Annotated in this window: 52 protein-coding genes and 1 pseudogene (1 of these 53 cut by a window edge); 25 read left to right on the top strand and 28 right to left on the bottom strand. The window is 72.5% G+C overall.

Features of this window, described 5'->3' with window-relative positions; genetic code table 11:
• On the bottom strand, positions 1–561 hold the 5' portion of the coding sequence (locus ACIPRD_RS03735) for a L,D-transpeptidase family protein (protein ID WP_401559580.1). The gene continues 372 nt to the left of window position 1, outside the view; the window shows 561 of its 933 coding nt (coding positions 1–561); the start codon lies at positions 559–561; its stop codon lies beyond the left edge, outside the window.
• Between the two features lie 105 nt (positions 562–666).
• Here ACIPRD_RS03735 and ACIPRD_RS03730 point away from each other — a divergent pair, with 105 nt between their 5' ends.
• Both ACIPRD_RS03730 and leuE read left to right on the top strand, forming a co-directional pair.
• Entirely contained in the window at positions 667–2,247 is a 1,581-nt protein-coding gene (locus ACIPRD_RS03730; RefSeq protein ID WP_401559577.1) for a methylmalonyl-CoA mutase, read from the top strand.
• 87 nt (positions 2,248–2,334) lie between these two features.
• A complete protein-coding gene (gene leuE, locus ACIPRD_RS03725; protein WP_401559575.1) occupies positions 2,335–2,988 on the top strand; it encodes a leucine efflux protein LeuE in 654 nt (217 codons plus the stop codon).
• 114 nt (positions 2,989–3,102) lie between these two features.
• Here the strand turns inward: leuE and ACIPRD_RS03720 are convergent, their stop codons facing one another.
• Entirely contained in the window at positions 3,103–4,485 is a 1,383-nt protein-coding gene (locus tag ACIPRD_RS03720) for an FAD-dependent monooxygenase (RefSeq protein WP_401559572.1), read from the bottom strand.
• A 71-nt stretch (positions 4,486–4,556) separates the two neighbouring features.
• Here ACIPRD_RS03720 and ACIPRD_RS03715 point away from each other — a divergent pair, with 71 nt between their 5' ends.
• Positions 4,557–5,207, top strand: coding sequence for a TetR/AcrR family transcriptional regulator C-terminal domain-containing protein (locus ACIPRD_RS03715; protein ID WP_356400644.1), 651 nt, complete (start codon positions 4,557–4,559; stop codon positions 5,205–5,207).
• A gap of 8 nt (positions 5,208–5,215) precedes the next feature.
• Here ACIPRD_RS03715 and ACIPRD_RS03710 read toward each other — a convergent pair whose 3' ends face one another.
• From ACIPRD_RS03710 to ACIPRD_RS03700, 3 genes are all read right to left on the bottom strand, one after another.
• A complete protein-coding gene (locus ACIPRD_RS03710) occupies positions 5,216–6,358 on the bottom strand; it encodes an acyltransferase family protein (protein WP_401559569.1) in 1,143 nt (380 codons plus the stop codon).
• 219 nt (positions 6,359–6,577) lie between these two features.
• Complete coding sequence (locus ACIPRD_RS03705) at positions 6,578–7,912, bottom strand: polysialyltransferase family glycosyltransferase (protein ID WP_356400637.1); 1,335 nt, start codon at positions 7,910–7,912, stop codon at positions 6,578–6,580.
• Positions 7,909–8,886 (bottom strand): glycosyltransferase family 2 protein, encoded by a 978-nt coding sequence (locus tag ACIPRD_RS03700; protein ID WP_356401209.1) that lies wholly within the window; start codon positions 8,884–8,886, stop codon positions 7,909–7,911. Before ACIPRD_RS03700 ends, ACIPRD_RS03705 begins: the two co-directional genes overlap by 4 nt.
• A gap of 198 nt (positions 8,887–9,084) precedes the next feature.
• Here ACIPRD_RS03700 and ACIPRD_RS03695 point away from each other — a divergent pair, with 198 nt between their 5' ends.
• The 12 genes from ACIPRD_RS03695 to ACIPRD_RS03640 all read left to right on the top strand — a co-directional run bounded on the left by ACIPRD_RS03695 (position 9,085) and on the right by ACIPRD_RS03640 (position 24,556).
• The gene (locus ACIPRD_RS03695) at positions 9,085–10,398 is read left to right on the top strand and encodes a DUF6716 putative glycosyltransferase (RefSeq protein ID WP_356400635.1); all 1,314 of its coding nucleotides are present in this window, start codon (positions 9,085–9,087) and stop codon (positions 10,396–10,398) included.
• A gap of 50 nt (positions 10,399–10,448) precedes the next feature.
• Positions 10,449–11,768: a cytidylyltransferase domain-containing protein gene (locus ACIPRD_RS03690; protein ID WP_401559564.1), complete on the top strand. Its 1,320-nt coding sequence runs from the start codon at positions 10,449–10,451 to the stop codon at positions 11,766–11,768.
• Positions 11,769–11,782: 14 nt separating this feature from the next.
• A complete protein-coding gene (locus tag ACIPRD_RS03685) occupies positions 11,783–12,721 on the top strand; it encodes an N-acetylneuraminate synthase family protein (protein ID WP_356400632.1) in 939 nt (312 codons plus the stop codon).
• 46 nt (positions 12,722–12,767) lie between these two features.
• Entirely contained in the window at positions 12,768–14,024 is a 1,257-nt protein-coding gene (locus tag ACIPRD_RS03680; protein ID WP_401559561.1) for a hypothetical protein, read from the top strand.
• A gap of 343 nt (positions 14,025–14,367) precedes the next feature.
• Positions 14,368–15,597 (top strand): amidohydrolase, encoded by a 1,230-nt coding sequence (locus ACIPRD_RS03675; RefSeq protein ID WP_401559558.1) that lies wholly within the window; start codon positions 14,368–14,370, stop codon positions 15,595–15,597.
• Positions 15,598–16,143: 546 nt separating this feature from the next.
• Positions 16,144–17,214: a BMP family protein gene (locus tag ACIPRD_RS03670; protein WP_401560044.1), complete on the top strand. Its 1,071-nt coding sequence runs from the start codon at positions 16,144–16,146 to the stop codon at positions 17,212–17,214.
• Between the two features lie 298 nt (positions 17,215–17,512).
• Positions 17,513–18,556, top strand: coding sequence for a BMP family ABC transporter substrate-binding protein (locus ACIPRD_RS03665; protein WP_356400626.1), 1,044 nt, complete (start codon positions 17,513–17,515; stop codon positions 18,554–18,556).
• Positions 18,557–18,796: 240 nt separating this feature from the next.
• Positions 18,797–20,413: an ABC transporter ATP-binding protein gene (locus ACIPRD_RS03660; RefSeq protein ID WP_401560041.1), complete on the top strand. Its 1,617-nt coding sequence runs from the start codon at positions 18,797–18,799 to the stop codon at positions 20,411–20,413.
• Positions 20,410–21,537 (top strand): ABC transporter permease, encoded by a 1,128-nt coding sequence (locus ACIPRD_RS03655; protein WP_356400624.1) that lies wholly within the window; start codon positions 20,410–20,412, stop codon positions 21,535–21,537. The genes ACIPRD_RS03660 and ACIPRD_RS03655 overlap by 4 nt, the downstream gene beginning before the upstream one ends.
• Positions 21,534–22,796 (top strand): ABC transporter permease, encoded by a 1,263-nt coding sequence (locus ACIPRD_RS03650; protein WP_356400622.1) that lies wholly within the window; start codon positions 21,534–21,536, stop codon positions 22,794–22,796. The genes ACIPRD_RS03655 and ACIPRD_RS03650 overlap by 4 nt, the downstream gene beginning before the upstream one ends.
• Positions 22,793–23,206, top strand: a complete 414-nt coding sequence (locus ACIPRD_RS03645; protein ID WP_356400620.1) for a cytidine deaminase — start codon at positions 22,793–22,795, stop codon at positions 23,204–23,206. The genes ACIPRD_RS03650 and ACIPRD_RS03645 overlap by 4 nt, the downstream gene beginning before the upstream one ends.
• 66 nt (positions 23,207–23,272) lie before the next feature.
• Positions 23,273–24,556, top strand: a complete 1,284-nt coding sequence (locus ACIPRD_RS03640; RefSeq protein ID WP_356400618.1) for a thymidine phosphorylase — start codon at positions 23,273–23,275, stop codon at positions 24,554–24,556.
• Between the two features lie 142 nt (positions 24,557–24,698).
• On the opposite strand, the gene ACIPRD_RS03635 is transcribed toward ACIPRD_RS03640, so the two are convergent.
• Positions 24,699–25,619, bottom strand: a complete 921-nt coding sequence (locus ACIPRD_RS03635) for an AEC family transporter (RefSeq protein ID WP_401559553.1) — start codon at positions 25,617–25,619, stop codon at positions 24,699–24,701.
• A 143-nt stretch (positions 25,620–25,762) separates the two neighbouring features.
• Here ACIPRD_RS03635 and ACIPRD_RS03630 point away from each other — a divergent pair, with 143 nt between their 5' ends.
• Complete coding sequence (locus ACIPRD_RS03630; protein ID WP_356400614.1) at positions 25,763–26,149, top strand: STAS domain-containing protein; 387 nt, start codon at positions 25,763–25,765, stop codon at positions 26,147–26,149.
• Here the strand turns inward: ACIPRD_RS03630 and ACIPRD_RS03625 are convergent.
• Together ACIPRD_RS03625 and ACIPRD_RS03620 are read right to left on the bottom strand one after the other, a co-directional pair.
• Positions 26,033–27,046, bottom strand: a complete 1,014-nt coding sequence (locus tag ACIPRD_RS03625) for a sigma-70 family RNA polymerase sigma factor (protein WP_356400612.1) — start codon at positions 27,044–27,046, stop codon at positions 26,033–26,035. The two genes, ACIPRD_RS03630 and ACIPRD_RS03625, sit on opposite strands and share 117 nt — an antisense overlap.
• 210 nt (positions 27,047–27,256) lie before the next feature.
• Positions 27,257–28,630, bottom strand: coding sequence for an MFS transporter (locus ACIPRD_RS03620; RefSeq protein ID WP_401559549.1), 1,374 nt, complete (start codon positions 28,628–28,630; stop codon positions 27,257–27,259).
• 63 nt (positions 28,631–28,693) lie between these two features.
• On the opposite strand from ACIPRD_RS03620, the gene ACIPRD_RS03615 reads away from it, so the two are divergent.
• Positions 28,694–29,644, top strand: a complete 951-nt coding sequence (locus ACIPRD_RS03615) for a LysR family transcriptional regulator (RefSeq protein WP_356400608.1) — start codon at positions 28,694–28,696, stop codon at positions 29,642–29,644.
• A gap of 24 nt (positions 29,645–29,668) precedes the next feature.
• Here ACIPRD_RS03615 and ACIPRD_RS03610 read toward each other — a convergent pair whose 3' ends face one another.
• Both ACIPRD_RS03610 and ACIPRD_RS03605 read right to left on the bottom strand, forming a co-directional pair.
• Positions 29,669–30,430: an alpha/beta hydrolase gene (locus ACIPRD_RS03610; protein ID WP_356400606.1), complete on the bottom strand. Its 762-nt coding sequence runs from the start codon at positions 30,428–30,430 to the stop codon at positions 29,669–29,671.
• Between the two features lie 47 nt (positions 30,431–30,477).
• A complete protein-coding gene (locus ACIPRD_RS03605; protein WP_401559546.1) occupies positions 30,478–30,756 on the bottom strand; it encodes a hypothetical protein in 279 nt (92 codons plus the stop codon).
• A gap of 174 nt (positions 30,757–30,930) precedes the next feature.
• On the opposite strand from ACIPRD_RS03605, the gene ACIPRD_RS03600 reads away from it, so the two are divergent.
• Positions 30,931–31,257 (top strand): ATP-binding protein, encoded by a 327-nt coding sequence (locus tag ACIPRD_RS03600; RefSeq protein WP_356400602.1) that lies wholly within the window; start codon positions 30,931–30,933, stop codon positions 31,255–31,257.
• Between the two features lie 121 nt (positions 31,258–31,378).
• Here ACIPRD_RS03600 and ACIPRD_RS03595 read toward each other — a convergent pair whose 3' ends face one another.
• From ACIPRD_RS03595 to afsQ1, 5 genes are all read right to left on the bottom strand, one after another.
• Positions 31,379–31,582, bottom strand: coding sequence for a PspC domain-containing protein (locus ACIPRD_RS03595; RefSeq protein WP_356400600.1), 204 nt, complete (start codon positions 31,580–31,582; stop codon positions 31,379–31,381).
• Positions 31,583–31,672: 90 nt separating this feature from the next.
• Complete coding sequence (locus tag ACIPRD_RS03590) at positions 31,673–32,233, bottom strand: VanZ family protein (protein ID WP_356400598.1); 561 nt, start codon at positions 32,231–32,233, stop codon at positions 31,673–31,675.
• Between the two features lie 217 nt (positions 32,234–32,450).
• Positions 32,451–33,071 (bottom strand): hypothetical protein, encoded by a 621-nt coding sequence (locus ACIPRD_RS03585; RefSeq protein WP_356400597.1) that lies wholly within the window; start codon positions 33,069–33,071, stop codon positions 32,451–32,453.
• Positions 33,068–34,684 (bottom strand): HAMP domain-containing sensor histidine kinase, encoded by a 1,617-nt coding sequence (locus ACIPRD_RS03580; RefSeq protein ID WP_356400595.1) that lies wholly within the window; start codon positions 34,682–34,684, stop codon positions 33,068–33,070. The genes ACIPRD_RS03585 and ACIPRD_RS03580 overlap by 4 nt, the downstream gene beginning before the upstream one ends.
• The gene (afsQ1, locus tag ACIPRD_RS03575) at positions 34,681–35,358 is read right to left on the bottom strand and encodes a two-component system response regulator AfsQ1 (protein WP_026248263.1); all 678 of its coding nucleotides are present in this window, start codon (positions 35,356–35,358) and stop codon (positions 34,681–34,683) included. The genes ACIPRD_RS03580 and afsQ1 overlap by 4 nt, the downstream gene beginning before the upstream one ends.
• A gap of 249 nt (positions 35,359–35,607) precedes the next feature.
• Here afsQ1 and ACIPRD_RS03570 point away from each other — a divergent pair, with 249 nt between their 5' ends.
• The gene (locus tag ACIPRD_RS03570; protein ID WP_356400592.1) at positions 35,608–36,360 is read left to right on the top strand and encodes a SigE family RNA polymerase sigma factor; all 753 of its coding nucleotides are present in this window, start codon (positions 35,608–35,610) and stop codon (positions 36,358–36,360) included.
• Positions 36,361–36,665: 305 nt separating this feature from the next.
• Here ACIPRD_RS03570 and ACIPRD_RS03565 read toward each other — a convergent pair whose 3' ends face one another.
• Positions 36,666–37,271 carry a uridine kinase gene (locus ACIPRD_RS03565; protein ID WP_356401203.1) on the bottom strand — a complete coding sequence of 202 codons (606 nt, stop codon included), beginning with the start codon at positions 37,269–37,271 and terminating at the stop codon, positions 36,666–36,668.
• Positions 37,272–37,431: 160 nt separating this feature from the next.
• On the opposite strand from ACIPRD_RS03565, the gene ACIPRD_RS03560 reads away from it, so the two are divergent.
• Complete coding sequence (locus ACIPRD_RS03560; protein WP_356400590.1) at positions 37,432–37,857, top strand: hypothetical protein; 426 nt, start codon at positions 37,432–37,434, stop codon at positions 37,855–37,857.
• A 149-nt stretch (positions 37,858–38,006) separates the two neighbouring features.
• On the opposite strand, the gene ACIPRD_RS03555 is transcribed toward ACIPRD_RS03560, so the two are convergent.
• The 3 genes from ACIPRD_RS03555 to deoC are packed head-to-tail and all read right to left on the bottom strand — an operon-like array spanning position 38,007 to position 41,339.
• Complete coding sequence (locus ACIPRD_RS03555; protein WP_401559541.1) at positions 38,007–38,891, bottom strand: aldehyde dehydrogenase family protein; 885 nt, start codon at positions 38,889–38,891, stop codon at positions 38,007–38,009.
• Positions 38,884–40,329 carry an aldehyde dehydrogenase family protein gene (locus tag ACIPRD_RS03550; RefSeq protein ID WP_356400586.1) on the bottom strand — a complete coding sequence of 482 codons (1,446 nt, stop codon included), beginning with the start codon at positions 40,327–40,329 and terminating at the stop codon, positions 38,884–38,886. The genes ACIPRD_RS03555 and ACIPRD_RS03550 overlap by 8 nt, the downstream gene beginning before the upstream one ends.
• Before the next feature lie 11 nt (positions 40,330–40,340).
• Positions 40,341–41,339, bottom strand: a complete 999-nt coding sequence (gene deoC / locus ACIPRD_RS03545; RefSeq protein ID WP_356401201.1) for a deoxyribose-phosphate aldolase — start codon at positions 41,337–41,339, stop codon at positions 40,341–40,343.
• 134 nt (positions 41,340–41,473) lie between these two features.
• On the opposite strand from deoC, the gene ACIPRD_RS03540 reads away from it, so the two are divergent.
• Positions 41,474–42,196 (top strand): PH domain-containing protein, encoded by a 723-nt coding sequence (locus ACIPRD_RS03540; protein WP_401559537.1) that lies wholly within the window; start codon positions 41,474–41,476, stop codon positions 42,194–42,196.
• A 172-nt stretch (positions 42,197–42,368) separates the two neighbouring features.
• Here ACIPRD_RS03540 and ACIPRD_RS03535 read toward each other — a convergent pair whose 3' ends face one another.
• The 4 genes from ACIPRD_RS03535 to ACIPRD_RS03520 form a co-directional block, all read right to left on the bottom strand.
• The gene (locus ACIPRD_RS03535; RefSeq protein ID WP_401559534.1) at positions 42,369–42,695 is read right to left on the bottom strand and encodes a hypothetical protein; all 327 of its coding nucleotides are present in this window, start codon (positions 42,693–42,695) and stop codon (positions 42,369–42,371) included.
• 218 nt (positions 42,696–42,913) lie between these two features.
• Positions 42,914–44,560 carry a phospho-sugar mutase gene (locus ACIPRD_RS03530; protein ID WP_401559531.1) on the bottom strand — a complete coding sequence of 549 codons (1,647 nt, stop codon included), beginning with the start codon at positions 44,558–44,560 and terminating at the stop codon, positions 42,914–42,916.
• A 460-nt stretch (positions 44,561–45,020) separates the two neighbouring features.
• The gene (locus ACIPRD_RS03525; protein WP_356400578.1) at positions 45,021–45,845 is read right to left on the bottom strand and encodes a purine-nucleoside phosphorylase; all 825 of its coding nucleotides are present in this window, start codon (positions 45,843–45,845) and stop codon (positions 45,021–45,023) included.
• A 145-nt stretch (positions 45,846–45,990) separates the two neighbouring features.
• Positions 45,991–46,428 (bottom strand): gamma-glutamylcyclotransferase, encoded by a 438-nt coding sequence (locus tag ACIPRD_RS03520; RefSeq protein ID WP_356400576.1) that lies wholly within the window; start codon positions 46,426–46,428, stop codon positions 45,991–45,993.
• Between the two features lie 203 nt (positions 46,429–46,631).
• On the opposite strand from ACIPRD_RS03520, the gene ACIPRD_RS03515 reads away from it, so the two are divergent.
• Both ACIPRD_RS03515 and ACIPRD_RS03510 read left to right on the top strand, forming a co-directional pair.
• Complete coding sequence (locus tag ACIPRD_RS03515) at positions 46,632–48,080, top strand: NAD(P)H-quinone dehydrogenase (protein ID WP_356400574.1); 1,449 nt, start codon at positions 46,632–46,634, stop codon at positions 48,078–48,080.
• Positions 48,081–48,255: 175 nt separating this feature from the next.
• A complete protein-coding gene (locus tag ACIPRD_RS03510; protein ID WP_356400572.1) occupies positions 48,256–49,209 on the top strand; it encodes a DeoR/GlpR family DNA-binding transcription regulator in 954 nt (317 codons plus the stop codon).
• A gap of 209 nt (positions 49,210–49,418) precedes the next feature.
• Here the strand turns inward: ACIPRD_RS03510 and ACIPRD_RS03505 are convergent, their stop codons facing one another.
• The gene (locus ACIPRD_RS03505) at positions 49,419–51,191 is read right to left on the bottom strand and encodes a biotin carboxylase N-terminal domain-containing protein (RefSeq protein ID WP_356400570.1); all 1,773 of its coding nucleotides are present in this window, start codon (positions 51,189–51,191) and stop codon (positions 49,419–49,421) included.
• A gap of 375 nt (positions 51,192–51,566) precedes the next feature.
• Between ACIPRD_RS03505 and ACIPRD_RS03500 the strand changes: the two are divergent.
• Positions 51,567–51,954 (top strand): annotated as a pseudogene (locus ACIPRD_RS03500) (hypothetical protein); the annotation flags it as partial.
• 467 nt (positions 51,955–52,421) lie between these two features.
• Here the strand turns inward: ACIPRD_RS03500 and ACIPRD_RS03495 are convergent.
• The 4 genes from ACIPRD_RS03495 to ACIPRD_RS03480 all read right to left on the bottom strand — a co-directional run bounded on the left by ACIPRD_RS03495 (position 52,422) and on the right by ACIPRD_RS03480 (position 55,134).
• Complete coding sequence (locus ACIPRD_RS03495) at positions 52,422–53,039, bottom strand: nucleoside triphosphate pyrophosphatase (protein ID WP_356400568.1); 618 nt, start codon at positions 53,037–53,039, stop codon at positions 52,422–52,424.
• Between the two features lie 27 nt (positions 53,040–53,066).
• Entirely contained in the window at positions 53,067–53,195 is a 129-nt protein-coding gene (gene mmpB / locus ACIPRD_RS03490; RefSeq protein WP_356400566.1) for a morphogenic membrane protein MmpB, read from the bottom strand.
• Positions 53,196–53,296: 101 nt separating this feature from the next.
• Entirely contained in the window at positions 53,297–53,506 is a 210-nt protein-coding gene (locus tag ACIPRD_RS03485) for an acyl-CoA carboxylase epsilon subunit (RefSeq protein ID WP_401559526.1), read from the bottom strand.
• 23 nt (positions 53,507–53,529) lie between these two features.
• Positions 53,530–55,134: an acyl-CoA carboxylase subunit beta gene (locus ACIPRD_RS03480; RefSeq protein ID WP_401559523.1), complete on the bottom strand. Its 1,605-nt coding sequence runs from the start codon at positions 55,132–55,134 to the stop codon at positions 53,530–53,532.
• 110 nt (positions 55,135–55,244) lie between these two features.
• Here ACIPRD_RS03480 and ACIPRD_RS03475 point away from each other — a divergent pair, with 110 nt between their 5' ends.
• Positions 55,245–56,117 (top strand): biotin--[acetyl-CoA-carboxylase] ligase, encoded by an 873-nt coding sequence (locus tag ACIPRD_RS03475; protein ID WP_356410533.1) that lies wholly within the window; start codon positions 55,245–55,247, stop codon positions 56,115–56,117.
• The last annotated feature ends 227 nt before the right edge of the window (positions 56,118–56,344 follow it).

Here is a 56,344-nt window from a genome sequence, read left to right as displayed (position 1 = left end):
GGCGGCCGGCTGCCCTCCCATCAGATAGAGCTCCCACCGGCCCGGCCGGTGGGTCATCGCCAGCAGCCGCCGCCAGGTGGCCGCGTCCGTCTCGCCGGTCCTCGGCAGCCCGCGCTTGCCCTGGAAGCCCGCGACGGCTCGCTCGGTCAGATCGTCGTACGACCCCGTCGGTCCGTCGAACAGCCAGTCGAGCTGGCGGAGGCGGGCCTGGAGTTCGCGCACGCCCGGACCGCTGTCCCCGCGCGACCACAGGGCGGGGGCCGCCGGGGGCTGGGCCGTCCGGGTGGGATCCGGGGCGGCTTCCCGCGGACCGCCGGCACCGGAACTCCGCCCGGGCGAGCCGGAGGGCAGCTGGATGTGGACGGGCGAACGGTGCTTGCCGTCCCCGCCGTCCGGGGGCGGCACGGTGCAGCCGCCGAGCGCGGCGAGCACGGCGGCCGCGGCGAGTGCCGCGGAGGCTCGGGCCTGCCTCCCGGATCTTGCCGGGGTCGCCCGCTGTGCGGCGCTGCGGGGCCGGGCCGGCCCGATCCGGAAGAAGGGCCCTGAGGCCGGAATCCTCATGCGAGGGATGTTTCCCCGCGTGACCGCCGCCGAACTACGGGGCATGGTGAGGATGAGGGAAACGTTCCCGCGGAGGCATCCATGGCGCGTGAGGCGGAGACACCCATGCCGCGTGAGTCGGAGTCGGGCCTGCCCGTCGAGCCGGTCTACGGCCCGGCGGACCTCGCCGGCTGGGACCCGGACCGGAAGCTGGGCGAACCGGGCGCCTACCCGTACACCCGCGGGGTCTACCCGACCATGTACACCGGCCGCCCCTGGACCATGCGGCAGTACGCCGGCTTCGGTACGGCCGCCGAGTCCAACGCCCGCTACCGGCGGCTGATCGAGCACGGCACCACCGGCCTGTCCGTCGCCTTCGACCTGCCCACCCAGATGGGCCACGACTCCGACGCGCCCCTCGCGCACGGCGAGGTCGGCAAGGTCGGCGTCGCCGTCGACTCGGTCGAGGACATGCGGGAGCTGTTCGACGGCATCCCGCTGGACCGGGTCTCGACGTCGATGACGATCAACGCCCCGGCCGCGCTGCTGCTCCTGATGTACCAGCTGGTGGCGGAGGAGCAGGGGGTGAGCGCCGACCTCCTGACCGGCACGGTCCAGAACGACGTCCTGAAGGAGTACATCGCGCGGGGCACGTACATCTTCCCGCCCGGCCCCTCGCTCCGGCTGACCGCCGACATCTTCGCGTACTGCCGGGCCGAGATGCCGAGGTGGAACACGATCTCGATCTCCGGCTACCACATGGCCGAGGCCGGTGCCTCGCCCGCGCAGGAGATCGCCTTCACCCTCGCCGACGGCATCGAGTACGTCCGCACGGCGGTCGCGGCCGGCATGGACGTCGACGACTTCGCCCCGCGGCTGTCCTTCTTCTTCGTCGCCCGTACGACCCTGCTGGAGGAGGTCGCCAAGTTCCGTGCCGCGCGCAGGATCTGGGCCCGGGTGATGCGGGAGGAGTTCGGTGCGCGCGACCCGAAGTCCTGGATGCTGCGCTTCCACACCCAGACGGCGGGCGTCCAGCTGACCGCGCAGCAGCCGGAGGTGAACCTCGTCCGGGTCGCCGTACAGGCCCTGGCCGCGGTCCTCGGAGGCACCCAGTCCCTGCACACCAACTCCTTCGACGAGGCGATCGCCCTGCCGACGGACAAGAGCGCCCGGCTCGCCCTGCGCACCCAGCAGGTGCTCGCCCACGAGACGGACGTGACCGCGACGGTCGACCCCTTCGCCGGCTCCTACGCGGTCGAGAGCATGACCGACGACGTGGAGACGGCCGTGCTGGAGCTGATGCGGAGGGTGGAGGACCTGGGAGGCGCGCGGGCCGCGATCGAACAGGGCTTCCAGAAGGCCGAGATCGAGCGCAACGCCTACCGCATCGCGCGGGAGACCGACTCGGGGGAGCGCGTCGTGGTCGGCGTCAACCGCTTCCGGCTCGACGCGGAGGAGCCGTACGAGCCGCTGCGCGTCGACCCGGAGATCGAGGCCCGGCAGGCCGAGCGGCTCGCCGCGCTGCGGGCCCGCCGGGACCGGGCGGCGGTGGACGCGGCCCTGGCCGCGCTGAAGAAGGCCGCCGCGGGCGAGGACAACGTGCTCCACCCGATGAAGGACGCGCTGCGGGCCCGGGCGACGGTGGGCGAGGTGTGCGGAGCGCTCCGGGAGGTCTGGGGCTCCTACGTACCGGTGGACGTGTTCTGACCCGCCGGTCCCGGCGCGCCCGCGCGGGGGTGTCCACGGATCGGGAGGCCGCCCTGGGCGTCCCGGCCCCGTGGGACACTCGCTTCCATGTTCGGCGTCATCGATCTCCCCACATATCTGGCAGGACTGGTCCTGATCGTCCTGCTGCCCGGTCCCAACTCGCTCTACGTCCTCTCGGTCGCCGCCCGCCGCGGTGTGCGGGCCGGGTACACCGCCGCCGCGGGCGTGTGGTGCGGGGACACCGTGCTGATGACGCTGTCCGCGGCCGGGGTCGCCTCGCTGCTCCAGGGCAACGCGGTGCTGTTCGGGATCGTGAAGTACGCGGGTGCCGCGTACTTGACCTGGCTGGCGATCGGGATGCTGCGCTCCGCCCTCCTGATGTGGCGGACCCGGCGGGAGCAGGGCGCGGCCGACGCCTCCCCGGCGGCCGCCGCCGACGGTGAGCGGCCCTTCCGCAAGGCGCTCGTCGTCAGCCTGTTCAACCCCAAGGCGATCCTGTTCTTCGTCGCCTTCTTCGTGCAGTTCGTGGACCCCGGGTACGCCCACCCGGCCCTGTCGTTCGTCGTCCTCGGCGCCTTCGCCCAGCTGGCCAGCTTCCTGTACCTCAGCGCGCTGATATTCGGCGGCACCCGGCTGGCCGCCGCGTTCCGGCGCCGCAGGCGGCTGTCGGCGACGGCCACCTCGGCGGCGGGAGTGCTGTTCCTCGGATTCGCCGTGAAGCTGTCGATGGCCGGCGCGTAGCGGGCATCCCCCCGGCCCCGGCGCCGTCCGGCGGGACGTTCCCCCGGCCTCGGGGCGCCGTCCGGGGCGGGCTCAACGGCGGCCGGGGCGGGCTCAGCGGCAGCCGACGCGGCCTCAATGGCAGCCGACGCGGGCCAGATAGGCGTCCAGTCCGTCCGCCGCCGTGTCGCCCGCCCAGCCGACGTAGCCGTCCGGGCGGACCAGGAAGACGCCGGGGCCGTAGGAGGCCGGGGCCGCGGGCAGCGACCGTACTCCCGGGACGGGTGCAGGGGCACCCAGCAGCGTCCAGTGCGGTCCCCGGAACGCGTCGAAGAGGCGGACGCCGTCCACCGTGCCGTCCGGCGCCCGGTCGCCCGCGCGCACCCCGGCCGGGGCGGCACGCCGCTCCTCGCTGAGCGACGACTCCGGGTACGCCAGATCGAGCTGGACCGTCGCCCTGCCGCGCCGCACCTCCCCGCGGTGGACGCCCGTCGACAGCCCGAGCATGGCGGCGGCGTTGGCACGCCGCTCCTCCTCGTAGGTGTCGAGAAGGGAGTCCGGCGCCCCTGCGCGCAGCACCGCCCCCAGCTTCCAGCCCAGGTTGTAGGCGTCCTGGACGCTGGTGTTCAGCCCCTGGCCGCCGGCCGGTGAATGCACGTGCGCGGCGTCGCCCGCGAGGAGGACCCGGCCGGCCCGGAACCGGTCCGCGAGGCCGGTGCGCGGGCGGAAGTCGGAGACCCAGCGCAGCGCGGTCACGTTCCCGGTGTCCAGATGCGTGTACGCGGCGACCAGCTCGCGGACACCGGCCAGGGACAGCGGGGGCACGCCCGCGGCGAAGCGCCCCTGGAGCTGGAACGCGTCGGTCCCGGCGAGCGGGCACAGCGCGACACCGGTGCCACCGGCAGCCGGGAACGTGTGCCAGTGGTCGCGGTCCAGGCCCGTCAGCGTCACGTCCGCCACCAGGTACGACGCCGGGTCGAGCATCTCGCCGGCCATGCCGACGCCCAGCGCGCGCCGGACCGCCGAGCGGCCCCCGTCGGCCGCGACGACATGTCCGGCGCGCAGGGCCGGGCCGTCGGCGCGGTGCACGCTCACGCCGTCCGCGTCCTGCTCCAGTCCCGTCACCTCGACCCCGAACGCCACCCGGCCGCCCAGCTCCAGCAGCCGCGCGTACAGCACCTCCTGGGTGCGCCACTGCGCGACCATCAGGGGCTCGGTGTACGGGGTGCCCTCGTCCGCCTCGACCTTCTCGAACATCGGCTTCACGCCGACGCGTTCGCCGTCCTTCCAGATCAGGCGGTCCGGGTAGGTCCCGCCGGCGGCGCGCACCGCGTCCAGGACGCCGAGGTCGTCGAAGACCTCCTGGGTGCGCGGCTGGATGCCCTTGCCGCGCGAGCCCGGGAACAGCTCCGCCGCCCGCTCCACCACCAGCGCGTCCACGCCGCGCCGGGCCAGGTCGATGCCGAGGGTGAGCCCGGTCGGCCCGGCTCCCACGATCAGTACCTCCGGAACATCCACGACTTTTCTCCTTAACGCCGTTAAGTGCCGCCGCCGACGAGCGTGCCCTTAACGCTGTTAAGCTGTCAAGCGTGAGTACGGACCGACGCGTGCCCCTGGACCGGCGCCGGGTCGCCGACACGGCACTGCGGCTGCTGAACGAGACCGGCCTCGACGGCCTGACCCTGCGTGCCATCGCCCGCGAGCTGGACGTCAAGGCGCCCGCGCTGTACTGGCACTTCAAGGACAAGCAGGCGCTGCTGGACGAGATGGCGACCGAGATGTACCGGCGGATGGCCGCCGCCATCGCGTCCGACCCCGCCGACACCTGGCAGGAACGGCTGCTCAGGACCAGCCGCGGGCTGCGGTCCGCCCTCCTCGGCTATCGCGACGGCGCCAAGGTCTACAGCGGCTCACGCTTCACGGGCACGGACCACGCCCGCGAGATCGAGGAGAACCTGCGGGTCTTCACGGCCGCCGGTCTGGGCCTGGCCCAGGCGGTCAACGCCGGGCGGACCGCCGTGATGTACACCATCGGCTTCGTCACCGAGGAGCAGGGCGTACGGCCCCTCCCGGGCGAGCGCCGGGAGGGGTACGACATCGAGGAACGCGCCCGCCGCATGGCCGAGTTCCCTCTCGCGGCCGAAGCGGGCCGGCTCCTCTTCGACGACTACGACCAGCAGTTCGAGGAAGGCCTGGCCCTCGTGGTCGCGGGCATCGGGGCGCGGTACGGGATCGCCTGAGCGCGGGCTCAGCCGAGGGTGTCCACCGGCCGCTTCAGCGCCCTGCGCAGGCGGGGGCCGAGGGGTTTCTCCACGAGGCGGTGGATCAGCCAGGCCAGGGTCAGCATGCTCAGGACCGTCGCGCCGAGCGTCGGCCACGCGGGCAGGCCCAGGCCCCGGTGCAGCACCCGGATGACGAACCAGCCCAGGTGCTCGTGGACCAGGTAGAACGGGTACGTGAGCGCGCCCGCGGTGGCCAGCCAGGACCAGTTCGCGCGGGCCGCCCAGCCCGCCGCCACGACGGCCACGGCGGCGAACGCGAGGGTCACGATCGCCATCACGACGTACGGGTCGCGGACCGGTTCGCCGTGCGTGTGCCACAGTCCGCGCGTGGCGTCGCTCTGGGCGAGCAGCCAGGAGAAGGCGACGATGCCCCACGGGAGCAGGCCGTTGCCGAAGCGGTGGACGAGGTACAGGGCGAGGCCGCCGATGAAGAACGGGGCGTAGTCGGGCATGACCAGCTGGTCCGTCAGCGCGTTGCCGTTCGTGCGGCACAGCACGACCGCCAGCGTCCACACCCCGCAGAACATCACCACGCGGCGGTAGGTGACCCCGCGCGCGACGACGAGCAGTGCGAACAGCGCGTAGAAGCGGACCTCGACCCACAGGGTCCAGCACACGCCCAGCACGCGCGGTACGCCCATGGGCTGCTGCAGCATCGTCAGGTTGACCAGGAACTCGTCCGCCCGGACCGCGTGCACGACCACCGGCAGGGCGAGGGAGGCGCCGGTGACCAGGACCAGGGCGACCCAGTAGGCGGGATAGAGACGGGCGACGCGGGAGCGGAAGAAATCGCCGAGCGTGCGGCCCCAGCCGCTCATGCAGATGACGAATCCGCTGATGACGAAGAAGAACTGCACGCCCAGATTTCCGTACACGGACACGTGGGACAGGGTCGGGAAAAGGTGGGACGGGGCCTGGTGCCAGGAGGCGGACACCGGGCCGCCGCGTCCGGTGTAGTGGTAGAGGCAGACCATCAGCGCGGCCAGCAGACGCAGCCCGTCGAGGGCGTACAGCCGGCTCCCGCGTGCGCCGGGCGCGGAGCGGGCGGGGACTCTCTCCGGCGCGGGGGCGGGGAGAGCGGTGGCGGGTGCGGAGGAGGAAGCAGACATGGTGTTCGACTGTTTACCCGAACAACGTCAACAGCAAGAAACTTCTTGTGGAATTCGCCGAGGTGCGGAACCGATTTCCTCCGGTGTCCGGGTGAAGCGCGGGAATGGCGTGGAGGGCGGCCCGAATGTTCTTCAGCCCGCCCTCTCCCGTCGATCTCCGCGCCTTTTCCCGTTCTCTTTCCGTTTCCTTTCCGGAGTTCCTCCGCTTCGCGGGTGGGGTCAGCGGCGTACGGCCCGGTGCAGACCGCGCGCCTTGCGTGCCATCCGGCGCACGGCGGCGTTGCGCAGGGCGAACGACAGCTGGGACGGCACCGCACCGGGCAACCCCAGCGCGGCCAGGCGCCTGCGCTTGAAGTAGCCGAGGGTCCGTGGGTCCAGGTGCGCCGCCAGGTACCGCTGGGTCTCCTCGCGCAGCCCGGGCAGGATCTTCGGCTGCATCGCGAAGCCCACCGCGCGCACCAGCGCGCCCAGCGCTTCCGCGTCCATGCCCCGGCGCTGCTCTTCGACCGCCGCGCGGTCACCCAGCTCCGGCAGCAGCGCGTCGACGACGGTCACCGGGATCCGGTTGCTGTTCTCGTACGGCGTCAGCCGGTCCAGCAGCAGTTCGGTGCCGACCCGCGCGACCGGCAGGCCGTACAGCGCGGACGCGGTCAGCAGCGCGGTGGAGAAGCAGCCGACGACCAGCGCGGGACGCATCCGCTGGTACAGCACCTCGGCGAGCACCGGTGTGCCGAGAACCGTCAGAGCCGCTCCGAGCCTTTCCGCCTCCTGCTCCAGCATGCGGGTGAACCGGGCGGGAGCGGAGGGATGCGGCTTGAACACCACGGTGGTGTGGCCGAGTTCGACCGCGCCCCGCAGCATCCGCACATGCAGTTCCTCCTCCTGCTCCGGGGTGAGGATGTCCAGTGCGGAGAGGTACTGGCCCAGCAGCAGCGCGGGCTCCCCGGCCTCTGGCGGTCCGTCGCCGAGCGGGGCCAGTTCAGCCAGCACCTTGGTGAAGCCGGCTGTCGGCACTATCTCCGCGGGCACCCCGAACTCGGTCAGCAGCAACGGCGGAAGTCCCGGCACCAGATCGAGGTGGAGAACGCGTTCCACCCGGGTGCCCACCAGTGGATCGATCTTGTTGCGGGTGGGGCCGTAACTCATCAGGCCGTCCGCGTACACCGTCACCGGGGCACCGGTGAAGATCTGCGCGAGCGACAGCGACGGATTGACCTGGATCGACTCGACCACCAGCGCCACGTCGTCGGTGCCCAGATCCCATTCGTGACGCAGGAACCGTTCCCACAGCGTCAGGTCGTCGGGACGGGGAGCCCAACCGCCGGGGTGGAAGGGGAAGATGGTCTCGTTGTACGAGATCACGTCGTCGAAGCGGTCGCGCAGCCGCTCGAAACCGGGCATCTCGTCCAGGGCCGGCGTGGTCTCGGGTGTGGCCGCGTTGTTGCAGACGAGCAGGACGCGCCGTTCGGCGGAGGGGAAACAGCCGGAGTCCAGGGCGGCGGCGATCGTGGCCGTGCCGTACAGCGTCGAGGCCTGGAAGATCTGGGTGGTCACGCGGCGACCCCCGTGCCGGCGGGACGGCGGCGCAGCCGGCGCAGTTTCGTGGCGCGCTGGAGGTCCATGGAGTCCAGCGCCTCGTCCAGCACGGCCTGCGGCATGCGGCGCAGCGCGGCGGCGCTCAGGGATCTCAGCTTCTTCGCCACCGCGGGCTCGAACCTTTCGATGGATGCCAGGTGATGGGAGATGATGGCGCAGTAGGTGCGGACGGCCTTGGGCAGCAGGGCGGCGGCATCCGCGTCGGCGGCGGTCTCCTCGACGACCTGGTCGAAGGCGCGAAGGAAGTCGAGCTGGCGGACGTCCCCGATCTGGGTGAGCGACGAGGCCACTCCGCGCCGGTAGAACACGCCGAGCAGATCGACCGCGGCGAACGACTCCGCCTCCCGGTGCAGCTTCCAGATCCACGGCCGGTCCTCGGCCGTGCGCAGCCCGTCGGTGAAGTGCAGCAGCCCCTTGTCCACGAGCCGGCGATGGTAGATGCCCGCCCATGCGTAGGCGTAGTCCACCGACGTGGAGCGGTCGGCGGGCAGGATCGCCTGCCGCGGGTCCAGGACCACGTTCCGGCGGCCGACCGGCACCCGGTGCACGCTGCGCGCCCTCGCCGTGCACTGCACATGATCGGTGCGCACGAAATCGCATCCCAGCCTCTCGATCGCCGCCACCAGCCGGGCGTAGTGGCCGGGAGCCAGCCAGTCGTCGCCGTCGAGAAACGTCAGATACTCGCCGCGTGCCCGGTCGATGCCCGTGTTGCGAGCGGTCGCGAGGCCCCCGTTCTTCGCGTGCCGGACGAGGACCGCGCCGGGCAACTCCTGCTCGGCGCGCGCGAGAATGTCCGGTGTCCCGTCGCGGGAACAGTCGTCGACAAGGATGAATTCGAATTCTTCACGCGCGTTCGCACTGAGACTTCTCAGCGTGTCCGGCGCGTATTGCTGCACGTTGTAGAACGGCACGATGACGGAGAGCTTGACCACGTGGGTGACGTTAGGGCGCGGTCCGTCATTCGTCTTGGCCGTCGCCTTGATATGAGGTGAACGACGCGTGGCGAAGCTGTGAATCAGGACTTTACCGCCCGCGATCGCGGCCCGATTCGCCATTCGGCGGTGTGCTGTTAACCGTTTGTTGCATTCGGGTTGGGCGGTTCATCGGAATCGCTTCCTAGCGTCTTCGGCGTGCCAGCCAGTGCAACGAAGTCCCTGCGGGTCGCCGTACTCGCGGATTCCGACACCCGGTGGAAGTGGGGCGCGCTCACCGCGCAGCGCCTCGCTCCGGCCGGCTCCGGGATCCGCCTCGACGGCTACCTCCTCAGAGGACGAGCCACCCCCACCGCCCGCCAGCTGACGGAAGTCGGCGTCCGTGCCGACTCCCTCCGCGAGGTGACCGGCGTCGAGTTCCTGCGCGCCATGACCGGCGAGCCGTACGACGTCCTGGTCCTCGCGCTGGTCGGCGGCGGTGTGCAGGCGATGCTGCACGGACTGCGCCACGCCTGGGGCTCCGGGCCGCGCCCCGCGGTCGTCACCGGCTATGTCGGCGTCGTCTACGAGAAGCTCGCCGACGGACTGCTGCTGCGGCACGGCGCGGACCTCGTCCTCGCCAACTCCGCCCACGACGCGGAGCGGTTCCGCGCCGTGTACGAGGGAGTGGGCGCCGACGCGGGCGCGGTGACCGAGGTCGCGCTGCCGTTCCTCGGCGGTGAGCCCTACGCCGGCGAACACGGCCCGTACACCGTGGTGTTCGCGGCCCAGCCCTCCGTCCCCGACAACCGCAGGGACCGCGCCTACCTGCTCGACCGGCTGATCGCCCACGCCCGCCTGCACCCCGAGCGCGACGTGCTGCTCAAGCTGCGCTCCAAGCCGGGCGAACACACCACGCACATCGAGGAACTGCCGTACCAGAAGCTGGCGCAGGGCAAGGAGCTGCCCGCCAACTTCCGCCTGGTGTACGGCCATATGGGCGAGGTGCTGGACCGCACCGACCTGCTGGTCACCGTCAGTTCCACCGCCGCGCTCGAGTCCCTGCACCGGCGCATCCCCACCGTCGTCCTGACCGACCTCGGGGTGCGCGAGACGCTCGGCAACCACCACTTCACCGGCTCCGGGTGCCTCGCCTCCTGGGACCGGCTCGACGCGGGGCACCGCCCGGCGGCCGACGAGGAGTGGGTGGCCCGGCAGGGCGTCGCCGCCGGCGCAGGCTCGTACGACTCCTGCTTCACCGCCGCCCGCGAACGCGTCGCCGACCTGCTCGCGCGGCCCGGCGGCCTGCCGCCCCTGAACCCCTACTACACCCCCGAGACCGCGCCCGGCTATCTGCCCGGCATCCTCGCCCGCCACCACCTCGGCCCCGACGGCGCACCGCTGCCGGGCGCGCCCGCCGCCGACAAGGAACCCGGAGCCGTACGGCAGATCGTGCGCCGCGCCGCCCGCGGCGCCTACCGGCACGGTGTGCAGCGGGTCGCCCCGGTGATCCGGCGGATGGGGGAGCTGTGAGCGGGCTGATCCCACGTCGAGGACGTCCCGCACGTCCAGGAGAGGACCCCATGACCGACTCGGCCACAGGCCCGGGCACCGCGGTGCGCCGCGTCCTCGCGGTGATCCCCGCGCGCGGCGGCTCCAAGGGCGTCCCCGCCAAGAACCTCGCCCCGGTCGGCGGCGTCCCGCTGGTGGCCCGCGCGGTCCGGGAATGCCGTGGCGCCCGGCTGGTGACCGACGTGGTCGTCTCCACCGACGACCACGCCATCGCCGCCGCGGCCCGCCAGGCCGGCGCCGAGGTCGTGCTGCGCCCCGCCGCCATCGCCGGGGACACCGCCACCTCCGAGGACGCCGTCCTGCACGCCATGGACGCCCACGAGGCGCTGCACGGCGCCACCGTCGACGCGGTCCTCCTGGTCCAGTGCACCAGCCCGTTCGTCGTCCGCGAGGACCTCGACGCGGTGGCCGGCGCGGTCCTCGGCGACGGCGCGGACACCGCGGTGACCGTCGCCCCCTTCCACGGCTTCGTCTGGCGCGACGGCACGGACGGGATCAACGCCGCCGAGATCGCCGCCGACGGGACCGGCACCGACGGGACCCACACCGACGGGACCGGCACCTCCCGGACGACCACCGCCGCGGCGGGCGGCGGCCACGGCGTCAACCACGACAAATCCTTCCGCCCCCGCCGCCAGGACCGCCCCCAGGACCTGCTGGAGACCGGCGCCGCCTACGCCATGGACGCCTCCGGCTTCCGCGCGCACCGGCACCGCTTCTTCGGCCGCACCGAGCTGGTCCGCACCGACCCGGCCCGGGTGCTGGAGATCGACGACCCGCACGACCTGGCCCGCGCCCGGGCCCTCGCCCCGCTGTTCGACGCGGCCCGGCCCGGCGCCCTCCCCTCCCACGACGACATCGACGCCGTGGTCCTCGACTTCGACGGCACCCAGACCGACGACCGGGTGCTGATCGACTCCGACGGACGGGAGACCGTCTCCGTGCACCGCGGGGACGGACTCGGCATCGCCGCCCTGCGCAGGAGCGGGCTGAGGATGCTGATCCTGTCCACGGAACAGAACCCCGTGGTCGCCGCCCGCGCCCGGAAGCTGAAGCTCCCGGTGCTGCACGGCATCGACCGCAAGGACCTCGCCCTCAAGCAGTGGTGCGAGGAACAGGGCATCGCGCCCGAGCGCGTGCTCTACGTCGGCAACGACGTCAACGACCTCCCGTGCTTCGCCCTCGTCGGCTGGCCCGTGGCGGTCGGGAACGCCCACGACGTCGTACGCGGCGCCGCGCGCGCGGTCACCACCCTCCCCGGTGGCGACGGCGCGATCCGGGAGGTCGCCGGCTGGATCCTCGGCCCCTCTCTCGACACCCTCACCAAGTAAGGAACTTCTCTGCCATGAGCACCAACTCCCGCCTGCGTTCGTTCGGTCCCCGCGAGGTCGGTCCGGGCAGGCCCGTCTACATCTGCGGCGAGATCGGCATCAACCACAACGGTGAGCTGGAGAACGCGTTCAAGCTCATCGACGTGGCCGCCGAGGCCGGCTGCGACGCCGTCAAGTTCCAGAAGCGCACCCCCGAGATCTGCACCCCGCGCGACCAGTGGGACATCGAGCGCGACACCCCCTGGGGCCGCATGACCTACATCGACTACCGCCACCGCGTGGAGTTCGGTGAGGACGAGTACCGCCAGATCGACGAGTACTGCAAGACCAAGGGCATCGACTGGTTCGCCTCCCCGTGGGACACCGAGGCCGTCGCCTTCCTGGAGAAGTTCGACCTCCCCGCCCACAAGGTGGCCTCCGCCTCCCTCACCGACGACGAGCTGCTGCGCGCCCTGCGCGCCACCGGCCGCACCGTCATCCTCTCCACCGGCATGTCGACGCCGAAGCAGATCCGCCACGCGGTCGAGGTCCTCGGCAGCGACAACATCCTCATGTGCCACGCCACCAGCACCTACCCGGCCAAGGCCGAGGAGCTGAACCTCCGCGCGATCAACACGCTGGAGAAGGAGTTCCCGAACGTCCCGATCGGCTACTCCGGCCACGAGACCGGCCTGCAGACCACGCTGGCCGCCGTCGCCCTCGGCGCCGCCTTCGTCGAGCGCCACATCACCCTCGACCGCGCCATGTGGGGCTCGGACCAGGCCGCCTCCGTCGAGCCGCAGGGCCTGGTGCGCCTCGTCCGCGACATCCGCACCATCGAGGCCTCCCTCGGCGACGGCGTCAAGAAGGTCTACGACTCCGAGCTGGGCCCGATGAAGAAGCTGCGCCGCGTCGCCGGCGTCGTCGCCGAGGCGGAGATCGCGGCGGCGGCGGGCGAGCCGGTCGCCGTCTGAGCGCCCTGACCGCCTCAACTGCCTGACGACGGGACGGTCGCACGCGATGAGCCCCCGCGCCGGTCACGCCGGCCACCCCGCACCCACGCTCGCCTTCGTGGAGAGCCCGGTGCAGCTGCTGAACGTACTGGAGTGGGCGCACCGGCACGGGCTGCGCGGCGACGCCGGCCCGGACCGGCCGCCCCTGCCCGGCCGGACGCGGCAGCCGTCGGCGGGTGACCCGCTCCCGTCCACCGACCGGCTCCCCTCCGGTGCGTCGGCCCCGTCCGGCGAGGGGCTGCCGTCCGGTGTGCCGGTGCCGTCCGGCGAGGGGCTGCCGTCCGGTGCGCCGGTCCCGTCCGGCGTGGAGCTCACCGTCGTCGTCCTGGCCCCGACCGACCCCATGACCCGGGGCCAGCTGCGCCGCATGGCGGACCTGGCCCGGGACGAGGGGTACCGGGTGCGCTGGGAGGAGGCGCGGGGCGGCACGACCGCGCCCTTCCACACCATCGGCGGGCTCGCCGGGGTGCTGCGGCGGGCGGACCGGATCGTCATGGGAGACCCGTTCTCCCGTTACGTACAGCTCCTGCTGACCATCACCCGCGCCCGCGACCTGGTGGTCGTGGACGACGGCACGGCGACCATGGAGTTCGTCGCCCAGCTGGCCCGGGGCGAGCGGCTGGTCCGCTGGCACCGCAAGGGCGGCCGCCCGGGCCCCCGCGACCTGCTCTTCGCGCCCGTCTCCTCCTCCGCCCGCCGCCGCCTCACCCCGAGCGCGGGCCGGCGGGTGGAGGTCTTCTCCTCCATGCCGGTGACCGAGACCCCCGAGGGCGTCACCGTCACCGCCAACGACTTCGCGTGGACCCGGGCCCGCTTCGGCCCGCCGCGCATCACCAAGGGCGCCGACCTGGTCGGCACCTCCCTGGTCGAGACCGGTGTGGTGGACGGCGACCGCTACCTCCAGGCCGTCGCCGATCTGGCCCGGACCCACGGCGCCACGCGCTACTTCGCGCACCGCCGGGAGGACACCGCCAAACTCCACCGCCTCGCCACCGGGACCGGCCTGGAGATCGTCCGCCCCGACCTCCCCCTGGAGCTGATCGCCCGCAGGGGCCCCATCGGCCGTACGGTCCTCAGCTTCCCCTCGACGGTCGTCCACACCCTCCCGCTGGCGCTGGCCGGCACGGGGGTCCGCGTCGCCGTCTGCGACATCGACCCGGCCTGGCTGACGGAGAACGCCTCGCCCCGGGCCCAGGGCTTCCTGTCGGGCGTCACGGGCACGGCGAAAGACGTGCACCGGCTGACGGCGGTGAGCCCGGCGTGACCGGCCACCGGCCTGCCTCACCCGGACCGGGCCGGGCCGACCCGACCGCAGGCCGGCCGCACCCGGACCGCGGGCCGGCCTCACCGGGACCGCGGGGCGGCCTCGCGCGGACGTCCGGCGGAGTGCCGGGGGTGGCCGGAAAACGTCATCCGGAGCGTGGACACGCCGAGCGTCGGGGAGACAGGCGTGGTATCCGTGGAGGGAGAAAGAAGGGTTTTACCCACCAGAGACCTCCGCCATGCGTCCGACGGTCAGATTTTCTTCCCCTAACGGGCTGAACTTTTGTTGATCGAGGGTCAGTTGACCGGCCGGGCGTCCTACCCTTCAGAGGGTGAACCAAGTGATGTCCCGAGAGACAGAGGCCGACCTCCCAGGGGACGTGCTCCCCGGCGTGCTCAGCGAAACCCTGCACGCCGAACTCGTGGCGTTCCGCCGCGATCTGCACATGCACCCCGAACTGGGCAACCAGGAGTTCCGGACGACCGCCGCGATCAAGGAGCGGCTGGAGCGGGCCGGACTGCGCCCCCGCGTCCTGGCCACCGGGACCGGGCTCGTCTGCGACATCGGGCTCGCCGAGGGCGAGCGGTCGGCCGTACCCCTGCTGGCCCTGCGGGCGGACATCGACGCGCTGCCCATCCCGGACACCAAGAGCGACTGCCCCTACCGGTCGACCGTGCCCGACCGCGCCCACGCCTGCGGCCACGACGTGCACACCAGCGTGGTGCTGGGCGCCGGACTCGTCCTCGCCGACCTGCACGCCAAGGGCCTGCTGCCGCGGCCGGTACGGCTGCTCTTCCAGCCCGCCGAGGAGGTGCTGCCCGGCGGCGCCCTGGTCGCCATCGGGGACGGCGTGCTCGACGGCGTCGGCCGGATCCTCGCCGTGCACTGCGACCCCCGCGTCGACGCCGGCCGGGTCGGGCTGCGGCACGGCGCGATCACCAGCGCCTGCGACCTCCTCCAGGTCGCCCTCGCCGGCCCCGGCGGCCACACCGCCCGCCCGCACCTGACCACCGACCTGGTCACCGCGGTGGCCCGCGTCGCCACCGACGTGCCCGCGGTGGTCGCCCGGCGCGTGGACACCCGTGGCGGGCTCGCCGTGACCTGGGGCCGGATCGAGTCGGGCCACGCCCCGAACGTCATCCCGCAGCACGCCGAGCTGTCCGGCACCGTCCGCTGCCTGGACCTGGACGCCTGGCGCGACGCCCCCGACATCCTGCACGCGGCCGTCGACGAGGTCGCCACGCTGCACCGGGCCAAGTCGGAGATCACCTACGTGCGCGGGGTGCCGCCCGTCGTCAACGACCGGGAGTCCACCGAGCTGCTGCGCAGGTCGATGGTGGCCCGCCGGGGCCTGGACTCCGTCGAGAGCACCGAGCAGAGCCTGGGCGGCGAGGACTTCTCCTGGTACCTGGAGCACGTCTCCGGCGCCATGGCCCGCCTCGGCGTCCGCAGGCCCGGCGAGCGCACGGTGCGCGACCTGCACCAGGGCGACTTCGACGCCGACGAGTACGCCATCAAGGTCGGCGTCGAACTGTTCACGGCGGCGGCCCTCCTGGACGACGACGTGAGCTGACCCCTCCCCGGACCCGTCCTCCCCGGGCCTGTTCCGCCGGGATCCGTCCTCCCCGGACCCGTCCCGCCCCGGCCGGCCGAACCCCCGCCCGCCCCGGCACCCGCACCCCGGCCTCTCCGCGTACCCCGCACCGCCTCCCGCTCCCGGGGGTACCCCGTACGGCGTCACCACGCCCTCTGCGGAGTACCCGCGCACCCCGCGCCCCACCCGCCCTCACCGTCGGTTTCCAGCCGCTCCCGCCCTCCCGTGGGCCCGAGGCCGACGGGTGCCGTGCGGGCGGCGAGAGGCCCGAGGACCGGCGGAGCCGGTGGCCACGGGCGAGCAACTTGCCACGCTGCGAGGGCCTTTGAGGCACTTGTCACCGCCGCCCGCGACGGCCCGGGCGCCAACCGGCGCCGGTGGCGGCACGGTTCGATAACGGCCAGCCGAAACCCCGTTCCCCTGTACTTCTACGCGCGTTAATGTGCGCCGGAATCGCTGCGGTGACGGCGAGTTGGGGATGCGGACCGGTGACGGTGCCGTGGGGATGGAGGGTTTGCTGTGGGTATCTCTTCGAGGACGAGGTTCTCCCGGATCGCGGCGACCGCCGCCGTCGTCGCGCTCGCCGCGACCGGCTGTGGCGGTTCCAGCAAGGACGCCGCGAACGACTCGGGGAAGTCCGGCAAGTCCGGGACCTACTCCGGCAAGGGCGTCGGTCTCGCCTACGACATCGGCGGCAAGGGCGACCAGTCCTTCAACGACGCCGCGTTCGCCGGTCTGCAGAAGGCCGAGAAGGAGTTCAAGATCGGCGGCCGTGACATCGAGCCGCAGGACGGCGAGTCCAGCGCCGACAAGGTGCAGCGCCTCCAGCAGCTCGCGCAGGCGGGCTACAACCCGGTCATCGGTGTCGGCTTCGTGTACGCGGACGCCGTCAAGGAGGTCGCCGCCAAGTTCCCGAAGACCACCTTCGGCATCATCGACGACGACACGGACAAGGCGCCGAACGTCGCCGACATGGTCTTCCACGAGGAGCAGTCCTCGTACCTGGCGGGCGTCGCCGCCGCCAAGGCCTCCAAGAAGCACCACATCGGCTTCATCGGCGGCGTGGACATCCCCCTGATCCACAAGTTCGAGCAGGGATACGTCCAGGGCGCCCAGTCGGTCGACCCGAAGATCAAGATCGAGAAGCAGTACCTGACCCAGACCCCGCAGGAGGGCGGCTTCGCCAGCCCGGACAAGGGCAAGGACGCGGCCAGCGGCCAGATCGACGCGGGCGCCGACGTGCTCTACCACGCGGCCGGCCTCTCCGGTCAGGGTGTGATCTCCGAGGCCGCGCCGAAGAAGGTCTGGGTCATCGGTGTCGACTCCGACCAGTACGCCCAGTCCTCGCTCGCCGCGTACAAGGACCACATCCTCGGCTCGGCGCTGAAGAACGTCGGCGGCGCGGTCTACGACCTGGTGAAGTCGGTCCACGAGGGCAAGCCCAAGACCGGCGTGGTGCGCGGCGGCCTCGAGAACGACGGCGTCGGTTTCGCGGACAGCAACCCGAAGTACCAGGCCATGAAGGACGTCGTGGCCGCGGTCGACAAGGCCAAGCAGGACATCGTCTCCGGCAAGGTGACCGTCACCGTCAAGTGATCATCTGAGCCCGGCCGCACCGAGCCGTGGGGGTGGAGCGCGACTTCACCCCCACGGCTCCGTGCCGTCACGGGGAGGGCCGCGGGCGCCTCCCCGCCCTTCCGGCCGCCCCCGGGGCGTGCGGTGTCCGGCGCGCAAATTACTGTTGCCCTCCGCAGGGCCTCTCTGCCGGTGACAAGTCCGCGGCCACAGGTCGATAACGGACCGGACAGATGGGGTTTTCCGGAACGTCTACGCGCGTTACGCTGCCGCGGAACCAGCGCCTGGTTTGGGCGCGTGCACAAAGGAGTCCAGTTCCATGCGTCGGGTGTACCGAATAGCGGTTGCGGGCGTTGCGACCGCTACCCTTGCCGTTGCCGTGACCGCCTGTGGCGGTTCCTCCACCAGCGCCTCGCACGGCGGCGCGTCCCAGGGCATCGGTCTCGCCTACGACGTCGGTGGCAAGGGTGACCAGTCCTTCAACGACGCCGCGTTCGCGGGGCTCCAGAAGGCCGACAGCACCTTCAAGTACACCAGCCGCGACGTCGAGCCCCAGGACGGCGAGTCCAGCGCCGACAAGGAGCAGCGCCTGGAGCAGCTGGCCAAGTCGGGCTACAACCCGGTCATCGGTGTCGGCTTCGTCTACGCGGACGCCGTCAAGGCCGTCGCCGCGAAGTACCCGAAGACCACCTTCGGCATCATCGACGACGAGCAGGACAAGGCCTCGAACATCGCCGACATGGTGTTCCACGAGGAGCAGGCCTCCTACCTCGCCGGTGTGGCCGCGGCCAAGGCCTCCAAGAAGCACCACATCGGCTTCATCGGTGGCGTGGACATGCCGCTGATCCACAAGTTCGAGGCCGGTTACATCCAGGGCGCCCAGTCGGTCGACCCGAAGATCAAGATCGAGAAGCAGTTCCTGACGCAGACCGCGCAGGAGGGCGGCTTCTCCAGCCCCGACAAGGGCAAGGACGCCGCCGAGGGCCAGATCGACGCGGGTGCCGACGTGGTCTACGCCGCCGCCGGCCTGTCCGGCCAGGGCGTCATCCAGGCCGCCGCCGCGCACAAGGTGTGGGCCATCGGTGTCGACTCCGACCAGTACAAGCAGGCCGCGCTGGCGAAGTACAAGGACGCGATCCTGACCTCGGCCACCAAGGACGTCGACGGCGCGGTGTTCAACCTCGCGAAGTCGGTGCACGACAAGAAGCCGGCCACCGGTGTCGTCCGCGCCAGCCTGGTCACCGGCGGTGTCGGCCTCGCCGACTCCAACCCGGTCTTCAAGAACAACGCGGACATGCAGGCCGCGCTGAAGAAGGCCGAGGCGGCCATCAAGGACGGCTCGGTCGTCGTCAAGACCTCCTGACCCGAGGTCGGGATTCCGGCCAAGGTCAAGGTGTCATAACCAGACGTCGAAACCATGGCCAAGGGCAGCGCTGCAATGGCAGCGTGAGAGGCCACGGAACGGGGTGCGGGGAAGATCGACCCCCGCGCCCCGTTCGCGCGACACAACGCCCGGCGCAGATCGATCATGATCCGGCCGGGCATTATTTGAAGCAGGGGCGCTACGCGCATAGATAGGCCCCTTTTCCGAGGAGAGTGCGCCATCGACGCGTCCAGTAGCCCTCCGCTCACCGCACACCCGACCGCGGTCGAGCTGGCGGGAATCACCAAGCGGTTCCCCGGTGTCGTCGCCAACCACGACATCCACCTCACCGTCCGCACCGGCACCGTGCACGCCCTCGTCGGCGAGAACGGCGCCGGCAAGTCCACGCTGATGAAGATCCTCTACGGCATGCAGAAGCCGGACGAGGGGACGATCACCGTCAGCGGCGAGCAGGTCACCTTCTCGACGCCCGGTGACGCCATCGCGCGCGGCATCGGCATGGTGCACCAGCACTTCATGCTCGCCGACAACCTCACGGTCCTGGAGAACGTGGTGCTCGGCAGCGAGAAGCTGCACGGCATCGGCGGCGCCGCCCGCAAGAAGATCCGCGAGATATCCGACCGGTACGGGCTGAACGTGCGCCCCGACGACCTGGTCGAGAACCTCGGCGTGGCCGAGCGCCAGCGCGTCGAGATCCTCAAGGTCCTCTTCCGCGGCGCCCGCACCCTGATCCTGGACGAGCCGACCGCGGTGCTCGTGCCGCAGGAGGTCGACGCGCTCTTCGACAACCTGCGCGAGCTGAAGTCCGAGGGTCTGTCGGTCATCTTCATCTCCCACAAGCTGGGCGAGGTCCTCTCGGTCGCCGACGACATCACCGTCATCCGGCGCGGCACGACGGTCGGCACCGCCGTCCCCGCCGAGACCACCCCGCGTCAGCTCGCCGAGATGATGGTCGGCAGCGAGCTGCCCACCCCGGAGACCGCCGAGTCCACCGTGACGGACCGGGCCGTGATCGAGGTCGACGGCCTGACCGTGTACGCCGGCGGTGCCAAGGGCGACGCGGGCGCCGACGCCAAGCGCGCGCTCGACGACGTCACCTTCACCATCCACGCCGGCGAGGTCATGGGCATCGCCGGGGTCGAGGGCAACGGCCAGACCGAGCTGATCGACGCGCTGATCGGCCTCAAGCACGCCGACTCCGGCGCCATCCGCTTCCTGGGCGACGACATCACCCCGTGGCCCACCCGCAAGCGCCGCGAGCGGGGCGTCGGCTACATCCCCGAGGACCGCCACCGCCAGGGCCTGCTCCTGGAGGCCCCGCTCTGGGAGAACCGCATCCTCGGCCACGTCACCGAGCAGCCCAACGCCAAGGGCTTCTGGCTGAACCCGAAGGGCGCCCAGGAGGACACCCGACGGATCGTCGCCGAGTACGACGTGCGCACCCCCGGCATCGACGTCACGGCGGCCTCCCTCTCCGGAGGCAACCAGCAGAAGCTGATCTTCGGCCGCGAGATGAGCCACGGTCCCAAGTTCCTGATCGCCGCCCACCCCACCCGCGGTGTGGACGTCGGCGCGCAGGCGCAGATCTGGGACCGCATCCGCGAGGCCCGTCGCGAGGGCCTGGCCGTGCTGCTGATCTCCGCGGACCTCGACGAGCTGATCGGCCTGTCGGACACCCTGCGGGTGATCTACGACGGCAGGCTGGTCGCCGACGCCGACCCCGCCACCATCACTCCGGAGGAGCTCGGGTCGGCCATGACCGGTGCCGCGTCCGGTCACCTGGAGCACACAGAAGAGAGCGCGGCGCCCGCCGCCCCGGAGGACGAGGCCCGATGAAGAAGTTCGACAAGGAGCGGCTGCTCCTCGCGGTGGCCGGCCCGGTCATCGCTCTCGTCGCGGCGATCGCGCTGACCTCGGTCGTGCTGCTCGCCTCGGGCAAGAACCCGTTCGAGCCCTACCAGCTGATGCTGCAGCAGGCCTCGTTCTCCGACGTCCAGGTGCTGATCGTCAACCAGGCGTCGATGTACTACCTGGCCGCGATCGCCGTCGCCATCGGCTTCCGGATGAACCTGTTCAACATCGGCGTCGACGGCCAGTACCGCCTCGGCGCGGTGATGGTCGCCGTGGTCGGCGCGCACCTGGCGCTGCCCGCCGTGCTGCAGATCCCGGTGCTGCTCGTCGTCGGCGCGCTCACCGGTGCCCTCTGGTCCGGTATCGCGGGCGTCCTGAAGATCACCCGCGGGGTCAGCGAGGTCGTCGCCACGATCATGCTGAACGCGATCGCCGCCAGCCTCATCGGCTACCTGACCGCCTCCAACGTGTGGGGCGTGCAGGTCGGCAACAACAGCACCACCGGCATCATGAAGAAGTCCGGCTGGATCCCCGGCATCGACCTGGGCCCCGAGGTCGGCGAGATCTACGGCCTCGTCTTCCTCGCCGTCCTCATGGGCGTCGGCTACTGGGTCGTCCTCAACCGCACCCGCTTCGGCTTCGACCTGCGCGCCACCGGTGAGTCGGAGTCGGCCGCCGCGGCCTCCGGCGTCGACGCCAAGCGCATGGTGCTCACCGCGATGCTCATCTCCGGTGCCATCGCCGGCGTCTCCGGACTGCCGCTCCTGCTGGGCGACGCGCACACCTACAGCCTGAGCTTCCCGGCGGGCCTCGGCTACACCGCCATCGGCATCGCCCTGCTCGGCCGCAACAACCCCGGCGGCATCGCCGTCGCCGCGCTGCTGTGGGCCTTCCTCGACAAGGCTTCTCCGGCCCTCGACTACGCGACCCCGGTGGCGTACGACAAGGAGATCGCCACCATCATGCAGGGCCTGATCGTCTTCGCGGTCGTCGTCTCGTACGCGGCCGTCCGCCAGTGGGGCCTGCGCCGCCAGCAGAAGCGGGTCGGCGCGGAGCTCGCCGCCGAGGCCGCCAAGAACGCCACGAAGAAGGAGGTGGCGGCGGCATGACCACCGCGACCGTCGCGAAGCCGCAGACGCCGGCGCCCGCCAAGGGCGGCCGCCGTCTCACCCTCCCGGTACTCCTGCTGATCGTCGCGGGCGTGCTGATCCTCGCCTCGGCCGTCCGCCTGATCAGCGGAGCGGACGGCATCACCTCGACCGGCCAGATGTCCACCGCGCTCAGGCTGGCCGTGCCGATCGGACTCGCGGGCCTCGGCGGCCTGTGGGCCGAGCGGGCCGGTGTCGTCAACATCGGCCTCGAGGGCATGATGATCCTCGGCACCTGGTTCGGCGCCTGGGCGGGCTACCAGTGGGGCCCGTGGGCCGGTGTCGCCTTCGGCATCCTCGGCGGCGTCCTCGGCGCCCTCCTGCACGCCGTCGCCACCGTGACCTTCAACGTCAACCACATCGTCTCCGGTGTGGCCCTCAACATCCTCGCGCTGGGCACCACCCGCTACCTGTCGAAGTTCACCTTCGCCGACGCCCCGGGCGGCTCCTCCAAGCAGTCCCCGCCGATCGACTCGCTCGGCACCTTCGACATCCCGGGCCTGTCGCACTGGCTGGACACGCTCAACGGCAAGCACTGGTTCCTGGTCTCGGACATCGCCGGCCTGCTCGGCGGCCTGGTCACCGACCTGTCCCCGCTGACCCTGGTCGCGGTGGCCCTGGTCCCCGCCAGCTGGTGGGTGCTGTGGCGCACGTCCTTCGGCCTGCGGCTGCGCTCCTGCGGCGAGAACCCGGTGGCCGCCGAGTCCCTCGGCGTCAACGTGTACAAGTACAAGTACCTCGCCGTGCTCATCTCGGGCGGCTTCGCCGGCCTCGGCGGCGCCTTCCTGTCGATCGTCGCCTCCAACGTGTACCTCGACGGCCAGACGGCCGGCCGCGGCTACATCGGTCTCGCCGCGATGATCTTCGGCAACTGGATGCCGGGCGGCCTCGCCCTCGGCGCCGGCCTGTTCGGTTACACCGACAGCCTCAACCTGCGCGGCGGCGGCACCAACGTCCACGCGCTGATCCTGCTGCTCGCGATCCTGCTGGTGTTCGGCGTCGCCTACCTGGCGTGGAAGAAGCGCCTGGTGTCCGCGGTGGTCACCGCCGCGGTCGCGGCCCTCATGTTCGTCTGGTACGTGGCCACCGACGACGTCCCGCAGCAGCTCGTGAGCGCCACCCCGTACATCGTGACGCTGCTCGTGCTGTCGCTCTCCGCGCAGCGCCTGCGGATGCCCAAGGCGGACGGTCTGCCGTACCGGAAGGGACAGGGCAAGTGACCGCCTCCGGCGCGGGCTGCGCGGCCGTCGACTGGGACGCCCTGAGGAAGGCGGCGCGGGACGCCATGTCCCTCGCGTACGCCCCCTACTCCGGCTACCCGGTGGGCGCCGCGGCGCTCGTCGACGACGGCCGGACCGTGTCCGGCTGCAACGTCGAGAACGCCTCCTACGGCCTCGGCCTGTGCGCCGAGTGCGGTCTGGTCTCGCAGCTGCGGGCCACCGGGGGCGGCCGGCTGACGCACTTCACCTGCGTCGACGGCCGGGGTGAGATCCTGGTGCCGTGCGGCCGCTGCCGCCAGCTGCTGTACGAGTTCGGCGGGCCCGCCCTGCTGCTGGAAACCCCCGAGGGCGTCCTGGCGCTCTCCGAGATGCTCCCCCAGGCCTTCGGGCCCGAGCACCTCACCAAGTAACTCCCGTACGGCCCCCCTGACCTGTGCAGGGGGGCCGTACGGCTTCGCACCTCCGGAAGGAAAGTCATGGCCATGGACGCCATCTCCGTCATCCGCACCAAGCGGGACCGCGGTCAGCTGAGCGACGAGCAGATCGACTGGGTCATCGACGCGTACACCCGCGGCGAGGTCGCCGACTACCAGATGGCCGCCCTCAACATGGCGATCCTGCTCAACGGCATGGACCGCCGCGAGATCGCCCGCTGGACGGCCGCCATGATCGCCTCCGGCGAGCGCATGGAGTTCTCCTCGCTGTCCCGCCCGACCGCCGACAAGCACTCCACCGGCGGCGTCGGCGACAAGATCACCCTCCCGCTCGCCCCGCTCGTCGCGGCCTGCGGCGCGGCCGTCCCGCAGCTGTCCGGCCGGGGCCTCGGCCACACCGGCGGCACCCTGGACAAGCTGGAGTCGATCCCCGGCTGGCGTGCGCTGCTCTCCAACGAGGAGATGCTGTCCGTGCTGGACGGCACCGGCGCCGTGATCTGCGCGGCCGGTGACGGTCTCGCCCCCGCCGACAAGAAGCTGTACGCCCTGCGCGACGTCACCGGCACGGTCGAGGCGATCCCGCTGATCGCGTCCTCGATCATGTCGAAGAAGATCGCCGAGGGCACCGGTTCCCTCGTCCTGGACGTGAAGGTCGGCTCCGGCGCCTTCATGAAGACCATCGAGGACGCCCGCGAGCTGGCCTCCACCATGGTCGGCCTCGGCACCGACCACGGCGTGAAGACCGTCGCGCTGCTCACGGACATGTCGACCCCGCTCGGCCTCACCGCGGGCAACGCCCTCGAGGTCCGCGAGTCGGTCGAGGTCCTGGCCGGCGGCGGCCCCGCCGACGTCGTCGAACTGACCATCGCCCTGGCCCGCGAGATGCTCGACGCGGCCGGCATCAAGGACGCCGACCCGGCCAAGGCCCTCGCCGACGGCTCGGCGATGGACGTCTGGCGCCGCATGATCGCCGCCCAGGGCGGTGACCCGGACGCCGCGCTGCCCACCTCCAAGGAGCAGCACGTCGTCAAGGCCACGTCCACCGGTGTGCTGACCCGCCTCGACGCCTACGACATCGGCATCGCCGCCTGGCGCCTGGGCGCCGGCCGCGCCCGCAAGGAGGACCCGGTGCAGGCCGCCGCGGGCGTCGAGATGCACGCCAAGCCGGGCGACACCGTGACCGAGGGCCAGCCGCTGCTGACCCTGCACACGGACACCCCGGAGCGCTTCGGCTACGCCCTGGAGGCCGTCGAGGGCTCCTACGACATCGCCGCCCCGGGCACGGACTTCACCGCCTCCCCGGTGGTCCTGGAGCGCATCGCCTGATCAGGGGAACACCCTGCCGGATCAAGGGGACCGGTGGACCTCCACCGGTCCCCTTCGGCATCGGACCCGTGGCCGGGGTGACCTCCAGGTCCCACGCCCGCCGCGACCGGATCAGCGAGCCCGCCGGGTACGCGGCGCCGGCTCACCCCAGCACCGCCGCCACCCCCACCAGCACCGGTACGGACACCACCGTCGACAGCAGGATGGACTCGCGGGCGAGGGTCTCGGCGACCTGGTAGCGGCTGGCGTAGGTGAAGAGGTTCTGCGCGGCGGGGAGGGCGGAGGTGACCACCACGTCGAGCAGCGGGGCGCCGTGCAGGCCGAAGACGCCCCCGGCCAGCAGCCAGGCCACCAGCGGCTGGCCCACCGACTTCAGCGCCACCGACAGCAGGACCGGTTCCCGGTCGCGCCCCCGGCCGGGGGCCTTGCTGCCGCGCAGGGACATGCCGAAGGTGAGCAGCGCCGCCGGGACGGACATGTCGCCGATCAGGGTCAGGGGGTTCAGCAGCGGGCCCGGGAGCCGCCAGCCTGCCGCCGACACCACCACCCCGCACAGCGAGGCCACCGCGATCGGATTGCGCAGCGGGGTCAGCAGGCGCCGCAGCGGGCTTCCCTCCGCGCCGCCGCCCGACAGGTCCAGCACCGTCAGGGCGACCGGGGTGACCAGCACGACCTGGAACAGCAGCACCGGGGCCACCAGGGAGGCGTCGCCCAGGACGTACGCCGCGATCGGGATCCCGAGGTTGCCCGAGTTCACGTAACCGGAGCACAACGCGCCGATCGTCGTACGGCCGGTGTCCCATCGCCGCACCACGCTGACCAGGACGAACAGCCCCGCGACCGTCGCCGTGCTCAGCGCCGTCACCAGCAGCCGGGCGGAGAACAGCACCGACAGGTCCGCCTTCGCCAGCATCGTGAAGAGCAGCGCCGGACCCGCCACCGAGAACGCGAGCCGCGTCAGCACCTCGGCGCCCTGCTCGCCGAGCGAACCGCGCCGCCCGAGCAGATACCCCACCCCGATGACGACCGCGATCACCGCGAACCCGCTCAGCACCCCCCGCACAGGGCCCCACCCTCGCCGGGAACGGGGGAGCGGGTCAAGAGCGATCTCCGCGGTTCCGTGCCCCGCAGGCTTCCGCGCACCGCGGCGGTCCTCGTGTTCCGCCCGCGTCTTCCGGCGGATCCGTGCCGGGGCGGCGCGCCGCGATGAGTTCCGCGCGTCCCGGCCGTCTACCGCACGTGGACGCCGACACACCCGCCGTGCTCAGACCCGCCGGCCCCGTCACCCGGGACGAGGTGACGGGGCTGTGCGACGAGGTGCGGGCCCTGCTGGAGTCCGGCGGCGCCGGGACCGTGGTGTGCGACGTCGGCGGTCTCGGCCCGCCGGGCCTCGGGACCGTCGAACTGCTCGCGCGGCTGGAGCTCACCGCCCGCCGGGCCGGCGGCCGGATCCGGCTGCGCGGGCACGGCCCCGGACTACGCGCCCTGCTCGACCTCGCCGGCCTCCGCTTCCAGATGGAGGGGCAGCCCGAACAGCGGGAACAGACGCGGGGTGTCGAGGAAGAAGTGGAACCCGGTCAGCCGGCCGTCTGAGATCTCCAGGACCTGGATCGACCAGGGCGCGAGACCGCCCTTCTCCGGGTCCGGCTTGTAGTGGGCGAAGCCCGGCAGCCCGTTCACCTCGACCGGCAGCAGGCGCGAACCCGCGCACTCGTGGCCGATCGACGTCATGAAGCCCGTGATGTCGGAGGCGCCGGTCAGCCACATCTCGAACGGCGGCATCGTCATGACGGCGTCCTCGTGCAGCAGCGCCGTCAGCGCCGCCATGTCGTACCCCTCGAACGCCGCCACATAGCGCTCCAGCAGCTTCTGCTGCTCCTCGTCCAGCGGGTCGGACACCGCGGCCCGCGCGCCCTTGTCGTCGCGCTCGGCGAGCGTCGCCCGGGCCCGCTGCAGCGCGCTGTTCACCGAGGCGACCGAGGTGTCCAGCAGCTCGGCGACCTCGCTCGCCTTCCAGGCCAGCACCTCGCGCAGGATCAGCACCGCCCGCTGCTTGGGCGGCAGCTGCTGCAGGGCGGCCATGAACGCGAGCCGCACCGACTCCTTGGCCACCGCGGCCTCCGCCGGGTCGCCGAGCGCCGGCAGCACCCGGGAGTCCGGCACCGGCTCCAGCCACGTGTTCTCCGGGCGCGGGGAGAGCGCGTACTGCGCGAGCGGCGTGGACTCCGACAGATCCACCGGCCGGGCCCGCTTGCTGCCCGCCGCCAGCATGTCCAGGCAGACGTTCGTCGCGATCCGGTACAGCCACGAGCGCAGGCTGGAGCGGCCCTCGAACTTCGCGTGGTTGCGCCACGCCCGCACCAGGGTGTCCTGCACCGCGTCCTCGGCCTCGAACGAGGAGCCGAGCATGCGGTAGCAGTACCCGGTCAGCTCGGTCCGGTACTTCTCCAGTTCGACGTCCAGATCGGCCGTCGCCGTGCCGTCGCCCATCGTCCACCCACCCCTGTGGCCGTCCCGTACGCGCGTCGTCGCGCCCCAGCACCCCGGAAGCTACCGCAGCACGCGCCCGGTGGCCCCCGGAGTCGCGAAAGCCGGGCGCGCTCACCGCCGTTCCCGCGCGCGATCCGGCATCCCACGACGGCGAACCCCCTGGACGCCGGGCCGGCGTCCAGGGGGTTCGCGGTGTGCGGGGCGGCGGGGTCAGTGAGCGGGCACCGGCGCGCGGCGGGCCGCGGTGCGGGCCGCGCGGGAGCCGGCCACCGTGATGGTGACGACGCCGAGGACCGCGAGGACGCCGATGCCGACCGTGCCGCTCCAGCCGTCCGCGTGGAAGGCCATCGCGCCGACCGTGCTGCCGACGCTGGAGCCGATGTAGTACGCGGACTGGTAGAGGGCCCCCGCCTGGGCGCGGCCGTGGACGGCCGTCCTGCTGACCGCCGAGGAGGCGACCGCGTGGCCCGCGAAGAAGCCGGCCGTGATCAGCACCAGCCCCAGCAGCACCAGCGGGACGGAGTCGGCCAGCGAGATCAGCAGGCCGGCCGCCGTCGTGCCGCCGGCCAGGTACAGCGCGCCCCGGCGGCCGAGGCGGCCCACCAGCCGGCCGGCCGTGGACGCGGACACCGTGCCGACCAGGTACACCAGGAAGATCGAGCCGACGATGCCCTGGGGGAGGGAGAACGGCGCCTCGGTCAGGCGGTAGCCGATGACCGTGTACACGCCGCCGAACACCGTCATGAACAGCGCGCCGATCGCGTACAGGCGGCGCAGCAGCGGGTCGGCGAGGTGGTCGCGGACCGTGCGGGCCAGGACGCGGGGGCGCAGCGAGCCCGGCGTGAAGTGCCTCGGCGCCGGCAGCAGCACCCGGAACGCCACCGCGCAGGCCACCGCGATCACACCGACGACACCGACCGCGACCCGCCAGCCCCACTCCTGCGCGACCCAGCCGGTGATGACCCGGCCGCTCATCCCGCCGACGCTGTTGCCCGCGACGAACAGGCCGATCGCCGTGATCAGGGCCTTCGGGCGGACCTCCTCCGCCAGATAGGCCGTCGCCGACGCCGGCAGGCCGGCCAGGGCCGCGCCCTGCACCGCCCGCAGCACGACCAGGGCGCCGATCGACGGCGCGAACGGCACCAGCAGACCGACGCCGACCGCGACCGCCAGCGAGGCCGTCATCACCGTACGGCGCCCGAAGCGCTCGGACAGGGCGCTCATCGGCAGCACGAACAGCGCCAGACCGCCGGTCGCGGCCGCCACCGTCCAGCTCGCCTCGCTCGCCGCGACCCCGAACTCGCCGGAGATCAGCGGCAGCAGGGCCTGGGTGGAGTACAGGAGCGCGAAGGTCGCGACACCGGCGAGGAAGAGCGCGAGCCGCATCCGGCCGTAGCCGGGGGTGCCCGGGGCCATCCGGGAGTCCTCGGCGGCGGGAGCGGGGGGCGACGGAGGGGACGCGGGGGAGACGGGCGCGGCGAGGGGGGCGGTGCCACGGGAGACGCGGGAGACCCGGGAGCCGTGCGAGGGGACGGACAGGACGGCGCCCACCTGCATGGACGCCCCGGTACTGGCGGGAGACATGCTTCGACGCTACGTACGCCCGCGCTGATCCGTCCAATGCATGGAACGTCCATAATCGTTCCCATGGTGCATCAGCAGAGGTCACAGGCGCGGCTGTCACCGTCCGGTGACACAGAAGACATGGCGCTGGCTCTCGCCCCGCGGCTCGCCTACTTCGCGGGAGTGGCCCGCACGGAGCATGTCACCCGGGCCGCGCACGCGATGAACGTCCCCCAGTCGACCCTCTCGCGCGCCATGGCCCGCCTCGAGCAGGACCTCGGCGTCGACCTCTTCGCCCGGCACGGCCGCACGGTCTCCCTCACCACCGCCGGCCGCACCTTCCTCGCCTCGGTCGAGCGCGCCCTCGCCGAGATCGAGCGGGCCGCCGAGGAGGTGCGCGCCGACGCCGACCCGGCCACCGGCAAGGTCGCCTTCGGCTTCCTGCACACCATGGGCCCGGAGACCGTGCCCGGACTGCTGCACGCCTTCCGCGCCGACCATCCGCGCGTCCGCTTCAGCCTCGTGCAGAACTACGGCGAGGCGATGCTGGAGCGCCTGCGGGCGGGCGAGCTCGATCTCTGTCTGACCTCGCCGGTGCCCGACGCCCCCGACCTGGTGGCCCGGCGCCTCGACGAGCAGAAACTCCGTCTCGTCGTCCCGGCCGACCACGGGCTGGCCGGCCGCCGCCGCATCCGCCTCGCCGAGGCGGCCGACGAGGCCTTCGTCACCCTGGAGCCGGGCTACGGCCTGCGCCGCATCACCGACGACCTGTGCAGCCAGGCGGGCTTCCGTCCCCGGGTCGCCTTCGAGGGCGAGGAGACGGAGACCCTGCGCGGTCTGGTGGCCGCGGGTCTGGGGGTCGCCCTGCTGCCGCCGCCGACCGTGCCGCGCCCGGGGGTGGTGGAGCTGACGGTCACGGCCCCGAGGGCGGTCCGCGAGATCGGCGTGGCCTGGCTGGCCGACCGCCCGGACACCCCGCCGGTGGCGGCCTTCAAGAAGTTCCTGCTCTCCCGGCGGGGGAACCTGCTGCCCTGACGCGCGGCGCTCCGCCGCCGTGGGTCAGTGCCGCAGTGACTTCCCGAAGCCCGAGGCCAGCGGCATCCGCAGGCCGATCGGCGGCGGCGCGGCCAGCGCGTCGCCCACCGGGCGGGACACGTGGTGCCCGAACAGCGCGCCCATCACGAAGTCCACCGCGAGGCTGACGACTTCGTCCCGGTGCTGGTGCAACCCGTGGCCGTCGGAGTGGACTTCGAAGCGGCACACCTCGCGGTTCACCTTCTTCGCGCGGGCGGCCAGCCGGAAGGACAGCTCGGGGTCGGTCCGCTCGTCGTTCGTGCCGTGGGCGATCAGCACACGGCGCCCGACCAGTTGCCTGACCGGCTCGGCGGTCGCCGCGACATCCTCCTCGGGCAGCCAGGGGGCCAGCGCCACCACGGAGTTGACCGCCTCGTGGCCCCCGGCCCGCAGCGCGGCCCGGCCGCCCATGTCCAGCCCCACCAGGCACACCGGAACATCGCCGTAGCGGCGTACGACCTCGTCGGCGGCCCAGGTCGCGTCTCCCGCCAGGTGTGCCTCGGTGCCGTTCCAGCCCCGGTAGCGGTACCGGACCGTGTGGACGGCCAGCCCCTCCGCGCGGCCCGCGCGGGCGAACCTGCGGCCGAGGGTGCGCACGAAGGGCGGTGTCCACAGCGTGGAGGGTCTGCGGGCGGACGTCTCCTCGCCGCCGGGGAGCAGCAGCACCGCCCCGCTCACCGCCGCCGGCCCGGGGCCGACCGCCTTGCCCAGCCCGGCCGTTCGGACCGGTGTCGCTTGCTGTCCCATGACAGAACAGTGTCAGAAGGGACGGTGATCGAAACCCGTGCAGGCGGTCACCGTTGCGTATCGGCGGACGGCGCGTCCGTGCCGGTCGCGGCGTACGGCCGCCGCCCGGTGCCGGACGTGCCGCGCGGGCCGGGAGATCGGGCATCCGATTCGGCGTCCTGTCGAGGAATCCGGCCGTACGCTCGACGGCTTTCGCTGTTCTCCGTCAATGCGATGAGATCAGCGTTCATTCCTTTCGATGAACGGCGCGCGGGAATCAATGACGCGACCGAGCGCCGGCCGTTCGGGCCGAAAACCGAATGGCTGTTCCGGAAGGCCGTCTCCACCAGCGGTTCTTCCGGAACCGGGCGCCGGGGACGGTGTGTTCGGGGTGCGGAATGCGGACAGGCTTTCACGCGTCGTCCGCATTTCGGTGTTTGCGGCGGGCGGTGCGGCATGTTTACGGTCGTGGACCGCTCCGATCCATTGTGATCACTGTCTCCGTCTCCAAGGACCTTCCTATGAAGCAGTCTGCTGCCAAGACCCTCGGTGTCGCCGCGCTCGGTGCCGCTTTCGCCGCCGTCGGCGCGGGCGCGGCCCACGCGGCCCCGGCCGTCCCGGACGCCTCGGGTGCCCTGGACTCCGTGTCCCGGGCGCTGCCGGGCGCCGGTGAGGCCGTCACCCAGGGACAGGGTGCCGTCGGCGCCGGGGTGGCCGCCGCGCAGCCCGCCGTCCAGAAGGTGCTGGCCCAGGGTCCGACCGCGCCGGTCGCCGGGCTGCTCGGCGGACTGCCGCTGAAGGGCCTGCCCACGCACGGCGTGCCGGTGAACGGGATCCCGCTCGGCTGACGAAGCCGCGCCGGCCGACGCCGCCGGGTGCCCCGGGATCGCCCGGGCGCACCCCGGCGGCTTCGGCGCGACCGGGCACGGGCCCCGGCGGGGGTCCGGCCCCCGTGAGGGTCCGGCGCGCTCACCGGGCGGCGACGCGCGCCTTGTCCTCGGACGGCAGCAGGATCCACAGCGCGAGGTAGAGCAGGAACTGCGGGCCGGGCAGCAGGCAGGAGAGCACGAACATCACCCGCACCAGCGTGGCGGAGACGCCGAAGCGCCGGGCCAGACCGGCGCACACTCCGCCGATCATGCGGCCGTGGGTGGGGCGGACAAGGGCGGTCATGGTCGCTCCTCCGTGGTCGCCGGCCCTTCCGTGGGCCGGTCTGTTCATCTCCCTCCACGGTACGGAGACGAACGGGGACGAAGCGTCGCTCTACGGGGCGATCCCGACCCTGGGAATCGTCGGGGTACGCCCCTGAGAAAGCTCCTCCTGGAGGCCGGCCGGTCCGGTCGCTTCACCCTCCCCGGCCCCGCGCCGCCGCAGCCACGCCCGTCCCGCCGGTACGACGGCCAGGTGGGCCAGCGCCACGCCCGCGGTGTTCAGCAGCAGCGAGTCGACGTCCACGACCCGACCCGGAACCCCGCTCTGCAGCAGGGCGATGCCCAGGGAGATCAGGGCCCCTGCCGCGGCCGTACGCATCAGGGACGCGAGCCGGGACACGGCGAGCCTGCCGTCGGCCATCGGCAGCAGCACCCCCAGTGGCGCGAGCAGCGCCAGCCCCTCGCCGAGCGGACGGACCGCCCCCGGCCAGCCCAGGGCGAGATCGGCACGGATCCCGGCGAGCGGACGCAGGTTGGCGGGCATCACCCAGGGGACGTCCAGAGGCCGCAGCGTCAGCCAGGCGACGAGCCCGAGATGGGCGACGAGGAGGACACTCCCGGTCACACGGATGCGGATCGCGGCGGTGCCGCCGATGGAGCCTTGACGCTGCACGCCCCCCAAGACGCGCCCCCTGGCCCGATCGGTTCCCCTCAGGGGGCTGCCCGGCCCATGAGGCGTCGGCCACACCACCACCCGCACCCGCACGGTCCGCCCCACCGCGCCCCTGCCCGGCCTGCCCGTAGGGGACGCCGCGCCTCCGACCGGCCTCCCCCGGCCTCCCCGTAGGGGACCGCCGTCCCAGGCGCCCGTGGCCGGGGCCGCGGCCCGGTCAGCCGCCCGCGACCTCGCTGGACGGCGGTTCCGTGGTGCCGGGGCGGGCGCGGACGTCGTCGGTGCACTCGTAGCGGCGCGGACGGGCGGTGCCGGGGCCGCCGAGGACCACCGAGCCGTCGCCGTCGGCGGCGGCCGAGTCGGAGAGGGTGCAGACGGCCTGGGCCAGCGCGTAGGAGGCGAGACGGGCCGGGGCGGTGCTCAGCCGCAGCGTCTCCTCCGGGTCCCCCCGGCCGGGCCCGGTCACGGTCAGACCGCCCGGCACGTACGTCAGATGGCCCGCCGCGCGTTCCGCCGCCGACGGGGCCGCGGCGAGCTGGTCCAGCAGCCCCTGCGCGACCATGACCCGCCGTTTCGCGTCCGGTGTGCCCTCCGGCACGCGCACGGTCCGGTCGACGGTGACCAGGGACGAGCCGCACAGCAGGAAGACCTGCACGGGAACCCCGCGCGAGGACTGCGTGGCGGCGTCGGGTCCGGCCAGCGAGCACGGCACGCGCGACGGCGCGCCGCCGAAGTCCGTCGGCACCTCGGTGGCCTGGATCCCGCAGCCGGCGAGCAGCGCGCCCAGGAGGGGCAGCGCCAGCAGGCGCCGCGCGGTCCGTACGGTCCGTGCGCTCATGAGCCCTCCGTCCCCCCGTCCGTGTCCCCGGCCAGGCCGGGCACGCCGTCCTTGCCGTCGCCGTCCTCCTCCGTGAGCCGCGAGGCGTCACGCGGCAGCCGGAGCGTGAACACCGCGCCGCCCTCGGGCGAGTTGGCCGCGGTGATCGCGCCGCCGTGGATGTGGGCGTTCTCCATCGCGATGGACAGGCCCAGACCGCTGCCCTCGGAACGCGGCCGGGAGGCGCTGGCCTTGTAGAAGCGGTCGAACACGTGCGGCAGGACGTCCTCGGGGATGCCCGGCCCGTGGTCGCGCACCGCGATCACCAGGTCGTCGCCGCCACCGTCACCGCCGCCGGCGTCGATGCGCACCGACACCCGGACCGGGGAGCCACCGTGCTTGAGCGCGTTGCCGATCAGGTTGGCGAGGATGACGTCCAGGCGGCGCGGGTCGAGCCGGGCGTGGGTGCCGCGCTCGGCGTCCAGGTCGACGGCGTCCAGCCAGGCGCGGGCGTCGATGCAGGCGGTGATCTGGTCGGCGATGTCGACGTCGTCCAGGACCAGCCGGGCGGTGCCCGCGTCGAAGCGGGTGACCTCCATCAGGTTCTCGACCAGGTCGTTCAGTCGCCGCGTCTCGCTGACCACCAGCCGGACGGCCGGCTCGATCATCGGGTCGATGCTCCCCGACTCGAACTCCAGCTCCTCCTCCAGCACCTCCGTCACAGCGGTGATGGCGGTCAGCGGGGTGCGCAGCTCGTGCGACATGTCGGCGACGAAGCGGCGCGAGGCCTCGTCACGGGCGGCCATGTCGGCGACCCGCTTCTCCAGCGCCGCCGCCGCGTTGTTGAACGTCCGCGACAGATCGGCGAGTTCGTCGGTGCCGGACACCCTCAGCCGGGTGTCGAGCCGGCCCTCGCCGAGCCGCCGGGCGGCCACCCCGAGCCGGTGCACCGGCTTCAGCACGGTCGTGGCGGCGGCCTGCGCGAGCAGCGCGGAGCCGATCAGCGCGAGCCCGGTCGCGATGCCCAGCGACCACGCCAGCGAGTTGAGATCCTTCGCCTCCGGCTCCAGGGACTTGGTCATGTAACCGGTCGGACCGCCCCCGATCACCCGGGTGCCGGCGACCAGGTACGGCGTCCCCTGGTCGCTGACCCGCTGCCAGTACAGGTGGTACGGCGCCTTGTTGCCGCCGGTCACCTTCTGCCGCTTGTCCACCGCGGTGCGCAGCGACCGGGGCACGTCCTCCAGCGAGAAGCTGTTCAGGCCGCCCGAATTGCCGTACACCGTCTTGCCGTTCGTGTCCTGGGCGACCAGGAGCACGCTGAAGCGCTGGCTGCTGCCCGCCATCTGGCCGGCGGTGCGCTGGAGTTCGTCCTGCGTGGGATGGGCGGGCAGCGCGCCCGCGCGGTTCTGCATCTCCTGCTGGAAGTCGCGCAGCACCGCGTCCTGGGCGCGGGTGAGCACCGCCTCCCGGTTCAGCCAGTAGGCGATGCCCGAGGCCGAGACGGCCGCGGTCAGCGCGACCAGCCCGAAGACGACGACCAGCCGCAGCCTCAGGCTGGTGAACCTGAGCCGCGACAGACTTCCCTTGCGCCCCGCGGCCCAGCCGCGCAGCCCCCCTGGCGTATCGGTCACTGAGGCGCGTCCAGGCGGTAGCCGACACCACGGACGGTGCGGATCAGGGTCGGGGACGAGGGCACGTCCTCCACCTTGGCCCGCAGCCGCTGCACACACGCGTCCACCAGACGGGAGTCGCCCAGGTAGTCGTGCTCCCACACCAGCCGCAGCAGCTGCTGCCGGGACAGCGCCTGGCCGGGCCGGCGGCTCAGCTCCAGCAGCAGCCTGAGCTCGGTCGGGGTCAGCTGGAGGTCCTCGCCGTTCTTCGTCACGGTCATCGCGGACCGGTCGATGACGACGTTGCCGAAGGTCGCCGAGTCACTGGACTCGCGCTCCCCGCGGCGCAGCACGGCCCGGATCCGGGCGTCCAGCACCCGGCCCTGCACCGGCTTCACGACATAGTCGTCGGCCCCGGACTCCAGGCCCACGACCACGTCGATGTCGTCGCTGCGGGCGGTCAGCAGAATGATCGGCAGCTGGTCGGTGCGCCGGATGCGCCGGCACACCTCGAACCCGTCGATGCCGGGCAGCATCACGTCCAGCACGATCAGGTCCGGCCGCTGCTCACGCAACAGCTTCAGACCGTCCTCGCCGCTGGCAGCGGTGGCCACCCGGTGTCCCTGGCGCGTCAGGGAGAGCTCCAGGGCCGTTCGGATGGCGTCGTCGTCCTCGATCAGCAACAGGGAAGGCACGGCCACATTCTGGCGCATGCGACCGGTCCCGTACGACTGTGGCGCCGATACCCGCACACACCGTCCCCACCTGTGCCCCGCGGGGACCGGGGGAAGACGCCGGTCCGGGGTGTCACGGTTCCCGGCCCCTGTGACAGGTCTGTGACAGTCGGCAGACACGTCCATGAAGGTCGATCGGCAAGCTTTTCAGCAGGCAGGCGGGCAACACCGCGCCGGCCGGGTCCGGAAGTCCACGACGGGGAGCGCGAGATGAACACGCTGCACAGCAAGAGCGGCTTGAGCACCAGCGCAGTGGCCACGCGTCTGCACGACGCGTGCCGGGGAACCGAGAAGTCCGGCGCCGCGGTGAGCGTGCGGGGGTGCGCTCGCGGCGCCGGGCGTCAGCACACCGGGTTCATGACGGTGGTTGACGCGCACACGGGGGAAACACACGGGGGAACCGCGTACAGGGAGGACTCGGGGGAGAAGCGTGCCTCGCTGACGGAGGCGGAGTTCACCGCCTACGTCCAGGAGCGCCGCGCCTCCCTGTACGCGACCGCCTACCACCTGACCGGCGACCGCTTCGAGGCCGAGGACCTGCTGCAGAGCGCACTGTTCTCGACCTACCGGGCGTGGGACCGGATCAGCGACAAGGCGGCGGTCGGCGGCTACCTGCGCCGCACCATGACCAACCTGCACATCAGCGCCTGGCGGCGCCGCAAGCTCAACGAGTACCCGACCGAGGAACTGCCCGAGACGCCCGGCGAGACGGACGCGATGCGCGGCACCGAGCTGCGCGCCGTCCTGTGGCAGGCGCTCGCCCGGCTGCCCGAGCCCCAGCGCACCATGCTGGTCCTGCGCTACTACGAGGGCCGCACGGACCCGGAGATCGCGGACATCCTCGGCATCAGCGTGGGCACGGTCAAGTCCAGCATCTGGCGCTCGCTGCGCCGGCTGCGCGACGACGAGGTGCTCAGCTTCGGCCGCGACGAGCGACACGCCTTCGGCGAACTGGTCGCGTGAGCCGGAGACCATAGAGGTCCGGGGGGACCACAGGGCCGCCGAAGGGCGGCCCGCACGGGGGAGAACACGGGGGACCACTGGGGGGTGGTCCCACGCGAGAACGGGGGGACACGGGGGAAAGCCGGGGGCCGCTGGGGGGCGGTTCCACGGGGGAACGGGGGGACACGGGGGAAACACCGGGAGCCGCTGGGGGGCGGTTCCACGGGGGACACGGGGGACGAGCGGGAAGCGGGGCCGGAGGGACCGGGGGGTCCAGCCGGTCCCGCTTCTCGTGCCGTACGGGGATCACCGCGTCCTCGCGGCCCTCATGCCGCCGTCCGCTGCCGCGCCTCCCGGTCCGGCACGGCTGCCGACGCGAGCCGGTCCAGCGCCTCGTCCCGGCCGCAGGGATGCGCGCCCAGGGACACCTGGCGCTCCACGATCACGCGCTCGGCGCGCATCAGCCGCCAGCCGCGCCGCAGCAGGAACGGCACCGACTTGCGGCCCTCCTTCAGATCGCGCAGGAAGCGCCTGCGGAAGGTGGTGACCGGACCGCGGGACAGGCACAGCGCGTCCGCGAGAAGGCCCCGCTCACGGCAGCGCTCCACGATCTCCGCGGCGAAGATGCCCTCCGCGAGGAACAGCGGGGAGGCACCGATGCCCATCGACTCCTCGCCGGTGCGGGCGCTCAGCGAGATGTCGTACACCGGCACGGGGGTCGAGCCGGTGGCGCACAGCCGGGCGATGGCCTCGACGGCCACGTCCGCGTCCCACGACTCCGGGTGGTCCCAGTCGATGTCGGAACTCCCGTCCACCAGCGGCAGCGTCGGGTCGTCGGCCTCCTTGTAGAAGTCGTCGAGGCGCAGCACAGGGAGCCCGGAACGGGCGGCGACGAGTGACTTTCCCGAGCCCGAGGGGCCGCACAGCAGCACGACACGGGCGGGGGACGGGGGATTAAGGCTCACGGAACACCAGTTTGACGCATGGCGCGCCTCCTGCCGACCCCGCGGGTCGGCTTTGGAGCACGCGTCACACCTCAACTACCCTTCGTGTCGACCTCATTACCCTGCGCACCAGAAGGCGGCACCAGCGATGGCCCGACACACCCCCTCCCCGCACCCCGCCGCGCAGCGCGCCCTGATCGCCCTCGCGACCGCCGGAGCGGCGCTGGCGGCGGGCGCGGCGACGGCCCACGCGGACGCCGCCGCCCCCGTCCTGGACATGCCCTGGCGGCCCACCTCGCTCGGCTCCGTCGACCCGCAGGCCGGCCTGACCGTGCTCACCGGCACGCTCGGCTACGTCACCGGTCCGGTCGCCGGCCTCAAGCCCAACCCGCTCGCCGGCACCGGCGTCGACCCGCTCGACAACGGCGTCGGCACCCAGCTCGCCGACTTCAAGCCGCTCACCTCCACGGCCCTGACCGCCCCGGTCGCGCAGGCGTCGTCGATCGGCAGCATCCCGGTCGTCGGACAGGCTCTCGGCCTGCTCGGCGCCGGCCAGGCCGTCCCGCTGGGCTGACGGCCCGCCCGCGCCGCCTCAGGCCCCGGGTACGCGAAAGAGCCGCGCCTCCCCGATGCCGGGGAGGCGCGGCTCCCGCCCGCGTCCGCGAGAGGCCGCCACGGCGTCCGGCGCGTCAACGCGGCCGGACGCCGTAGCGCCCCTGTACGTCAGTACGACGAACCGGAGGCGCCCAGCGAACCCGTCGGGTGCCAGACCGTCTTGGTCTCCAGGAACGCCGTCATGCGGTCGATGCCCGGAGTCGCCGCGTGGTCCACAGCCTGTGGACGCAGCACGCGCTTGAGGTTGTCGGCGGCCGCGATCTCCAGCTCCTTGGCCAGCTCCGCGTCCGCGCCCGCGAGGTCGATCGCGTTGACGTCCTGGTGCGCGGCGAGCGGCGCGGCGATCTCCGCCGTACGGCCGGACAGGATGTTGACGACACCACCCGGGACGTCGGAGGTGGCCAGCACCTCGCCCAGCGACAGGGCGGGCAGCGGGGCCTTCTCCGAGGCGATGACGACCGCCGTGTTGCCGGTGGCGATCACCGGGGCGAGCACCGAGACCAGGCCCAGGAAGGACGACTCCTGCGGGGCGAGTACGGCGACCACGCCGGTCGGCTCCGGGGAGGACAGGTTGAAGAACGGGCCCGCGACCGGGTTGCCGCCGCCGACCACCTGGGCGATCTTGTCGGTCCAGCCCGCGTACCAGACCCAGCGGTCGATCGCGGCGTCCACGACCGCGGCCGCCTTCGTCTTCGACAGGCCCTCGGCCTCGGCGACCTCGCGGACGAACTGCTCCTTGCGGCCCTCCAGCATCTCCGCGACGCGGTACAGGACCTGGCCGCGGTTGTACGCCGTCGCACCGGCCCAGCCGCCGAACGCCTTGCGCGCGGCCACGACCGCGTCACGGGCGTCCTTGCGTGACGACTGCGGAGCGTTGGCGAGCCACTTGCCCTTGGAGTCGGTCACCTCGTACACCCGGCCGCTCTCGGAACGCGGGAACTTCCCGCCGACGTACAGCTTGTAGGTCTTGAAGACGCTCAAACGGTCAGACATCGAGGTACGCCTCCAGGCCGTGGCGGCCGCCCTCGCGGCCGAAGCCCGACTCCTTGTAGCCGCCGAACGGCGAGGTCGGGTCGAACTTGTTGAACGTGTTGGACCAGATGACACCGGCGCGCAGCTTGCTCGCCACGGCCAGGATCCGGGAGCCCTTCTCGGTCCAGATGCCCGCCGACAGGCCGTACTGCGTGTTGTTCGCCTTGGCGACGGCCTCGTCGGGCGTGCGGAAGGTCAGGACCGACAGCACCGGGCCGAAGATCTCGTCGCGGGCGATGGTGTGCGCCTGGGTGACGTTCGTGAACAGCGTCGGGGCGAACCAGTAGCCGGCGGACGGCAGTTCGCAGGCCGGCGACCAGCGCTCGGCGCCCTCGGCCTCGCCCTTGTCGGTCAGCGCGGTGATCCGGGCCAGCTGCTCGGCGGAGTTGATCGCGCCGATGTCGGTGTTCTTGTCCAGCGGGTCGCCGAGCCGCAGCGTCGACAGACGGCGCTTGAGCGCGTCCAGCAGCTCGTCCTGGACCGACTCCTGGACGAGGAGGCGCGAGCCCGCGCAGCAGACCTGGCCCTGGTTGAAGAAGATGCCGGTGACGATGCCCTCGACGGCCTGGTCGATCGGCGCGTCGTCGAAGACGATGTTGGCGCCCTTGCCGCCCAGTTCGAGGGTGAGCTTCTTGCTCGTGCCCGCGACCGTGCGCGCGATCTGCTTGCCGACGGCGGTCGAGCCGGTGAACGCCACCTTGTCGACGTCCGGGTGCGCGACCAGCGCGGCGCCCGCGTCGCCGTAACCCGGGAGGATGTTGACGACACCCTTGGGCAGGCCGGCCTGGCGGCAGATGTCCGCGAAGAACAGGGCGGACAGCGGCGTGGTCTCCGCGGGCTTGAGGACGACCGTGTTGCCGGTCGCCAGCGCCGGGGCGATCTTCCACGCCAGCATCAGCAGCGGGAAGTTCCACGGGATGACCTGGCCGGCCACGCCCAGCGGACGCGGGTTCGCGCCGTAGCCGGCGTGGTCGAGCTTGTCGGCCCAGCCCGCGTAGTAGAAGAAGTGCGCGGCGACGAGCGGGAGGTCCGCGTCGCGGGTCTCCTTGATCGGCTTGCCGTTGTCCAGCGTCTCCAGGACGGCCAGCTCGCGGCTGCGCTCCTGGATGATGCGGGCGATGCGGAACAGGTACTTGGCGCGCTCGGCGCCGGGCAGCGCCGACCACGTCGCGAACGCCTTGCGGGCGGCCTTCACCGCGCGCTCGACGTCGGCCTCGCCGGCCTGGGCCACCTCGGAGAGGACCTCCTCGGTGGACGGGCTGACGGTCTTGAAGACCCTGCCGTCGGCCGCCTCGGTGAACTCACCGTCGATGAAGAGGCCGTAGGAGGGCGCGATGTCGACGACCGCGCGGGACTCGGGCGCCGGCGCGTACTCGAAAAGGGATGACGTGTTGTCCATGTTCACGGGTCTCAGTCCACCGTCACGTAGTCGGGGCCGGAGTAGCGGCCGGTCGCCAGCTTCTGGCGCTGCATCAGCAGGTCGTTGAGGAGCGAGGAGGCGCCGAAGCGGAACCAGTGGTTGTCCAGCCAGTCCGCGCCCGCGGTCTCGTTGACCAGCACCAGGAACTTGACCGCGTCCTTGGTGGTGCGGATGCCGCCGGCCGGCTTCACGCCGACCTGGACGCCGGTCTGGGCGCGGAAGTCGCGCACCGCCTCCAGCATCAGCAGGGTGTTGGCGGGCGTGGCGTTGACGGCGACCTTGCCCGTGGACGTCTTGATGAAGTCGGCGCCCGCCAGCATGCCCAGCCAGCTGGCCCGGCGGATGTTGTCGTACGTCGACAGCTCGCCGGTCTCGAAGATGACCTTCAGCCGGGCGCTCGTCCCGCAGGCCTCCTTCACGGCGGTGATCTCGTCGTACACCTTCAGGTAGTGGCCCGCGAGGAACGCGCCGCGGTCGATGACCATGTCGATCTCGTCGGCGCCCGCGGAGACGGCGTCGCGCACGTCGGCCAGCTTCACGTCGAGGGCGGCACGGCCGGCCGGGAAGGCGGTGGCGACCGAGGCGACCTTCACGCCGGAGCCCGCGACGGCCTCCTTGGCGGTGGCCACCATGTCGGGGTAGACGCAGACGGCGGCGGTCGTCGGGGCCGTCCGGTCCGTCGGGTCCGGGTGGACCGCCTTGGCGCCGAGCGCCCGGACCTTGCCCGGGGTGTCCGCGCCTTCCAGCGTCGTCAGGTCGACCATCGAGATGGCGAGGTCGATGGCGAACGCCTTCGCGGTGGTCTTGATGGAACGGGTGCCGAGAGACGCGGCGCGCGCCTCCAGGCCGACCGCGTCGACACCGGGCAGTCCGTGCAGGAAACGGCGCAGGGTGCTGTCGGAGGCGGTGACGTCGCCGAGCGCGTGTCCCGGCGAGGTGGGGGCACCGCCCTGTTCGAGCGCAGCCGAGGGCTTGGGGGAGGTGGGCATGGTCACCAGACGAGCATATCTACGCGCGTAGCGGCTGTATACCCCCGGGAACCCATTGTCCGACGAGATCACAGATGGGAACCGTTATGGGGCCGAGCCGGGGCGGTCACGGCGGTGTCGTGCACAATCGGGGCATGACGACCCCGGACCACAAGTCACCCGCGCCTCAGCTCACGGTGCCCCTCGCCAAGGACCGGATCTACCGTTCGCCGATGGCGCTCGTGGCCGGTGTGATGATGCTCGGGATCGCGGGGTGGCTCGGCTTCGACGCGCTGGTGCGCGGGCACGGGCACACGCCGTGGCTGGCGCTCGCCGGGATGCTCATGCTCTTCCCGCTGATCGTCGCCTTCACCCTGCGCCCGGCCGTCTTCGCCGGCGAGGAGCGGCTGCGGGTCCGCAACCCCTTCCGGGTCGTCACCCTGCCCTGGGGAGAGATCGAGTTCCTGCGCTCCGGCTTCACCAACGAGGTCGTCGCCAAGTCCGGCACCAAGTACCAGCTGTGGTCCGTCCCCGTCTCGCTGCGCGCCCGCAAGAAGGCCTCGCGCAACCAGTCCCGCGCGGTGGCCCAGGCGGCCCGGGGCGGTGCCGGCCGCGGCGGCCTGTTCGGCGGCGGTGGCCTGGGCAGCTTCGGCGGCGGCGCGTTCGGCGGGGACGTCTTCGGCAACGGGTCCCGCACGGCGGCGGATCCCACTCGCGCCGAGACCGACAAGATCATGGACGAGCTCCGGGAGACCCTGGAGCGCAGGAGCGGGGAGAGCGCGGCCCAGGGCGGGGTCACGGTGCGCTGGGCCTACGAGGTCGTGGCCCCGGCGGCTGCGGGCGCGGTGCTGCTGGCGATCCTGCTGGCGACCGGCTGATCCTGGCGTCTTCGGGGTCTGGGTGCCCTGACGGCACCTGGGGCCTTACGGCCCTTACGGCTCTGAGAGCCCTTAAGGCCCCTAAGACCCTTAAGGCCCCTAAGACCCGTAGGCCCCTCTACGACCCTTAAGGCCCCTGCGGCGCCTACGTCCCCTAGGGACCCGTAGGCCCCTACCGCTTCTCCGGGGCCGTTCCGCAGGTCGGGCTCGTGGGGTGGCGGCGGGCGCGGAGGAGGCGGGCGCCCTTCACGGCGTAGGCCGCGCCCGTGAGCGCGAGGCCCGCGAGCACCAGCCAGAGCCAGCAATCCGCCACGGCGGAACCGAGGGCCAGGCCGAGCATGGCCAGCAGGCCGCCGCTCGCGTCCACCAGGTCGAGGCGTGCCGCGACGCGCACCGCGGGGTCGGGGCCGCGCAGCCGACGGACGATGCGGACCACGGAGAAGGCGTGCAGGACGACCACTCCGAGGAAGAGCCAGGCGAGCCAGTCGGGTATGTCCACGGCGCGCACTGTAGTGCCCGCCCGGGAGCCGATCCCCGGAATTCCGGGAGCCGTTCCCCGGTGTTCCGGAGCCGTTCCGCGGCGGGCCGGGTCCCGTTCACGGTGGGACAGCAAGGGTCCCGTTCACGGCGGGACGGCACCCGTTCGCGGCGGGACGGCGCGTTTTGCGGCAGGACGGGGTGCCCCCGGCGGGGGCACCCCGTCCGTGGTCGTGCGGGTCAGATTCCGGCGGCCGCCGACAGGTCACGCTTGACGGCCGCGAGCAGCTCGGCCGCGCGGGCGCGGGCGGCCGGCAGACCGGCGTGCGTCCCGGCCGGTACGACGACCTCCAGGTAGCACTTCAGCTTGGGCTCGGTGCCGCTGGGGCGGACGATGACGCGGGCGCCGTCGAGCGTGTAGCGCAGTCCGTCCGTCGGCGGCAGCGTGTCCGTGCCCCGGGTGAGGTCCTCGGCCCGGGTGACGGCGAGACCCGCCAGCTCCGTCGGCGGCATCTCGCGCAGCCGGCGCATCGCGTCCGAGATGACGGAGAGGTCCTCCACGCGTACCGACAGCTGGTCGGTGGCGTGCAGCCCGTGCTCCACGGCCAGGTCGTCGAGGAGGTCGAGCAGCGTGCGGCCCTCCTCCTTGAGGACCGAGGCCAGCTCGGTGATCAGCAGCGCGGCGGTGATGCCGTCCTTGTCGCGCACGCCCTCCGGGTCGACGCAGTAGCCGAGGGCCTCCTCGTAACCGAAGCGCAGACCGTCGACGCGGGCGATCCACTTGAAGCCGGTCAGCGTCTCCTCGTACGGCAGGCCCGCCGCCGCGGCGATCCGGCCGAGCAGGGACGACGAGACGATCGACTCCGCGAAGGTGCCGGTGGCGCCCCGCCGGACCAGGTGCGCGGCGAGCAGCGCGCCGACCTCGTCGCCGCGCAGCATGCGCCACTCGCCGCCGTCCTCGACGGCCACGGCACAGCGGTCGGCGTCGGGGTCGTTGGCGATGACGAGGTCCGGGGCGGTCGCGCGGGCGCGGGCGAACGCCAGGTCCATCGCGCCCGGCTCCTCCGGGTTGGGGAAGGCGACCGTCGGGAAGTCCGGGTCCGGCTCGGCCTGCTCGGCGACCAGGACCGGCTCGGGGAAGCCGGCGCGGGCGAACGCGGCGAGCAGGACGTCCTTGCCGACGCCGTGCATCGCCGTGTACACCGTGCGGGCCGTACGCGGGGAGTCCGCGTCCAGCACGGCGTCCGTACGGGCCAGATAGGCGTCCAGGACCGCGTCGTCGAGGATCTCCCAGCCCGACTCAGGGCGGGGGACGTCGTGCAGCGAGGCGATCGCGTCGATCTCGGCGGCGATCTCCGCGTCGGCGGGCGGCACGATCTGGGAGCCGTCGCCGAGGTACACCTTGTAGCCGTTGTCCCGGGGCGGGTTGTGGCTGGCGGTGACCTCCACGCCCGCGACCGCGCCGAGGTGCCGTATGGCGAAGGCGAGGACGGGCGTGGGCAGCGGGCGCGGGAGCACGACGGCGCGCAGACCGGCGCCGGTCATCACGGCGGCGGTGTCCCGGGCGAAGTCGGCGGACTTGTGGCGGGCGTCGTAGCCGATGGCGACGATCCCGGCGTCGTCCCCGCCGTGCGGGGTGCCGTTCTTCTTCAGGTACGCGGCGAGGCCCGCCGCGGCGCGGATGACGACCGAGCGGTTCATGCGCATCGGGCCGGCGCCGAGTTCGCCGCGCAGTCCGGCGGTCCCGAACTGCAGCGTGCCGCTGAACCGGTCCGCGAGTTCCGTGACGTCGCCGGCCTCGATCAGCTTGGCGAGTTCGTCACGGGTCTCCGTGTCGGGGTCCTCGGCGAGCCACGCACCGGCCTTGGCGATCAGATCGTCGTGCACCTTGGGATCAACCTCTCCTGTGTTTGCCAGGTCCGCCGGGGAACTGCCCCGGACCCCCGTTTCCTGCCCGCTCCTCCGGCCGGGTCGGCCGGATCGGCCCGGATGGGCCGCTCAGCCGCTCGGCCGCTCGGCCGATCAGCCGCTCGGCCGGTGAGCGGGCCGCACCGCGTGAATGTCCGCGCCGCACCCGCTCGAACCCGCCCACGGCCGTCGAGCGGTCGCCCGCGGCAGGGCGCCCCGCAGGTCGCCCCAGCAGGTCGCGCTGCCGCCCGCGTCCGTCGAGCCGTAGCGCCCGCCGAGCCGGCGCGTGCATCGAGCCGGCCGTGCCCGTCGAGCCTGCCGAGCCGGCGTGCGCATAGAGCCGTCCGCGCCCGCCGAGTCCGTCGCGCCCGCGGGCCGTCCGCGTCTCGCGGCGCCCACGGCCCGTCGCCGCCGCCCTTCTCCCTCCGGGCGGCTCTTTCTACAGGCGGCCCAGCACCTGCGTCAGCAGCTGGCCCATCCGGGCGGCCGAGTCGCGGCCCGCCTGGAGGACCTCCTCGTGGTTCAGCGGCTCGCCGGTCATGCCGGCGGCGAGGTTGGTGACCAGGGAGATGCCCAGCACCTCGGCGCCCGCCTCGCGCGCGGCGATGGCCTCCAGCACCGTGGACATGCCGACCAGGTCCGCGCCGATGACGCGGGCCATGCGGATCTCGGCCGGGGTCTCGTAGTGCGGGCCGGGGAACTGCGCGTAGACGCCCTCCTCCAGGGAGGGGTCGATCTCCTTGCACAGGGCGCGCAGGCGCGGGGAGTACAGGTCCGTCAGGTCGACGAAGTTGGCGCCGACGATCGGGGAGGTGGCCGTCAGGTTCAGGTGATCGCTGATCAGCACCGGCTGGCCGGGGCGCATGCCCTCGCGCAGGCCGCCGCAGCCGTTGGTGAGCACGATGGTCTTGCAGCCGGCGGCGACGGCCGTGCGGACGCCGTGCGACACGGCGGCCACGCCGCGGCCCTCGTAGTAGTGCGTGCGGCCGAGGAAGACCAGCGCGCGCTTGTCACCGAAGGAGTACGAGCGGATCTTGCCGCCGTGCCCCTCGACGGCCGGCGGCGGGAAGCCGGGCAGCTCGGTGACCTGGAACTCGGCGTCGGGCGCGCCCAGGGCGTCGACGGCCGGAGCCCAGCCGGAGCCCATCACGAGGGCGACGTCGTGGGTCTCGGCGCCCGTGAGCTCGCGCAGGCGCGCGGCGGCGGCGTCGGCGGCCGCGTAGGGGTCGCCCTGGATGTCGTCCGGAAGGAGAGATGCGTTCACGTCGACGAGGGTAGCCGCTTCTCGCCTACGCGCGTAGATGACGGAGCCATTGGGTTTGCGATCGTTGTCATGCCGTTTCTGACACGGGCTGGGCAAACCGTCCGCAAAGCTTCCCGGGACCGCCCGTCCGCGGTCCGCCGTCCGCTCAGCAGGGCCGTTTGCGCAGTTCCATCACGTAATCGTGGGGGGCGCCGGCCGACTCGGCCGCGTCCGCGATCTCGCCCAGGTAGCGGGCCGAGGGCAGGCCGCCCTCGTAGCCGTTGAGCACGTACGCCCAGGCCGACTCCTCGCCGTCCAGCGTGTGCGCGCGCATCCGGGTCCGCCGGTAGACGCCGAGGCCGACGCCCTCCCAGCGGTCCAGCGACTCCGCGTCCGCCGGCGTGAGGTCGTACAGCCCGACGAAGACCTGCGCCCCGGGTTCCTCGACGAGCGTCGCCAGCGCGCCCTCCCAGCCCAGCTGCTCGCCTCCGAAGGTCAGCCGCCAGCCGTTCAGCCAGCCGATGGCGCGCAGCGGGGAATGCGGGGCGCGGCGGGACATCAGCCGCGCGTCCAGGTTGCCGGCGTACGCGGCATAGAGCGACATGGGGAGAGGGTACGGCAGCGGGAACTCCCGTACCCCGCGCCCCGGAAGTCTCCCCGGGGGCCCATGGCCGGGCCCCGGAAGTCTTCCCGAGGGCCGTCGCCGCGCCCCGGAAGCCGCCCCGAGGGCGGTCGCCGCGCCCCGGAAGTCTCCCCGCGGCCCGTCGCCGTGCCCCCGGGGAGTGGCCCGTTCGGCGGTGCGGGACAATGGGGTACGTGACTCGGATCGTGATCATCGGTGGCGGACCCGGCGGATACGAAGCGGCGCTCACCGCCGCCCAGCTCGGCGCGGAGGTGACCGTCGTGGACTGCGACGGTCTGGGCGGGGCGTCGGTGCTGACCGACTGCGTGCCGTCCAAGACCCTCATCGCCACGGCCGAGGTGATGACCACCTTCGACTCCTCGTACGAGGAGCTGGGCATCATCGTCGCCGACGACACCCCGCACATCGAGCAGGCGGCCCGCGTGGTCGGCGTCGACCTCGGCAAGGTCAACCGCCGGGTGAAGCGGCTCGCGCTCGCCCAGTCCCACGACATCACCGCCTCCGTCACCCGGGCCGGCGCCCGGGTCATGCGCGGGCGCGGCCGGCTGGAGGGCATGCAGGCCCTGGACGGCTCCCGCAAGGTCGTCGTCACCGCCGCCGACGGCACCGAGGAGACTCTCACCGCCGACGCCGTCCTCATCGCCACCGGCGGTCACCCGCGCGAGGTGCCCGACGCCCAGCCCGACGGCGAGCGGATCCTGAACTGGACCCAGGTCTACGACCTGACCGAGCTGCCCGAAGAGCTCATCGTGGTCGGTTCCGGTGTCACCGGCGCCGAGTTCGCCGGCGCCTACCAGGCGCTCGGCTCCAAGGTCACCCTGGTCTCCTCCCGCGACCGCGTGCTGCCGGGCGAGGACCCGGACGCCGCCGCGGTGCTGGAGGACGTCTTCCGCCGCCGCGGCATGAACGTCATGGCGCGTTCCCGCGCGCAGTCCGCCAAGCGGGTCGGCGACCGCGTCGAGGTCACCCTCGCCGACGGCCGCGTGATCAGCGGCAGCCACTGCCTCATGGCCGTCGGCGCCATCCCCAACAGTGCGGGGCTGGGCCTGGAGGAGGCCGGCGTCAGGCTGAAGGAGTCCGGGCACATCTGGACCGACCGGGTCTCCCGCACCAGCGCCCCCGGCGTCTACGCGGCCGGCGACGTCACCGGCGTCTTCGCCCTCGCCTCCGTGGCCGCGATGCAGGGCCGCATCGCGATGTACCACTTCCTCGGCGACACGGTGAGCCCGCTGAACCTCAAGACGGTCTCCTCGAACGTCTTCACCGACCCCGAGATCGCCACCGTCGGCTACACGCAGGCGGACGTCGACGCGGGCAAGATCGAGGCGCGGGCCGTGAAGCTGCCGCTGCTGCGCAACCCGCGCGCGAAGATGCAGGGCATCCGGGACGGCTTCGTGAAGATCTTCTGCCGTCCGGGCACCGGGATCGTCGTCGGCGGTGTGGTCGTCGCGCCGCGCGCCTCGGAACTCATCCACCCCATCTCGATCGCCGTCGACAACAATCTGACGGTCGAACAGATCGCGAACGCCTTCACCGTCTATCCGTCCCTCTCGGGGTCGATCGCGGAGGTGGCGCGCCAGCTCCACGGGCGCAAGGCGAGCGCCGAGGCCTGACGGCGGAGGGTGCGGACGTGGACTCCCCGCTGGTCACGGGGAGTTGCCGCGCATGCGTGCGGCATGTGCGGCCGGGTTAACTCCTATACCACCTCCTACCCCCTCTTGCGAACAACTTCTGTTATTCGGCGCAAACTGCTGAAAGCAGACGGTCGTTGGGGTTACTGTCAGTTTCGTGTTCGCTGCAGAACGTCGCCAATTGATCCTCGAAATGGTGCGAGCGAACGGGGCCGTGTCGCTCCGTGAACTCGCCCGCGTCGTCCAGACCTCCGAAGTGACTGTGCGACGCGATGTGCGCGCACTGGAGGCAGAAGGACTCCTCGACCGCCGGCACGGCGGTGCGGTACTGCCGGGCGGTTTCACGCGGGAGTCCGGCTTTCCGCAGAAGTCCCATCTCGCGACCGCGGAGAAGACGGCCATCGCCGATCTCGCCGCGGGCCTCGTCGAAGAGGGCGAGGCCATCGTGGTCGGGGCCGGTACGACCACGCAGGAGCTGGCACGCCGGCTCGCCCGGGTCCCCGGCCTGACCGTCGTCACCAACTCCCTGCTGGTCGCCCAGGCACTCGCCCACGCCAACCGCGTGGAGGTCGTGATGACCGGCGGGACGCTCCGGGGCTCCAACTACGCCCTGGTCGGCTCGGGCGCCGAGCAGTCGCTGCACGGGCTGAGAGTCTCCAAGGCCTTCCTCTCCGGCAGCGGGCTGACCGCCGAGCGCGGTCTGTCCACGTCCAACATGCTGTCGGCGTCCGTGGACCGGGCGCTCGTGCAGGCCGCCGCGGAGGTCGTGGTCCTCGCCGACCACACCAAGCTCGGCACCGACACGATGTTCCAGACGGTGCCGACCGACGTCATCACCCGTCTGGTCACCGACGAGCCGCCCGCGCACGACGACCGGGCCGCCACGGAACTGCAGGCCCTGGCCGATCAGGGGGTGCAGATCGCGGTCGCGGGGGCGTCGGGAAATCGCCCGGCGGGTGAGCAGGGGCCCGCGTCACGACAGCGAGGAGTACCGGGACCGCGGCGGAGCCAGCTGCCCGGGGGAGCCGGCCTGCGTCCGGCGTCCGTGCTCGGTGGTGAGCAGCCCGCGAGTGCCGAACGGGCGCGCGTCGCGGACCTGCGACGCCGGTAGCCGCCCGGTTCCCCGGCACCGGCCTCCCCGGGGTCGTGCCCCGGACAGGCGCCCGGCTCGCCGGGCGGGGGTCGTGACCCCGGACAGGTGTCCGGTTCCCGGGTGGGGGTCGTACGCCCCCGGACCGGCCGCCGTGGGGCGTGCCGGAAAGCGTGACGCCCAGCAGACCGGATGACCGGTCCACCGGGCGTCGAGCGTGACCGCTGCCGTCAGTCCTTGATCTCGCAGATCGCGGCGCCGGACGTGATGGAGGCGCCGACGTCGGCGCTCAGGCCCTTGATGGTGCCCGACTTGTGGGCGTTGAGGGGCTGCTCCATCTTCATGGCCTCCAGGACGACGACCAGGTCGCCCTCCTTGACCTCCTGGCCCTCCTCGACCGCGATCTTCACGATCGTGCCCTGCATCGGGGAGGCGAGGGTGTCACCGGAGGCGACGGGGCCGGACTTCTTCGCGGCGCGGCGCTTGGGCTTGGCGCCGGCGGCGAGACCGGTGCGGGCCAGGGACATGCCCAGGGACGACGGGAGGGAGACCTCCAGGCGCTTGCCGCCGACCTCGACGACGACCGTCTCGCGGCCGCTGTCCTCCTCCGCCTCGGCGTCGGCCGGAGCGGTGAACGGCTTGATCTCGTTGACGAACTCGGTCTCGATCCAGCGGGTGTGGACCGTGAACGGGTCGGCGGAGTCGTCCAGCTCGGGGGCGAACGCCCGGTCCCGGACGACCACACGGTGGAACGGGATGGCCGTGGCCATGCCCTCGACCTGGAACTCGTCCAGGGCGCGGGCGGCCCGCTCCAGGGCCTCCTTGCGGGTACGGCCGGTGACGATCAGCTTGGCGAGCAGGGAGTCCCAGGCCGGGCCGATGACCGAGCCGGCCTCGACGCCCGCGTCCAGGCGGACACCGGGTCCGGTCGGCGCGTCGAAGCGGGTGACCGTGCCGGGGGCCGGGAGGAAGTTGCGGCCCGGGTCCTCACCGTTGATACGGAACTCGAACGAGTGACCGCGCAGCTCCGGGTCGCCGTAACCCAGTTCCTCGCCGTCGGCGATGCGGAACATCTCGCGGACCAGGTCGATGCCGGCGACCTCCTCGGTCACCGGGTGCTCGACCTGCAGACGGGTGTTGACCTCCAGGAAGGAGATCGTGCCGTCCTGGCCGACCAGGAACTCACAGGTACCGGCACCCTCGTAGGCGGCCTCCTTGAGGATGGCCTTGGAGGCGCGGTACAGCTCGGCGACCTGCTCGTCCGACAGGAACGGCGCGGGCGCCTCCTCGACGAGCTTCTGGTGGCGGCGCTGGAGCGAGCAGTCACGGGTGGAGACGACGACCACGTTGCCGTGCTTGTCGGCCAGGCACTGGGTCTCCACGTGGCGCGGACGGTCCAGGTAGCGCTCGACGAAGCACTCGCCGCGGCCGAAGGCGGCGACGGCCTCGCGGACGGCCGAGTCGTACAGCTCCGGGACCTCCTCGAGGGTGCGGGCGACCTTCAGGCCGCGCCCGCCACCACCGAAGGCGGCCTTGATGGCGATCGGCAGGCCGTGCTCCTCCGCGAAGGCCACGACCTCCTCGGCGCCCGAGACCGGGTCGGACGTGCCGGCGACCAGCGGCGCGCCGGCGCGCTGGGCGATGTGCCGGGCCGCGACCTTGTCACCGAGGTCACGGATGGCCTGCGGCGGCGGGCCGATCCAGATCAGACCGGCATCCAGGACCGCCTGGGCGAACTCGGCGTTCTCCGAGAGGAAGCCGTAGCCGGGGTGGATGGCGTCCGCACCGGATTCACGGGCGGCGTTGAGCACCTTCTCGATGTCCAGGTAACTGGTTGCCGGGGTGTCACCGCCCAGGGCGAACGCCTCATCGGCGGCGCGGACGTGCAGAGCGTCCCGGTCGGGGTCTGCGTAGACGGCCACGCTCGCGATCCCGGCGTCCCGGCAGGCCCGGGCCACGCGGACAGCGATTTCGCCACGGTTGGCGATGAGCACCTTGCGCACGATTGAGGCTCCCTCCTTGAAACAAGCCGAGTTTAGGGACTGCCGACGAGGCACTACGACCCGTCCCCAATGGTGAGCTTGCCCACACGGAGCGTGATGCCAGGCCCGCTCGACCCGCGAAAGCCCTTGTCGCACCTCGGTAGGCAGGGCTCCACCGGAAAACCCTAGCCCCGTCATGTGGTCAAGGTCTCTGTGAGAGCGTGCCGCGGGCCACTCGGTTTCTTTGTGGAGTCCCTACGAATGGCCCAATGAATCTTTGCCGCCGACCGAACCCTTGTCCCTTCCTTTACCCGTTAGTAGCGTTCGCGATGACTCGGACGTACTTGAGGTAACAGCAGCTCTGTGAGGGCTGAGGGCGAAAGTGGGTGGGGGCCGGTGGTGCGCAGACCGGTGGCATGGGTACTGGCGTTCGTCCTCTTGGCCGAGGCGTTCGTGATCGGAGCACTGAACTGGTTCCTCGGAGTGGTCGTGGACCGCCAGAAGATGTCCCTGGCCGGTCTCGACCCCGACGTGATGTCGATGTCCTCGAAGATCGGCGGCGTGGTCTTCGGCCTCTACTTCGCGCTGTGCGCCCTGGTGGCCCTGCTGGTCGCGATCCGCGACCGCGCGCCCGCCGGGTTCGGGCGTGTCCTGCTGGTGAGCGCCGCGGTGGTGCACGCCCTGCTGGGCGCCTTCACCTGGGGCCTGGTGGGCCGCAGGGCGTTCGCGTTCATGGTCGTGGTGTTCGCGCTGATCGTCCTGCTCCTGATGACGTACGACCGTCACGACGACACCGGGCGCATGGCGGCCGCGTCGGGGGCCGCCGGCTGGAGCGGCGGCCCCGGGGCGGCCCCGGGACCGGACGCGGCCCCGGACGCGGCGGACGGGCGGCCGGTCCTTCCGGGCCCCGCCGCTCCACCGCACCCCGAGGACGCGCGGGAGAGCCTGCCCGGGGACACCGGGGCGCAGAGGCGCGACGAGGACGGCAAGGCCCTGTCCGGCGCCGCCGGCAAGGTCGGCGCGGGGACCGCGGACAGGACGCTCGGCTAGCGGCCGAACACCCCTACGCCTCCCGGTGCGCGGCGCAACCCGGGAGGCGAACGGGGTACGCGGCGGCCGTGCGGGTGAGCGTCGCGGGCTCCGGAGGACCGGGGAGGCGTTTCCTGGCGGGCGGGACCGCGTGCCGGAAGCGGGGAGCGCGGCCGGTGCGGGAGCGCGGTGTGCCGCATCCGGGCGGCGCCCCCGCGGGGGTCACTCCGCCGGGGCCCACAACTCGGTGATGCCCACACCCAGTTCGCCCAGCAGCCGGCGCACCAGCGGCAGGCTGATGCCGATCACGTTGCCGTGGTCGCCGTCGATGCCTTCGATGAACGGTGCCGAACGGCCGTCCAGGGTGAAGGCGCCGGCGACGTGCAGGGGCTCGCCCGAGGCGACGTACGCCGCGATCTCCTCGTCCGAGGGGGTCCCGAAACGCACGACCGTGGAGGCGGTCGCGGACACGTACCGCTTGGCCTCGGTGTCCCACACGCAGTGCCCGGTCTGCAGGACCCCGGCCCGTCCGCGCATCGACTTCCAGCGGGCCGTGGCCTCCTCGGTGTCGGCGGGCTTGCCGAGCGCCTGCCCGTCCAGCTCCAGCACGGAGTCGCAGCCGATCACCAGGGCGCCCTGCACCTCCGGCCGCGCCGCCACCACCGATGCCTTGGCCTCGGCCAGCGCGAGGGCCAGCTCGGCCGGGGTGGGCGCGGTGACGGCGTCCTCGTCGACCCCGCTCACGATCACCTCGGGCGTGAGACCCGCCTGCCGCAGCAGGCCGAGCCGGGCGGGGGACTGGGAGGCGAGGACGAGGCGGCGGCGCTGCTGGTCGGTCATGCGGTCAGCGTATCGCCGACGGCGGGCTCACCTCAGGCCGATCACGACCAGGATCAGGATCATGGCGAGGGCCAGGAAGAAGCCGAGCCGCCGCAGCTTCGCCTCCATGTCACGGAGTTCTTCCGACGGCTCGTCCTCGGGGTCCGACCACAGCATGTCCCCAGGGTGCGGGTCCCGCGCGCCGGGTGCCTGAGTACGGGTACTCAGATCGGCACCCGGTGCCGTACCGGCGGGTGCCGGTACGGCGGGGAGGGCCGTCAGCTCGGCCAGTAGGTGCGGGTCCAGGACGCCGGGCCCGGCCGGGGGACGCGGTGGGCCGCGATCCGGGACGGGTCCGACCAGGCGTCCCGCACGGTGTCCGCGCCGGACGGCGCCGCCTGCGCCGTCGCGGCGCGGGCGCGGACCACCGCCAGAGCGGCGGCCAGCTCCTCCGGGGTGGGATTGCCTCGTACGACCTTGATGTTCATGACGCTCCCGGGATCCGCGTGGCCTACAGGGGGATGTTGCCGTGCTTCTTCGGAGGCAGGGATTCCCGCTTGGTGCGCAGCTGACGCAGGCCCCGGACGATGTGGGCGCGCGTGTCGGACGGCATGATCACCGCGTCGACGTAGCCGCGCTCGGCCGCGATGTACGGGTTGAGGAGGGTGTCCTCGTACTCCCGGATCAGCCGGGCCCGCACGGCCTCCAGGTCCTCGCCGCCCGCCTCCGCCTCCGCGAGGGTGCGGCGGTGCAGGATGTTGACCGCGCCCTGGGCGCCCATGACGGCGATCTGGGCGGTCGGCCAGGCGAGGTTGAGGTCGGCGCCCAGGTGCTTGGAGCCCATGACGTCGTACGCGCCGCCGAACGCCTTCCGCGTGATCACCGTGATCAGCGGGACGGTGGCCTCCGCGTAGGCGTAGATCAGCTTGGCGCCGCGCCGGATGATGCCCTCGTGCTCCTGGCCGACGCCGGGCAGGAAGCCGGGGACGTCGACGAAGGTCAGCACCGGGACGTTGAACGCGTCGCAGGTGCGCACGAACCGGGCCGCCTTCTCGCTCGCCGCGATGTCCAGGCAGCCGGCGAACTGCATCGGCTGGTTGGCGACGATGCCGACCGGGTGGCCCTCGACGCGGCCGAAGCCGGTGAGGATGTTCGGCGCGAAGAGGGCCTGGGTCTCGAAGAACTCCCCGTCGTCCAGGACGTGTTCGATCACCGAGTGCATGTCGTACGGCTGGTTCGCGCTGTCCGGCACGATCGTGTCCAGCTCGCGGTCCTCGTCGGAGACCGCGAGGTCGGCCTCCTCGGGGAAGACCGGGGCCTCGGCGAGGTTGTTCGACGGCAGGTACGACAGCAGCTGCTTGACGTACTCGATCGCGTCCTTCTCGTCGCCGGCCATGTGATGGGCCACGCCCGAGGCGCTGTTGTGGGTGCGGGCCCCGCCCAGCTCCTCGAAGCCGACGTCCTCACCGGTGACGGTCTTGATGACGTCGGGGCCGGTGATGAACATGTGCGAGGTCTGGTCGACCATCACCGTGAAGTCCGTGATGGCGGGCGAGTAGACCGCGCCGCCCGCGCAGGGCCCGACCACCAGGGAGATCTGCGGGATCACGCCGGAGGCATGGGTGTTGCGGCGGAAGATCTCGCCGTACGCGCCGAGCGAGGCCACACCCTCCTGGATGCGCGCGCCGCCGGAGTCGTTGATGCCGATGACCGGGCAGCCGGTCTTCAGCGCGAAGTCCATGACCTTGACGATCTTCTGGCCGTAGACCTCGCCGAGCGCGCCGCCGAAGACGGTGAAGTCCTGCGAGAAGACGGCCACGGGCCGTCCGTCGACCGTGCCGTAGCCCGTGACGACACCGTCGCCGTACGGACGGTTCGACTCCAGGCCGAAGTTGGTGGAACGGTGCCGGGCGAACTCGTCCAGCTCCACGAAGGAATCATCGTCGAGCAGCAGCTCGATCCGCTCACGGGCCGTCAACTTGCCCTTGGCGTGCTGCTTTTCGACGGCGCGTTCGGAGCCGGCGTGCGTCGCCTCGTGGATGCGCCGCTGGAGATCCGCGAGCTTGCCCGCGGTCGTGTGCAAATCGGTCTCGTGACGCTCTTCCGGCTCGGACATCGGGATGCGGCTCCCTGCCTGCTCAAAAGGGGGGACGATTACTCACCCGTAGCGTAGTGGCGTGCCTACCGATCAGCAGTGCGGCGTTTCCCACACCTAGGGTGGCTTGCATGACGCCCCGAGATGCCTCAGACGGCAACAGCAACCGGTGGTCCGACCTCGACCGCCCGCCCCTCGACGCCGCCGCGCTGAGGAGGGCCCTCGTGCGCGACGGCGGCCACGGCGGTCTGTACCGCGACCTGGAGGTGGTGCAGCGCACCGGCTCCACCAACTCGGACCTGGTGAGGCTCGCCGAAGAGGGTGCCGACGAGGGCGTGGTCCTCGTCGCCGAGGAGCAGACGGCCGCCCGCGGCCGCCTGGACCGCCGGTGGACCGCCCCGCCGCGCTCCGGCCTCTTCTTCTCCGTCCTGCTGCGCCCCGCCGGGATCCCCGTGCACCGCTGGGGCTGGCTGCCGCTGCTCACCGGAGTCGCGGTCGCCACCGGCCTGTCCCGCGCGGCCGGGGTCGACACGGCGCTGAAGTGGCCCAACGACCTGCTGGTCACCGTCGGCGGCGAGGAGCGCAAGGCGGGCGGCATCCTCGCCGAACGGGCCGGTGAGGACGGCGTCGTCGTCGGCGTCGGCATCAACGTCACCCTGCGCGCCGGCGAACTGCCCGTCCCGCAGGCCGGATCGCTGGCCCTGGCCGGAGCGGTCACCACGGACCGCGACCCGCTGCTGCGGGCGGTCCTGCGCTCCCTGGAGGACTGGTACGGCCGGTGGCGGGAGGCGGGCGGCGACCCGTCCGTCAGTGGTCTGCAGGAGACCTACGCGGCGGGCTGCGCGACGCTCGGCCGCACGGTGCGGGCGGAACTCCCCGGCGACCGGGCGCTGGTCGGCGAAGCGGTCGCCGTCGACGGTGACGGCCGCCTCGTCATCGCCACCGAGGAGGGCGTCCAGCAACCCGTAGGAGCGGGCGACATCATCCACCTCCGCCCCGCCTGACCCCACCCCCGGACAGGGGGCACGGAAAACCGCCCCCCCAACCCCACCGCCCCACCCCTATGCACGACGGCCAAGCCCCCGGGCAGGGGGCGCGGGGAACTGCGCGATCAGCCCCCACCGGGCCCGCACCCATGCACGACGGCCAAGCCCCCGGGCAGGGGGCGCGGGGAACTGCGCGATCAGCCCCCACCGGGCCCGCACCCATGCACGACGGCCAAGCCCCCGGG

Source organism: Streptomyces sp. NPDC090108 (assembly GCF_044747185.1).
Taxonomy (GTDB): Bacteria; Actinomycetota; Actinomycetes; order Streptomycetales; family Streptomycetaceae; genus Streptomyces.
This window is presented reverse-complemented; position numbering and strand designations above follow the sequence as displayed.

Coding starts and splice junctions, on each gene's coding strand:
- ACIPRD_RS03730 (WP_401559577.1), top strand. CDS start 667: ATGCCGCGTGAGTCGGAGTCGGGCCTGCCCGTCGAGCCGGTCTACGGC.
- leuE (WP_401559575.1), top strand. CDS start 2,335: ATGTTCGGCGTCATCGATCTCCCCACATATCTGGCAGGACTGGTCCTG.
- ACIPRD_RS03710 (WP_401559569.1), bottom strand. CDS start 6,358: ATGTCTGCTTCCTCCTCCGCACCCGCCACCGCTCTCCCCGCCCCCGCG.
- ACIPRD_RS03690 (WP_401559564.1), top strand. CDS start 10,449: ATGACCGACTCGGCCACAGGCCCGGGCACCGCGGTGCGCCGCGTCCTC.
- ACIPRD_RS03685 (WP_356400632.1), top strand. CDS start 11,783: ATGAGCACCAACTCCCGCCTGCGTTCGTTCGGTCCCCGCGAGGTCGGT.
- ACIPRD_RS03680 (WP_401559561.1), top strand. CDS start 12,768: ATGAGCCCCCGCGCCGGTCACGCCGGCCACCCCGCACCCACGCTCGCC.
- ACIPRD_RS03675 (WP_401559558.1), top strand. CDS start 14,368: ATGTCCCGAGAGACAGAGGCCGACCTCCCAGGGGACGTGCTCCCCGGC.
- ACIPRD_RS03665 (WP_356400626.1), top strand. CDS start 17,513: ATGCGTCGGGTGTACCGAATAGCGGTTGCGGGCGTTGCGACCGCTACC.
- ACIPRD_RS03655 (WP_356400624.1), top strand. CDS start 20,410: ATGAAGAAGTTCGACAAGGAGCGGCTGCTCCTCGCGGTGGCCGGCCCG.
- ACIPRD_RS03650 (WP_356400622.1), top strand. CDS start 21,534: ATGACCACCGCGACCGTCGCGAAGCCGCAGACGCCGGCGCCCGCCAAG.
- ACIPRD_RS03640 (WP_356400618.1), top strand. CDS start 23,273: ATGGCCATGGACGCCATCTCCGTCATCCGCACCAAGCGGGACCGCGGT.
- ACIPRD_RS03630 (WP_356400614.1), top strand. CDS start 25,763: ATGAGTTCCGCGCGTCCCGGCCGTCTACCGCACGTGGACGCCGACACA.
- ACIPRD_RS03625 (WP_356400612.1), bottom strand. CDS start 27,046: ATGGGCGACGGCACGGCGACGGCCGATCTGGACGTCGAACTGGAGAAG.
- ACIPRD_RS03620 (WP_401559549.1), bottom strand. CDS start 28,630: ATGTCTCCCGCCAGTACCGGGGCGTCCATGCAGGTGGGCGCCGTCCTG.
- ACIPRD_RS03615 (WP_356400608.1), top strand. CDS start 28,694: ATGGTGCATCAGCAGAGGTCACAGGCGCGGCTGTCACCGTCCGGTGAC.
- ACIPRD_RS03610 (WP_356400606.1), bottom strand. CDS start 30,430: ATGGGACAGCAAGCGACACCGGTCCGAACGGCCGGGCTGGGCAAGGCG.
- ACIPRD_RS03600 (WP_356400602.1), top strand. CDS start 30,931: ATGAAGCAGTCTGCTGCCAAGACCCTCGGTGTCGCCGCGCTCGGTGCC.
- ACIPRD_RS03595 (WP_356400600.1), bottom strand. CDS start 31,582: ATGACCGCCCTTGTCCGCCCCACCCACGGCCGCATGATCGGCGGAGTG.
- ACIPRD_RS03585 (WP_356400597.1), bottom strand. CDS start 33,071: ATGAGCGCACGGACCGTACGGACCGCGCGGCGCCTGCTGGCGCTGCCC.
- ACIPRD_RS03570 (WP_356400592.1), top strand. CDS start 35,608: ATGAACACGCTGCACAGCAAGAGCGGCTTGAGCACCAGCGCAGTGGCC.
- ACIPRD_RS03560 (WP_356400590.1), top strand. CDS start 37,432: ATGGCCCGACACACCCCCTCCCCGCACCCCGCCGCGCAGCGCGCCCTG.
- ACIPRD_RS03555 (WP_401559541.1), bottom strand. CDS start 38,891: ATGTCTGACCGTTTGAGCGTCTTCAAGACCTACAAGCTGTACGTCGGC.
- ACIPRD_RS03550 (WP_356400586.1), bottom strand. CDS start 40,329: ATGGACAACACGTCATCCCTTTTCGAGTACGCGCCGGCGCCCGAGTCC.
- deoC (WP_356401201.1), bottom strand. CDS start 41,339: ATGCCCACCTCCCCCAAGCCCTCGGCTGCGCTCGAACAGGGCGGTGCC.
- ACIPRD_RS03540 (WP_401559537.1), top strand. CDS start 41,474: ATGACGACCCCGGACCACAAGTCACCCGCGCCTCAGCTCACGGTGCCC.
- ACIPRD_RS03520 (WP_356400576.1), bottom strand. CDS start 46,428: ATGTCGCTCTATGCCGCGTACGCCGGCAACCTGGACGCGCGGCTGATG.
- ACIPRD_RS03515 (WP_356400574.1), top strand. CDS start 46,632: ATGGGGTACGTGACTCGGATCGTGATCATCGGTGGCGGACCCGGCGGA.
- ACIPRD_RS03495 (WP_356400568.1), bottom strand. CDS start 53,039: ATGACCGACCAGCAGCGCCGCCGCCTCGTCCTCGCCTCCCAGTCCCCC.
- mmpB (WP_356400566.1), bottom strand. CDS start 53,195: ATGCTGTGGTCGGACCCCGAGGACGAGCCGTCGGAAGAACTCCGTGAC.
- ACIPRD_RS03485 (WP_401559526.1), bottom strand. CDS start 53,506: ATGAACATCAAGGTCGTACGAGGCAATCCCACCCCGGAGGAGCTGGCC.
- ACIPRD_RS03480 (WP_401559523.1), bottom strand. CDS start 55,134: ATGTCCGAGCCGGAAGAGCGTCACGAGACCGATTTGCACACGACCGCG.
- ACIPRD_RS03475 (WP_356410533.1), top strand. CDS start 55,245: ATGACGCCCCGAGATGCCTCAGACGGCAACAGCAACCGGTGGTCCGAC.